The organism is Paraburkholderia sp. FW306-2-2C-D06C, assembly GCF_058781505.1.
Genome location: NZ_JBYSWU010000069.1, coordinates 1 through 40,671, shown reverse-complemented (window position 1 = coordinate 40,671; position 40,671 = coordinate 1). Strand labels below are relative to the sequence as shown.

General features: G+C 63.7%; 34 protein-coding genes and 1 pseudogene. 22 read left to right on the top strand and 13 right to left on the bottom strand.

Annotation, left to right across the window (positions count from 1 at the left end; genetic code table 11):
• The coding region (locus tag AC3WLT_RS33730; protein WP_492595945.1) for a hypothetical protein at positions 1–257 on the bottom strand (257 nt) is incomplete at its 3' end.
• 271 nt (positions 258–528) lie between these two features.
• On the opposite strand from AC3WLT_RS33730, the gene bioA reads away from it, so the two are divergent.
• From bioA to bioB, 4 genes are read left to right on the top strand one after another with little or no spacing between them, the layout of a single operon-like run.
• Complete coding sequence (gene bioA, locus AC3WLT_RS33725; RefSeq protein ID WP_492595944.1) at positions 529–1,878, top strand: adenosylmethionine--8-amino-7-oxononanoate transaminase; 1,350 nt, start codon at positions 529–531, stop codon at positions 1,876–1,878.
• Entirely contained in the window at positions 1,878–3,062 is a 1,185-nt protein-coding gene (gene bioF, locus AC3WLT_RS33720) for an 8-amino-7-oxononanoate synthase (protein ID WP_492595943.1), read from the top strand. The genes bioA and bioF overlap by 1 nt, the downstream gene beginning before the upstream one ends.
• Complete coding sequence (gene bioD / locus AC3WLT_RS33715; RefSeq protein WP_492595942.1) at positions 3,059–3,793, top strand: dethiobiotin synthase; 735 nt, start codon at positions 3,059–3,061, stop codon at positions 3,791–3,793. Before bioF ends, bioD begins: the two co-directional genes overlap by 4 nt.
• A 35-nt stretch (positions 3,794–3,828) precedes the next feature.
• The gene (gene bioB, locus AC3WLT_RS33710; protein ID WP_492595941.1) at positions 3,829–4,920 is read left to right on the top strand and encodes a biotin synthase BioB; all 1,092 of its coding nucleotides are present in this window, start codon (positions 3,829–3,831) and stop codon (positions 4,918–4,920) included.
• Positions 4,921–5,073: 153 nt separating this feature from the next.
• Here the strand turns inward: bioB and AC3WLT_RS33705 are convergent, their stop codons facing one another.
• Positions 5,074–6,099, bottom strand: coding sequence for a sulfate ABC transporter substrate-binding protein (locus AC3WLT_RS33705; protein ID WP_492595940.1), 1,026 nt, complete (start codon positions 6,097–6,099; stop codon positions 5,074–5,076).
• Positions 6,100–6,223: 124 nt separating this feature from the next.
• Positions 6,224–6,826 carry an RBBP9/YdeN family alpha/beta hydrolase gene (locus AC3WLT_RS33700; RefSeq protein ID WP_492595939.1) on the bottom strand — a complete coding sequence of 201 codons (603 nt, stop codon included), beginning with the start codon at positions 6,824–6,826 and terminating at the stop codon, positions 6,224–6,226.
• Between the two features lie 348 nt (positions 6,827–7,174).
• On the opposite strand from AC3WLT_RS33700, the gene AC3WLT_RS33695 reads away from it, so the two are divergent.
• The 5 genes from AC3WLT_RS33695 to AC3WLT_RS33675 all read left to right on the top strand — a co-directional run bounded on the left by AC3WLT_RS33695 (position 7,175) and on the right by AC3WLT_RS33675 (position 10,891).
• Positions 7,175–8,116 carry a 2-hydroxyacid dehydrogenase gene (locus tag AC3WLT_RS33695; protein WP_492595938.1) on the top strand — a complete coding sequence of 314 codons (942 nt, stop codon included), beginning with the start codon at positions 7,175–7,177 and terminating at the stop codon, positions 8,114–8,116.
• 117 nt (positions 8,117–8,233) lie between these two features.
• Positions 8,234–9,160: a hydroxymethylglutaryl-CoA lyase gene (locus tag AC3WLT_RS33690; RefSeq protein ID WP_492595937.1), complete on the top strand. Its 927-nt coding sequence runs from the start codon at positions 8,234–8,236 to the stop codon at positions 9,158–9,160.
• A 28-nt stretch (positions 9,161–9,188) separates the two neighbouring features.
• Positions 9,189–9,710 carry a YbaK/EbsC family protein gene (locus AC3WLT_RS33685; RefSeq protein ID WP_492595936.1) on the top strand — a complete coding sequence of 174 codons (522 nt, stop codon included), beginning with the start codon at positions 9,189–9,191 and terminating at the stop codon, positions 9,708–9,710.
• Between the two features lie 4 nt (positions 9,711–9,714).
• Positions 9,715–9,942 carry a DUF1289 domain-containing protein gene (locus tag AC3WLT_RS33680; RefSeq protein WP_492595935.1) on the top strand — a complete coding sequence of 76 codons (228 nt, stop codon included), beginning with the start codon at positions 9,715–9,717 and terminating at the stop codon, positions 9,940–9,942.
• Between the two features lie 28 nt (positions 9,943–9,970).
• Positions 9,971–10,891 carry an MBL fold metallo-hydrolase gene (locus AC3WLT_RS33675; RefSeq protein WP_492595934.1) on the top strand — a complete coding sequence of 307 codons (921 nt, stop codon included), beginning with the start codon at positions 9,971–9,973 and terminating at the stop codon, positions 10,889–10,891.
• Between the two features lie 212 nt (positions 10,892–11,103).
• On the opposite strand, the gene AC3WLT_RS33670 is transcribed toward AC3WLT_RS33675, so the two are convergent.
• Both AC3WLT_RS33670 and AC3WLT_RS33665 read right to left on the bottom strand, forming a co-directional pair.
• Positions 11,104–11,355: a hypothetical protein gene (locus AC3WLT_RS33670; protein ID WP_492595933.1), complete on the bottom strand. Its 252-nt coding sequence runs from the start codon at positions 11,353–11,355 to the stop codon at positions 11,104–11,106.
• Positions 11,356–11,411: 56 nt separating this feature from the next.
• Positions 11,412–12,311: a DMT family transporter gene (locus AC3WLT_RS33665; protein ID WP_492595932.1), complete on the bottom strand. Its 900-nt coding sequence runs from the start codon at positions 12,309–12,311 to the stop codon at positions 11,412–11,414.
• Positions 12,312–12,425: 114 nt separating this feature from the next.
• Between AC3WLT_RS33665 and AC3WLT_RS33660 the strand changes: the two genes are divergently transcribed.
• Positions 12,426–12,896, top strand: a complete 471-nt coding sequence (locus tag AC3WLT_RS33660) for an Lrp/AsnC family transcriptional regulator (protein ID WP_492595931.1) — start codon at positions 12,426–12,428, stop codon at positions 12,894–12,896.
• A 30-nt stretch (positions 12,897–12,926) separates the two neighbouring features.
• Here the strand turns inward: AC3WLT_RS33660 and AC3WLT_RS33655 are convergent, their stop codons facing one another.
• Entirely contained in the window at positions 12,927–13,817 is an 891-nt protein-coding gene (locus AC3WLT_RS33655; protein WP_492595930.1) for an alpha/beta fold hydrolase, read from the bottom strand.
• A 335-nt stretch (positions 13,818–14,152) separates the two neighbouring features.
• Here AC3WLT_RS33655 and AC3WLT_RS33650 point away from each other — a divergent pair, with 335 nt between their 5' ends.
• Positions 14,153–15,112, top strand: coding sequence for an NAD(P)H-dependent flavin oxidoreductase (locus AC3WLT_RS33650; RefSeq protein WP_492595929.1), 960 nt, complete (start codon positions 14,153–14,155; stop codon positions 15,110–15,112).
• A gap of 87 nt (positions 15,113–15,199) precedes the next feature.
• Here the strand turns inward: AC3WLT_RS33650 and AC3WLT_RS33645 are convergent, their stop codons facing one another.
• From AC3WLT_RS33645 to AC3WLT_RS33635, 3 genes are all read right to left on the bottom strand, one after another.
• Positions 15,200–18,883 carry a methylmalonyl-CoA mutase family protein gene (locus tag AC3WLT_RS33645; protein ID WP_492595947.1) on the bottom strand — a complete coding sequence of 1,228 codons (3,684 nt, stop codon included), beginning with the start codon at positions 18,881–18,883 and terminating at the stop codon, positions 15,200–15,202.
• Positions 18,884–18,967: 84 nt separating this feature from the next.
• Positions 18,968–19,906, bottom strand: a complete 939-nt coding sequence (locus AC3WLT_RS33640; RefSeq protein ID WP_492595928.1) for a LysR family transcriptional regulator — start codon at positions 19,904–19,906, stop codon at positions 18,968–18,970.
• Positions 19,907–20,105: 199 nt separating this feature from the next.
• Entirely contained in the window at positions 20,106–21,194 is a 1,089-nt protein-coding gene (locus tag AC3WLT_RS33635; protein WP_492595927.1) for a porin, read from the bottom strand.
• 125 nt (positions 21,195–21,319) lie between these two features.
• Here AC3WLT_RS33635 and AC3WLT_RS33630 point away from each other — a divergent pair, with 125 nt between their 5' ends.
• Positions 21,320–21,457, top strand: a complete 138-nt coding sequence (locus tag AC3WLT_RS33630; RefSeq protein WP_492595926.1) for a hypothetical protein — start codon at positions 21,320–21,322, stop codon at positions 21,455–21,457.
• Positions 21,458–21,910: 453 nt separating this feature from the next.
• On the opposite strand, the gene AC3WLT_RS33625 is transcribed toward AC3WLT_RS33630, so the two are convergent.
• On the bottom strand, positions 21,911–22,318 hold the full coding sequence (locus AC3WLT_RS33625) for a hypothetical protein (RefSeq protein WP_492595925.1): 408 nt from the start codon (positions 22,316–22,318) through the stop codon (positions 21,911–21,913).
• A gap of 693 nt (positions 22,319–23,011) precedes the next feature.
• Here AC3WLT_RS33625 and AC3WLT_RS33620 point away from each other — a divergent pair.
• The 9 genes from AC3WLT_RS33620 to AC3WLT_RS33580 all read left to right on the top strand — a co-directional run bounded on the left by AC3WLT_RS33620 (position 23,012) and on the right by AC3WLT_RS33580 (position 35,375).
• Positions 23,012–24,040, top strand: a complete 1,029-nt coding sequence (locus AC3WLT_RS33620) for a bile acid:sodium symporter family protein (protein WP_492595924.1) — start codon at positions 23,012–23,014, stop codon at positions 24,038–24,040.
• Between the two features lie 265 nt (positions 24,041–24,305).
• A complete protein-coding gene (locus tag AC3WLT_RS33615) occupies positions 24,306–26,156 on the top strand; it encodes a GGDEF domain-containing protein (protein WP_492595923.1) in 1,851 nt (616 codons plus the stop codon).
• Positions 26,157–26,356: 200 nt separating this feature from the next.
• Positions 26,357–27,343, top strand: a complete 987-nt coding sequence (locus tag AC3WLT_RS33610; protein ID WP_492595922.1) for a LacI family DNA-binding transcriptional regulator — start codon at positions 26,357–26,359, stop codon at positions 27,341–27,343.
• On the top strand, positions 27,340–28,632 hold the full coding sequence (locus AC3WLT_RS33605; protein ID WP_492595921.1) for an AGE family epimerase/isomerase: 1,293 nt from the start codon (positions 27,340–27,342) through the stop codon (positions 28,630–28,632). The genes AC3WLT_RS33610 and AC3WLT_RS33605 overlap by 4 nt, the downstream gene beginning before the upstream one ends.
• Positions 28,633–28,646: 14 nt before the next feature.
• The gene (locus AC3WLT_RS33600) at positions 28,647–29,564 is read left to right on the top strand and encodes a carbohydrate kinase family protein (RefSeq protein ID WP_492595946.1); all 918 of its coding nucleotides are present in this window, start codon (positions 28,647–28,649) and stop codon (positions 29,562–29,564) included.
• A 144-nt stretch (positions 29,565–29,708) separates the two neighbouring features.
• Positions 29,709–29,939, top strand: coding sequence for a hypothetical protein (locus tag AC3WLT_RS33595; protein ID WP_492595920.1), 231 nt, complete (start codon positions 29,709–29,711; stop codon positions 29,937–29,939).
• 61 nt (positions 29,940–30,000) lie between these two features.
• On the top strand, positions 30,001–30,246 hold the full coding sequence (locus AC3WLT_RS33590) for a hypothetical protein (protein WP_492595919.1): 246 nt from the start codon (positions 30,001–30,003) through the stop codon (positions 30,244–30,246).
• A gap of 319 nt (positions 30,247–30,565) precedes the next feature.
• Positions 30,566–31,531 carry an ion channel gene (locus tag AC3WLT_RS33585; protein ID WP_492595918.1) on the top strand — a complete coding sequence of 322 codons (966 nt, stop codon included), beginning with the start codon at positions 30,566–30,568 and terminating at the stop codon, positions 31,529–31,531.
• A gap of 256 nt (positions 31,532–31,787) precedes the next feature.
• Entirely contained in the window at positions 31,788–35,375 is a 3,588-nt protein-coding gene (locus AC3WLT_RS33580; protein ID WP_492595917.1) for an indolepyruvate ferredoxin oxidoreductase family protein, read from the top strand.
• 60 nt (positions 35,376–35,435) lie between these two features.
• Here the strand turns inward: AC3WLT_RS33580 and AC3WLT_RS33575 are convergent, their stop codons facing one another.
• Positions 35,436–36,713 (bottom strand): sensor domain-containing phosphodiesterase, encoded by a 1,278-nt coding sequence (locus AC3WLT_RS33575; RefSeq protein ID WP_492595916.1) that lies wholly within the window; start codon positions 36,711–36,713, stop codon positions 35,436–35,438.
• A 460-nt stretch (positions 36,714–37,173) separates the two neighbouring features.
• Between AC3WLT_RS33575 and AC3WLT_RS33570 the strand changes: the two genes are divergently transcribed.
• On the top strand, positions 37,174–38,829 hold the full coding sequence (locus AC3WLT_RS33570) for a Na+/H+ antiporter (RefSeq protein WP_492595915.1): 1,656 nt from the start codon (positions 37,174–37,176) through the stop codon (positions 38,827–38,829).
• A gap of 150 nt (positions 38,830–38,979) precedes the next feature.
• Here the strand turns inward: AC3WLT_RS33570 and AC3WLT_RS33565 are convergent, their stop codons facing one another.
• Positions 38,980–40,287 (bottom strand): solute carrier family 23 protein, encoded by a 1,308-nt coding sequence (locus AC3WLT_RS33565; RefSeq protein ID WP_492595914.1) that lies wholly within the window; start codon positions 40,285–40,287, stop codon positions 38,980–38,982.
• A gap of 97 nt (positions 40,288–40,384) precedes the next feature.
• Positions 40,385–40,504: pseudogene (locus tag AC3WLT_RS33560) on the bottom strand (methyl-accepting chemotaxis protein); the annotation flags it as partial.
• Between the last annotated feature and the right edge of the window lie 167 nt (positions 40,505–40,671).

Below are 40,671 nucleotides of genomic sequence, written 5' to 3'. Positions count from 1 at the left end.
GAAAGGCCAAAGAAGTCAGAACAGCGAAAGGCACTGCCGTAGGAAAACACAACCAGAAAGCGCCGCACAGGCAAAAAGCCAAGACTAACGCTGTAGGCAAACAGACATAAGAAGCGCCTCACAGGCAAAAAAGCCAAGACCAACGCCGTAGGCAGCACGAACAAAAGCGCCGCGCAGGCAAAAAAACCAAGACCACCACCGTAGGCAAACAGATATATTGCCGCCGCCAAAGGCAAAAACCCCAAATCCCCGCCCAAAGGGTTCCACTACTTTGCCGTCGCTAACTCCGCCGATCCGCGACCTTCGGACCCAAACTGAAATCACCTGCAGCGAACAGCCAACAACCTCAGCGCCGCCGGCAAAAACCCACCTCAAACCGCTAGTGCACAGCACGAAATAAACCGCTAATCTCGACCCCGCACGCCCGCCAAGGCCGCGCGCCGCGCGATGAGAAAACCCCGCGGCGCGATGAAATGGCCCTAAAAAAGCCAGCCGTGCAGCGGCGAAAAAAGCACCTCGGAGTACCTTTTGGACAAGTCAGCATCCCCTGAAGACTGGATCACCCGCAGCCTGCGTGCCGTCTGGCATCCCTGCACCCAGATGAAGCATCACGAACGCTTACCGCTCGTGCCCGTCGCGCGAGGTCAAGGCGCGTGGCTCTACGATCGCGACAACCATCGATATCTCGATGCGATCAGCTCCTGGTGGGTCAACCTGTTCGGCCACGCCAACCCGCGCATCAACGCGGCATTGAAAAACCAGCTCGACACGCTGGAACACGCGATGCTCGCCGGCTGCACGCACGAACCCGCGATCGAACTCGCCGAACGCCTCAGCGCGCTCACCCACAACACGCTCGGCCACGCGTTCTTTGCATCCGACGGCGCATCCGCCGTCGAAATCGCGCTCAAGATGAGCTTCCATTCGTGGCGCAATCGCGGCTTCGCGGACAAGCAGGAATTCGTCTGCATCGCCAACAGCTATCACGGCGAAACCATCGGCGCGCTCGGCGTCACCGACGTCGCGCTCTTCAAGGATGCCTACGATCCGCTGATCCGCAACGCGCACGTGGCCGCTTCGCCCGATGCGCGCCTCGCGCAACCCGGCGAAACCGCGGCCGACGTCGCGCGCCGCGCGCTCGATAACGTCCGCTCGCTGTTCGAAGCCCGCGCCACGAAGATCGCCGCCTTGATCGTCGAGCCGCTCGTGCAATGCGCGGCCGGCATGGCGATGCACGACGCGTCGTATATCGCCGGATTGCGCGCGTTGTGCGATCAATACGGTGTGCATCTGATCGCCGATGAAATCGCCGTCGGTTGCGGACGCACCGGCACTTTCTTCGCTTGCGAACAGGCCGGCATCTGGCCGGACTTCCTGTGTCTGTCGAAAGGCATCAGCGGCGGCTATCTGCCGTTGTCGATCGTGTTGTCGCGCGATGAAATCTTCGACGCCTTCTATCACGACGACACCGCGCGCGGCTTCCTGCACTCGCACTCGTACACCGGTAATCCGCTCGCGTGCCGCGCCGCGCTCGCCACGCTCGATCTGTTCGCGAGCGACAACGTGCTCGCGGTCAACGCGCAGAAGTCCGCGAAACTGAAGGCCGCGCTTGCGCCGCTTGCCGAACATAAGCAAGTGCGCAATCTGCGTCAGTGCGGCACGATCTTCGCGTTCGATGCGGTGATCGACGACCCTCAGCATGCCAGAACATTCTCGCGCCGCTTCTTCGAAAACGCGTTGCAGCACGAACTGCTGCTGCGCCCGATTTCGACCACGGTGTACCTGATGCCGCCATACATTCTCGACGACGAAGAGCTCGCGCTGCTCGCCTCGCGCACCCGCGAGACCTTCGAAGCGACGCTCGCGGAGACCCGCTAATGCACTTGCTCGACACGCTCGCACAAGGACTCAAGGAAATCGACGAACGCGGCCTGCGCCGTCGCCGCCGCACGGCCGACACGCCGTGCGCCGCGCACATGACGGTCGACGGCCGCGAGATCATCGGCTTCGCCAGTAACGACTACCTCGGTCTCGCCGCGCATCCGCAATTGATCGCCGCGATCGCCGAAGGCGCGCAGCGCTATGGCGCGGGCAGCGGCGGCTCGCATCTGCTCGGCGGCCACTCGCGTGCACATGCGCAACTCGAAGACGATCTCGCCGCATTCGCCGGCGGTTTTGTCGATACGCCGCGCGCGCTCTACTTCAGCACCGGCTACATGGCCAATCTCGCGACGCTCACCGCGCTCGCGGGGCGCGGCACGGCGCTCTTCTCCGATGCGCTGAATCACGCCTCGCTGATCGACGGTGCACGCCTGTCGCGCGCTGACGTGCAGATCTACCCGCACGTCGATATGGATGCGTTGAGCGCGATGCTCGACGCGTCGGATGCGGACGTCAAAGTAATCGTCTCCGATACGGTATTCAGCATGGACGGCGACATCGCGCCACTGCCGCGTCTGCTCGAACTCGCGGAACAGTACGGCGCATGGCTGATCGTCGACGATGCACACGGTTTCGGCGTGCTCGGTCCGCAAGGACGCGGCGCGGTCGCGCAGGCCGCATTGCGCTCACCGAATCTGATTTCGATCGGCACGCTCGGCAAGGCCGCGGGGGTGTCGGGCGCGTTCGTCGTCGCGCATGAGACCGTGATCGAATGGCTCGTGCAGCGCGCGCGTCCGTATATTTTCACGACCGCTTCGGTGCCTGCCGCAGCGCATGCGGTGTCGGCGAGTCTGCGCATCATCGGCGGTGAAGAAGGCGACGCGCGGCGCGCGCATTTGCAGCAACTGATCGCGCGCACCCGCGCCATGCTGAAGGCAACGCCGTGGTTGCCGGTCGATTCGCATACCGCCGTGCAGCCGCTGATCATCGGCGCGAATGACGCCACGCTGGACATGGCGGCCACGCTCGATCGCGCCGGTTTGTGGGTGCCGGCAATCCGTCCGCCGACCGTGCCCAGCGGCACCTCGCGTTTGCGCATTTCGTTGTCCGCCGCGCATTCGCACGCGGATCTGGACCGGCTCGACGCTGGCTTGCAACAACTCGGAGCGAAGGCGGCATGAGCGCACCGTTGTCCCTGTTCGTCACCGGCACCGATACGGAAATCGGCAAGACCTTCGTGTCCGCCGCACTCCTGCGCGGCTTCGTTCGCGAAGGCCTGCAAGCCGCCGCGATGAAGCCGATCGCCGCCGGCGCATTCGAATCGAACGGCGTGCTGCACAACGACGACGCGGATCGACTCGATGCCGCGTCGAGCGTGTTGCTGCCGCCCGGAATGCGCACGCCGTATCTGCTGAAAGAACCCGCCGCGCCGCATATCGCTGCCGCACTGGAAAACATCACGTTCGATATCGCGCACATCGTCGATTGCCATGCGCAGGCTTTGAAGCGCGCGGATATCGTCGTAGTGGAAGGCGTGGGCGGCTTTCGCGTGCCGCTTACCGCCACGCAAGACACCGCCGATCTCGCCGTCGCGTTGAAGCTGCCGGTCGTGCTGGTGGTCGGCCTGCGCCTCGGCTGCATCAGCCATGCGCTGCTCACCGCCGAAGCGATCGCGGCGCGCGGCCTCACGCTTGCGGGCTGGGTCGCGAATCGCATCGATCCGGACATGACGTTCCCCGACGAAAACATCGCCTCGATCCGCGAGCATCTCGCGCGCGAACACGACGCGCCCCTGCTCGGCATCGTGCCGCATTTGAGCCCTGCCTCACTGGAGTTCGCGGCGGAGCTCGCTGCGGATCAGCTCGACATCAACCGGCTTCTACAGACGCTGCGCAACGCGCAGCGCCGATAAACCATCATATCCATCCATCCATGAGGATTGACGACATGACGCAACTGAACATCGCTCCGACGCCAGCCGACACGGCCGCCCCGAACAACAATAACGCCGCCGGCGCGACGCAGGTGGCCCGCTGGCGTGTCGCCGACATCGTCGCGCTGTACGAACTGCCGTTCAACGATCTGATGTTCCGCGCGCAGCAAACGCATCGCGAACATTTCGACGCCAACACCGTGCAACTGTCGACGCTGCTGTCGATCAAGACCGGCGGCTGCGAGGAGGATTGCGCGTATTGTCCGCAGTCGGTGCATCACGACACGGGCCTGCAAGCCGACAAGCTGATGCCGGTCGACGAAGTGCTGGCCGCCGCGCGCGTCGCCAAGGAAAACGGCGCGACGCGTTTCTGCATGGGCGCCGCGTGGCGCAATCCGAAAGATCGTCATCTGGAACCGATCAAGGACATGATCCGCGGCGTGAAAGCGATGGGGCTCGAAACCTGCGTGACGCTCGGCATGCTCGAAACGCACCAGGCGCAAGGTCTGCGCGAAGCGGGGCTCGACTACTACAACCACAACCTCGATACGTCACCGGAGTTCTACGGCCAGATCATTTCGACGCGCACGTATCAGGACCGTCTCGACACGCTCGAACGCGTGCGCGATGCGGGCATCAACGTGTGCTGCGGCGGCATCGTCGGGCTCGGCGAATCGCGCCGCGAACGCGCCGGTCTGATCGCGCAGCTCGCGAACATGGATCCGTATCCGGAATCGGTGCCGATCAACAATCTGGTGCAAGTGGAAGGCACGCCGCTCACCGGCACCGAGGCGATCGATCCGTTCGAGTTCGTGCGCACGATCGCGATTGCACGCATTACGATGCCGCGCGCGATGGTGCGTCTGTCGGCCGGCCGTGAGCAGATGAACGAAGCGTTGCAGGCGATGTGTTTCCTCGCCGGCGCGAATTCGATTTTCTACGGCGATCAATTGCTGACCACCAGCAATCCGCAAGCGGAAGCGGACCGCAAGCTGCTCGAACGCCTCGGCATTCGCGCGGAAGCGGCGCAGCAGATGCCGCTGGATCAGAGCGGTTGCGAGCATGGCTGCGCGCACGATCACACCCCCTATGCCGCACCGAACTAAGTATCGAGCGGTGTAGCAAACGCACGGTAATACACGCACGGCAATACAAAAGGCCGCCTCGTTCTGAACTGCACCCCAAATCGTTGGACGGATGTCCAACTTTGCGGGGTCAGTTCATTCCGAGGCGGCCTTTTTGCATCGTCAAGTCCAGACTTATTTCTTGTCGACGATGATCTGATCGAACGTACCGCCATCGGAGAAATGCGTTTGCTGCGCTTTCTGCCAGCTGCCGAACGTCTCTTCGACGGTGAAGGTCCTGATCGGCTTGAACTCGGCCGCGTGCTTGGCGAGCACGTTCTTGTCGCGCGGACGCAGATGATGCTGCGCGATGATTTCCTGCGCGGCCGGCGTCCACAGATAGTCGAGATACGCCTGCGCTTCCTTGCGCGTGCCGCGCTTGTCGACCACCTTATCGACGATCGACACGGGCGGCGCAGCCAGCAAGCTGACCGACGGGTACACCGCTTCGAAATTGCCCGCGCCCACGCCGCTGTTCATCAGCGCCACTTCGTTTTCAAACGTCACCAGCACGTCGCCAATGCCGCGTTGCGTGAACGTGGTCGTCGCGCCGCGACCGCCGGTGTCGAGCACCGGCACGTTCCTGAAGATCGCCTTTTCGAAGTCGAGCGCCTGCGCGTCGGTGCCGCCGTGCTGCTTGCGATAACCCCATGCCGCGAGATACGTGTAGCGGCCGTTGCCCGAAGTCTTCGGATTGGCGATCACCACTTGCACGCCAGGCTTGGCGAGATCGTCCCAGTCCTTGATGTGCTTCGGGTTGCCCTTGCGCACGAGGAACACCATCGTCGTGGTGTACGGCGCGCTGTCGTCCGGCAGACGCGCGCGCCAGTTGGCGGGCACCAGTTGGCCCTTTTCCGCGAGCAGGTCGATATCGTTCGGCTGGTTCATCGTCACGACATCCGCCTGCAGTCCTTGCAACACCGACAACGCCTGCGCGCTCGATGCGCCATGCGACTGGCGGATCGACACGATCTCGCCGCTCTTCTGCTTGTACGCCGTGATGAAGCTCGCGTTGATGTCCTTGTACAGCTCGCGTGTCACGTCGTATGACACGTTGAGCAGCGGCGCGTCCGCGTGCGCCGTTGAAACGCCGCCGAGCGCGAGCGTCATTGCCGTCATGCCCGCTGCCAGCCAGCGCGATGTCCCCGTCTTGCCTGCCATCTTGCCCCCGCCTGTCGATGATGAAACCTGTAGCTGCATGAAGATGCGGCGTGAAGCGGGATTCTAACGGATCGCTTACTTGTTCACTTGCCCGGTGCCCGATGTTCAACCGCCTGGCGAGAACTCAAACGACCGCGTGCTGCACGGCCTCGAACGTCTCCTCGCGAAAGCGCAGCGGCGCCGCGCAGTGCACCAGCGTGTCGACGAAATACTTCGCCCGCGGCCATGGGCCGAATCCCGCTGCGGTGTTGATATGCCCCGCATCGCCGAGATTGACAAACGCACTGCCGAAACGCCGCGCGAGATCGCGCGAACTGGCGAGCGGCATCCACGGGTCCGTCTCGCTGCCGATCAGAATCGACGGCACGCCGAGGCGCCGCGCTTCGAACGGACCGGCGAACGCGAATTTCTCCGGGCTCGCCGGCGCGACGAACAGCACGCCAACCACATCGGCGACATACGACGCCTGTTGCAAAGCATGCGCGGCCGCGAGGCAACCGAAGCTATGCGCAGCCAGCACGAACGGCCCGCGCTCGCTTGCCAGCAGCTTGCGCAGCGACTGTGCCCAGCCGGCCACGTCCGGCGCGTCCCAGTCGGCCTGCTCGACACGCAATGAGCGCGCGAATTGCCGTTCGAGCCACGTTTGCCAATGCGCGCCTTCGCTGCCGTGCAAGCCGGGGACCGTGACGAGCCGCGGCGGCCATGTCGATTTGGTGCATGAAAGCATGTCTGTCCCTCGCTGCCGGAATCGGGGAAGTTATTGTCCCGCCCGGCGCCGCACGGACGAACCAAGTTTTTGTGCTTTGTTTATCGGACAAATGGGCCGGCGAACAGGGCCAGCGGTACCCGGCTCCGGCCCACACTGAGCTCGTGCCCCGCGAGCCATGCGAGCCCGTCAAACCGCACGCTCGTGCGGAAACGCACGCGATTCGCATCGAAAAAGTAGAATGAAGCCTATCCATAAAAGGAGAGGCCCCATGTCGCAAGCGTCGTCCGTCAAGCTGCGTGCGTTGCAGCCGTTGCGCGCGGCCTTTTCCGTCACAGGCGTCGACAACGCGCACACTTTCCGGACCGTATGAAAATCCTCTTCTACATGCCGCATGCCGACGCCGCCTCGTGGCTGCACGACTTTGCCCGCGTGCTGCCCGCTGCCGAACTGCGCGAATGGCAAGCGGGCGACACCGCGCCGGCCGACTTCGCGGTTGTGTGGCGGCCGCCGCGCGATATGCTGGCGGGCCGCGACGATCTGCGCGCGATCTTCAACCTCGGCGCGGGCGTCGATGCGATTCTCGCGCTCGAGCATGAGCGGCCCGGCACGCTGCCGCGCAACGCGAAACTGGTGCGGCTCGAGGACACCGGCATGGCGCCGCAAATGGCCGAGTACGTGACGCATGCGGTGCTGCGTTACATGCGCCGCTTCGACGAATACCAGACGCTGCAAACCGCACGCCGCTGGCAGGAACTCGAAGCGCATCCGCGTGAGACTTTCACGGTCGGCGTGCTCGGGCTCGGCGTGCTCGGTGCGCATGTCGCACAAGCGGTCGCGGCGTTCGGCATGCCGGTGCGCGGTTATAGCCGCAGCGCGCGGCAAATCGACGGCGTCACGACGTTTGCCGGTGAAGCGCAGTTCGATGCGTTTCTCGACGGCGTGAAAGTGCTGGTGAATCTGCTGCCGCATACACCGGATACGGGCGACGTGTTGAACGCGCGCACCTTCTCGAAGCTGGCGCGCGGCGCGTACCTGATCAACGTCGCACGCGGCGGCCATCTGGTCGAACGGGATCTGCTCGAAGCGCTCGCGAGCGGCCAGCTCGCCGCCGCGACGCTCGACGTGTTCCGCGAAGAACCGTTGCCGCTCGATCATCCGTTCTGGCGGGAACCGCGCATCACGATCACGCCGCATATCTCGGCGCTTACCTTGCGCGAAGAAAGCGTCGCGCAGGTCGCGCAGAAAATCACCGCGCTGATGCGCGGCGAAACGGTGAGCGGCGTAGTGGATATCGGCCGCGGGTATTGAACACCGAGTGAGCACAGCGGAACATCAATGAAGGAGCGCCGCCACGCGCGGTAACACGTTACATGGGACCAGAGTAAGCGCTAAAGCGCCAACTCTGGTCGACACAGGAGACACATCATGGCCTTGCCCCAACAAGTCAAAATCGTCGAAGTCGGTCCGCGTGACGGACTGCAGAACGAGAAAGAATTCGTCCCCACCGCGATCAAGATCGACCTGATCAATCGCTTGTCCGCAGCGGGTTTTCGTAACGTCGAAGCGGCTTCGTTCGTGTCGCCGAAATGGGTGCCGCAAATGGCCGACGGCGCCGACGTGATGGCCGGCATCGAGCGCCGCGCGGGCACGATCTACTCGGTGCTGACGCCAAACCTGCGCGGCTTCGAAGGCGCGCTCGCCGCGCGCGCGGACGAGATCGTGATCTTCGGCGCGGCCAGCGAAGCGTTCTCGCAGAAGAACATCAATTGCAGCATCGCGGAAAGCATCGACCGCTTCGCGCCGGTCGCGCAGGCGGCGAAGGAGCATGGCGTGAGGATTCGCGGCAGCGTGTCGTGTTCGCTCGGCTGCCCGTATCAGGGCGAGGTGCCGGTGGCGTCGGTGGTCGACGTGGTCGAGCGTTTCGCGGCGCTCGGCTGCGACGAGATCGATATCGCCGATACGATCGGCGTCGGCACGCCGAAGCGCACACGCGAAGTGTTCGAGGCGGTGACGAAGGTGTTTCCGCGCGAACGTCTGTCGGGCCACTTCCACGACACCTATGGCCAGGCGCTCGCAAACATCTACGCGGCATTGCAGGAAGGCATCGAGATTTATCACGCGTCGGTGGCGGGACTCGGCGGCTGTCCGTATGCGAAGGGTGCGACTGGCAACGTCGCGACCGAAGACGTGCTGTATCTGATGCACGGCCTCGGCATCGAGACCGGCGTCGACCTCGCGCAAGTCGTCGCGATCGGCGATTTCATTTCGACGTCGATTGGCCGGCCCAATGTGTCGCGCGCCGGCAAAGCGCTGCTCGCCAAGGCGCGCAGCGAACAAGCCAACTGTGTTTGACTTCTGCACTCAGGAAGGAAATAGAACGATGACGGACCACGCCTCCCTCGAATCCGACGATCTCGCCGCGCTGCCCGACTCCGCGCGCCGCGTCGCGCTGCTGTTGCGCGAACGCGGTCACGCCGGCCGGATCGTGATGCTGCCGGAAACCGGCAAGACTTCCGCCGAAGCCGCGGCCGGACTCCGCTGTTCGGTCGCACAGATCGCCAAGTCGATTCTGTTTCGCCGCTGCGAAGACGACGCACCGATACTGGTGGTCGCGAGCGGCGCGAATCGCGTCGATGAGAAGAAAGTGGCGGCGCAGGTCGGCGCGATCGGCCGTGCGGATGCGAAGTTCGTCCGCGAAAAAACCGGCTATGCGATCGGCGGCGTGTGCCCGATCGGCCACGCCACGGAGCCGCTCACGCTGATCGATGCGGATCTGCTCGAACTCGACAGCTTATGGGCCGCGGCCGGTCATCCGCATGCGGTGTTCAACCTGACCGCGCAGGAACTGCTGGCCTTGACGGGCGCGCCGGTGATCGACGTGGCGCTGCGCGAGACGGCATGACGCCATGACACCGGGCATCGACAACGAAGACGACGGCGCTGCCGTGCCGTCGCCCTGCATCAGCGTGTGCAGGATGGATGCGTCGACCGGCTGGTGCGAAGGGTGTCTGCGCACCATCGACGAGATCGCCGGCTGGTCGTCGTTCGACGACGACGCCAGGCGCGCGGTCTGGGACGCGATCGAGGCACGCCACGCGGAGTTCATGGCGAGGCAAGCGCAGGTGCGGCGATGAACGCCGCGCATTTGAACACGAGCGCGTCATGATCACGCTGCCCGATTCGATCCGGGTCTTCGAGCGCGGCTGGCTTTCGTCGAACAACGTGCTGCTGACCGACGACAACGGCGCCGCGCTCGTCGATACCGGTTACGCGACGCACGCATCGCAAACGCTCGCACTGGTTCGGCAGGCGCTCGGCGCGCGGCCGCTCGATCTGATCGTCAATACGCATCTGCATTCGGATCACTGCGGCGGCAACGCGCTATTGCAGGCAACGTGGCCGTGCCGCACTGCGATTCCCGCCTCCGAAGCCGAGGCGGTGCGCGACTGGGACGAAGCGCGTCTGACGTTTCGCGCCACCGGCCAAACCTGCGAGCGCTTCACCTTCACCGGGACGATCGCGCCCGGCGCGCATCTGACGCTCGGCGCGCTCGATTGGCAAGTGCTCGGCGCACCCGGTCACGATCCGCATTCGCTGATGCTGTATTGCGCGGACGAGCGCATCCTGATCAGCGCGGACGCGCTGTGGGAAAACGGCTTTGGCGTGATATTTCCCGAGCTGGAAGGTGAAAGCGGTTTCGCCGAAGAACAGGCGGTGCTCGAAGCCATCGCGAAGCTGGATGTGCGGCTGGTGATCCCCGGTCACGGTGCGCCGTTCACGAATGTCGAACCGGCGCTCGAACGGGCGTTTTCGCGCGTCGCATGGTTGCGTGCCGACCCCGCGCGCAATGCCAGGAATGCGCTGAAGGTGCTGATCGTGTTCAAGCTGCTCGAAGTCAGCGCGATGAGTTTCGACACGTTGTTGCAGATGCTCGGCGACGCCGCCGTGATGCGCGCCGCCGCGTCGATGCTCGAGCCGCGCGGCGAATGGCCAACGCTGGTGCGGACGATTGTCGGCGAACTGGCCGGCAAGAGCGGGCCGCTGGAAATCGACGGCGAGCGCGTCGTCGCACGTCGGGCCTGACGTATTGTCTGGCGCGCCTTCCGCGCTCGAAACGGCAAGCAAAAACCGTCGCCACCAAAAGAAAAGCCGCTCGACCATCGAGGCGAGCGGCGCAAATTCTGTCGGACGTGATCAGCGTCAAAAGGGATGATACGCGCGCCCGTTTTTTGAGCGCATCGGTGATTTCCCTACAGAACGTTGACGCCGCCTTTTAAACCCGCATACACGCGATGTTACAAAGCCTCGTAGTCATGCCGACTACGGCTGACTAGTCCGTCCATATTAACAACTTGAACAATGCCTTCGCCGGCAAATGATCCGGAATCCGTAGCATTGGCGGCTTCGGCTTCGGCTTCGGCTTCGGCTTCGGCTTCGGCTTCGGCTTCGGCTTCGGCTGCGGCTGCGGCTGCGGCTTCGGCTTCGGCTTCGGCTGCGGCTGCGGCTGCGGCTGCGGCTGCGGCCCGGCGATAATCGGGCCGACGCACTCAGGCTGAAGTAACCGGGCCGGCACGAACCGGCCGAAGCTATCGAATCGAAGCAATCAGGTAGAAGACAAGCGCTTTTGCGGCACGATCCGCCAGCCGAGATTGACGCCGGCCGCCGCCAGCAGGATCAGCGCTGCGCCGAGCACCTGAATCCACGCGAGCGTCTGCCCGAACGCGACTCGGTCCACGATGATGGCGACCACCGGATAGATGAACGACAACGCGCCGGTCATCGAAGTCGGCAGCTTCTGAATCGCGCCGTAAAGCAGCACGTACATGATTCCCGTGTTGACGATGCCGAGTACGATCAATTCGAGCCAATGCGCGCCGGTGGTCGGCAATGCGTCGAAGCGCACGAACGGCGCGAGCATCACGACGCCGAGCCCGACCTGGATCAGCGCGATCAGATGCGGCGGCGTGCCCTTGAGCCGCTTCGTGATGATCGACGAGACCGCATACATCGCCGCCGCGCCCACCGCATACGCGACGCCGACGAGGTACTGTCCCGGCACCGCCAGCACCGCCGGCTCGACCTTCACGACAAACACGAGACCGATGAACGCGACCACCAGCCACGCGACCGTCGACGCGCTAATGCGCTCGCGAAACACCAGCGCGCCCAGTGCGACCAGCATGAAAGGCTGCGTGTTATAGACGGCTGTCGCCATCGAAATCGACGCGCGTGAATAGGCGGCGAACAGCAACACCCAATTGATGACGATCGCCGCGCCGCCGAGCAACGCGAGTCCGAGCATCTTCCACGAGAAGAGCTTGCGCCTGAACAGGCCGAGCACGGCGCACACCAGTGCCAGCGTCGCGCCGCCGAAGATGCAGCGAAAGAACACCACGTTGAACGAGCTTTGCTGCGACGACACCACCAGCCAGCCGATGGTGCCGGACATCAGCATCGCCATTGTCATTTCAGCCGCGCCGCGGCGGATTTCATTTGACGCCATGATTCGATCCTCGAATTGATTCCTGCATGAGACGCAGTGTAATTAATCCGATCGCGCGAATATATGGTTAAACTTAAGCATTCTCGCGCAGACACCTAAAAATCGAAGGCAATCATGGCCAAACGCCTTGCTCCCGTTGCACCCGCCGCGCTCGACGAAACCGACCGCGCGCTGCTCGCCGCGCTCGCCGAAGATGCACGCCAGCCGGTCAGCGAACTGGCGCGGCGTGTCGGCTTGTCGGCGCCGAGTACGGCCGAGCGCGTGCGCCGTCTCGAAGCGCAAGGCGTGATCGAGCGCTTCACCGTGCAGATCGACCCGCGCGCGCTCGGCTTCACGCTGCAGGCGATCGTGCGCGTGAAGCCGTTGCCCGGCCAGTTGCATCTGGTGGAAGAAGTGATCCGGCGGATTCCGGAGTTTGTCGAATGCGACAAGGTGACGGGCGACGATTGCTTCATCTGCCGCCTGTACCTGCATTCGATCGAGCAGCTCGACGAGATTCTCGCGAAAGTCACCGAGCGCGCGGAGACCAGCACCGCGATCGTCAAATCGACGCCGGTCGCACGCCGCTTGCCGCCGCTCGGCTGAACGGAGCGCGCGGCATTGGGCAGGATGCGCTTACTGTTCGACCGCTTCGAAGAACGACAACATTTCAGCGACAAGTTCGTCCGACGCCTCTTCGGGAATGTAATGCCCGCATGACAGCGAACGGCCGCTGACGTCGCGCGCCACGTGACGCCATTCCTCGAGCGCGTCGAAGCACTTCCCGATCACGCCTTTGTCGCCCCATAGCACGCGCAGCGGGCAGCCGATCTTGTGGCCGCGTTCGATATCGGCGCGGTCGTGGTCGAGATCGATGCTCGCCGACGCGCGGTAATCCTCGCACATCGCATGCACCGCGCCGGCTTGCGCGAGTGCCGAGCGATAGGCGTCGAGCGCGTCGGGTTCGAACGGCGCAAGGCCCGCGTGACGGCTGCCCATCACCGCGTCGACATAAGCGGCCGGATTCGCGCCGATCAGCGTCTCGGGCAGCGGTTCCGGCTGGATCAGGAAGAACCAGTGGAAGTAATGCGTTGCGAAGGCGCGGTCGGTGGCTTCGTACATCGCGAGCGTCGGCGCGATATCCAGCAGCATCAAACGCTCGACGGCATCCGCATGATCGAGCGCCATCCGGTGCGCGACGCGCGCGCCGCGATCGTGCGCGCACACCATGAAGCGTTCGAAACCGAAGTGGCGCATCACGGCGACCTGATCGGCGGCCATCGCGCGTTTGGAATACGGCGTGTGCTCCGCGTCGCTCGGCGGCTTGCCCGATGCGCCATAGCCGCGCAAGTCGGTCGCGATGACGGTGAAATGCTCGGCCAGTTTCGCGGCGCAGCGCCGCCAGATCAGATGCGTCTGCGGATGACCGTGCAGCAACAGAAGCGGCGGCCCCGCTCCGCCCTTCACTCCGAAAATATCGACATCGCCCAAGGCGACGCAAAAGGGCGTGAAATCCTCGAAGGCCATAGCAGGTCTCTAGTTATTTGGGAGTCTGAGCATTGTAGGAGGGCAATATGTCGGTACGTGGTGGGATAGCCCACACAGGCATAGAACCTGAACACTCCTTCCAACCGTTCTAAACGAACATGCCGAACACGGTTCATCCGCTTCGCCTATAATCGAACGACCGTTCTTAAATTCTGGGCATCATTCTGAACGCCGATGTGGCAGATGCGCGGCGACGCTGTGATGACAGCGTGACGCTAGCCAGCTTCAGCGCAACGCGCGCGATGTGCCGCTAAACTCAATGAACCGCCGGGCGCTCAACGCCGCACCGGTCTGCTAATCAGGAGACTCGCACCATGGCATTGCCCGCCATCCTGCAAAAACTCGCGCTGCCCGTCGTCGCCTCGCCGATGTTCATCGTCAGCTATCCCGAACTCGTGCTGGCGCAATGCAAGGCCGGCGTCGTCGGCTCGTTTCCGGCCTTGAACGCCCGCCCGGCTGAATTGCTCGACGAATGGCTCACGCAGATTCAGGCTCAGCTCGCCGGGCACAAGACGGCCAATCCCGATGCGATTATCGGGCCGATCGCCGTGAACCAGATCGTCCATCAGTCGAATACGCGGCTCGAGCACGACGTGCGCGTGTGCGTCGAACACAAGGTGCCGATCTTCATCACCAGCCTGCGCGCGCCGGCACGCGAAATCGTCGACGCGGTGCATAGCTACGGCGGCATCGTGCTGCATGACGTGATCAATCTGCGCCACGCGCAGAAGGCGCTGGAAGCGGGCGTCGACGGTCTGATCCTGGTGGCGTCGGGCGCCGGCGGCCATGCTGGCACGACCTCGCCGTTCGCGCTGGTTGGTGAAGTGCGGCGTATTTTCGACGGCCCGATCGTGCTGTCGGGCTCGATCGCCAACGGCGGCTCGATTCTCGCCGCGCAGGCAATGGGTGCGGACCTCGCATACATGGGCACGCGTTTCATCGCGACCAAAGAGGCACATGCCGTGGACAGCTACAAGCAGGCGATCGTCAACTCCACCGCATCGGACATCATCTACACGAATCTGTTTACCGGCGTGCACGGCAACTACATTCGCGAAAGTATCGTGAACGCAGGACTGGACCCGGATGCGCTGCCGGAATCGGACAAGACCAAGATGAACTTCGGCAGCGACAAGGCGAAGGCGTGGAAGGACATCTGGGGCGCAGGCCAGGGCGTCGGCCTGATGGACGACGTGCCGAGCGTCGGCGAACTGGTCCAGCGCCTGTCGAAGGAATATAACGACGCGAAGGCGCGGCTGGGGATTGCGCGCTAAGGCGCATCTCTTTCCATGACCTGGTAACGGGGTTACTGCGGGGGTTACTGCGGCTCTACTCGAAGCGAGCCGCAGTAAGCCCAGGCTTCACATATTGCGGCGATACTGTCCGCCCACTTCAAACAACGCGTGCGTGATTTGCCCGAGCGAGCAAACGCGCACGACGTCCATCAGCACCGCGAACACGTTTTCGTCGTCGATGACCGCGCACTTCAGGCGTTCAAGCGCCGCGGGCGCGTCGTCGCGATGCCGCGCCTGGAAGTCGCGCAGGCGTTTCAACTGGCTCTGCTTTTCGTCGTCGGTGGAACGGGCGAGCGCGATCGGCTGCGGCGCCTCATGCGGATGCGAACTCAAGAACGTATTCACGCCGACAATCGGATACGAGCCGTCGTGCTTGCGATGCTCGTACAGCATCGACTCGTCCTGAATCCGTCCACGCTGATAGCCGGTTTCCATCGCGCCGAGCACGCCGCCGCGTTCGGTGAGGCGGTCGAATTCCGCCAGCACCGCTTCTTCCACCAGATCGGTCAGTTCCTCGATCACAAAGCTGCCCTGATTCGGGTTCTGGTTCTTCGCAAGCCCCCACTCGCGGTTGATGATCAACTGGATCGCGACCGCGCGGCGCACCGATTCCTCGGTGGGCGTGGTGATCGCCTCGTCGAAGGCATTGGTGTGCAGTGAATTGCAGTTGTCGTAGATCGCAATTAGCGCTTGCAGCGTGGTGCGAATGTCGTTGAAGTCGATTTCCTGCGCGTGCAGGCTGCGCCCCGACGTCTGCACGTGGTACTTGAGCTTCTGGCTGCGTTCGTTCGCGCCGTAACGTTCGCGCATCGCGATTGCCCAGATGCGGCGCGCGACGCGGCCCAGCACGGTGTACTCCGGGTCCATGCCGTTCGAAAAGAAGAACGACAGGTTCGGCGCGAAATCGTCGATCGACATGCCGCGCGCGAGATACGCCTCGACATACGTGAAGCCGTTCGCCAGCGTGTAGGCGAGCTGCGAGATCGGGTTCGCGCCGGCTTCGGCGATGTGGTATCCCGAGATCGACACCGAATAGAAATTGCGCACGCGATGCTCGACGAAGTACCCCTGAATATCGCCCATCACTTTCAGGCTGAACTCGGTCGAGAAGATGCAGGTGTTCTGGCCCTGGTCTTCCTTCAGGATATCCGCCTGCACGGTGCCGCGCACGTTTTCCAGCGCATGGCGGCGGGCCGCGGCAAGTTCTTCGCCAGTGGGCTCGCGCCCTTCCTGTTGCAGCCTTTCGTTCAGGCGTGCGATCTGCTGGTCGATCGCGACGTTGAAGAACATCGCGAGGATCGTCGGCGCGGGGCCATTGATCGTCATCGAAACGGACGTCTCCGGCGCGCAGAGATCGAAGCCGTCATAGAGCGCTTTCATATCGTCGAGCGTCGCGACGGAGACACCCGAATTGCCCACCTTGCCGTAGATGTCCGGCCGCTCGTGCGGTTCTTCGCCGTATAGCGTGACCGAATCGAATGCCGTCGAAAGACGTTTGGCCGGCATGCCTTCGGAGAGCAGCTTGAAACGCCGATTGGTGCGGAACGGATCGCCTTCGCCGGCGAACATCCGCGTCGGGTCTTCGTTCTCGCGGCGAAACGGAAACACGCCCGCAGTGAACGGAAAATAACCGGGCAGATTGTCGAGCATCAGCCAGCGCAGGATTTCGCCGTGGTCCACGAACTTGGGCAGCGCGACTTTGCGGACCGTCGAGCCCGACAGCGTCGTGACAGTCAGCGCGGTGTGAATTTCGCGGTCGCGAATCCGGACGATGTGTTCGTCGCCGGAATAAGCCGCTACGGTTTGCGGCCACGCGTCGAGCAGCTTGCGTTCGCGCTCGCCGAGCCCGGCGGTGTGCTGCTCGATCAGCTTGTCCAGTCGGGCTTGAGTTTGTTTCGCGGCCTTTGCATTGACCTCGGCATCGGCCTTTGCATCGGCCTTTGCATCGGCCTTTGCATCGGCCTTTGCATCGGCCTTTGCATCGGCCTTTGCATCGGCCTTTGCGTTGGCCTTTGCGTCGGCCTTTGCGTCGGCCTCGGCTTCCGCGTTTGCCTCGCCGAGCATGCGGCGCGCTTCGGTGAGCTGCCAGCGTTCGCGCGCCACACGCGCCTGCGCTTGCGCACGCTCGCGATAGGCGTGGACGGTCTGCGCAACGTCCGCCAGGTAACGCACGCGCGCGGGCGGCACGATCGCGTTGCGGCCACTCGAAAAGCGTACGTCTTCGAGCGTCGGCAGACGGCCGCAGCCCGGACGCAAGCCATGCCTGCGCAGCGCCTCGGCGACGTGCTGATACAGCGCGGTCACGCCGTCGTCGTTAAAGCGCGAGGCGATCGTGCCGAACACCGGCATCGCATCCGGCGCGCGGGCGAAATCGCCGCGATTGCGCTGCACCTGCTTCGCGACGTCGCGCAATGCATCCGGCGCGCCTTTGCGATCGAACTTGTTGATCGCGACGAAACTGGCGAAGTCGAGCATGTCGATCTTTTCCAGCTGGCTCGCCGCGCCGAACTCCGGCGTCATCACGTAGAGCGATTCATCGACGAACGGCACGATCGCCGCATTGCCCTGACCAATCCCGGAGGTCTCGACGATGATCAGGTCGAAGCCCGCGGCTTTGCATAGCATCAGCGCGCCGGGCAGCGAGTCGGAGATTTCGCTCGACGCTTCGCGCGTCGCCATCGAACGCATGTACACGCGCGGCCCGCCGCCCCAATCGCCGATCGCGTTCATGCGGATGCGGTCGCCGAGCAACGCGCCGCCGGACTTGCGGCGCGACGGGTCGAATGCGACTACGGCGATGGTGAGCGCGTCGCCGTAGTCGAGACGGAAACGGCGGATCAGTTCGTCGGTGAGCGAGGATTTGCCGGCGCCGCCTGTGCCGGTGATGCCGAGCACAGGAATCTCCGCCGACCTGGCGATGCTCGACAGCGCCTCCTGCTCGGTGGCGTTGACGCGGCCTGCTTCGAACGCGCTGATCAAGCGGGCGAGCCGGCGGAATACGAGCGTTGCAGGATCGGCCGCTGCGCCGCCGCTTCGCGCCTGGACGGCTGCGTCTGCTGCGTCTGCTGCATCCGCCGCATCCGCTGCGTGCGCTGCGTGCGCTGCGTCTGCTGCGTCTGCTGCATCCGCTGCGTCGGCTGCGTCGGCTGCGTCTGCTACGTCTGCTGCGTCTGCTGCGTCTGCCTTGTGGTCATCGGAGCGAGCATTGAACCGCGGCAAGCCGTCTGCCGCAAATCCGGCGACCAGTTCCCCCAGCGGATTCGGCTTCACCGCCGCGGCTTCACGCACGGCCTGGGCACAGCGCCCGATCATGTCGTCGATCATGCCTTGCAGGCCGAGCCGCTGGCCGTCGTGCGGCGAATAGATTTTCTCGACGCCGTAGCGTTCGAGTTCGGCGATTTCCTCGGGGACGATCACCCCCCCGCCGCCGCCGAACACCTTGATGCGCTCGCCGCCGCGCGCGCGCAACAGGTCGACGAGATAGCGGAAGTATTCGTTATGGCCGCCCTGGTAGCTGGACACGGCGACGCCGTCGGCGTCTTCGTGCAGCGCGGCGGTGGCGACTTCATCGACCGAGCGGTTGTGGCCGAGGTGGATCACCTCGACGCCGCTCGCTTGCAGGATGCGCCGCATGATGTTGATCGACGCGTCGTGGCCGTCGAACAAGGCAGCGGCGGTGACGAAACGCAGGCGCCGGCCCGCGGGCAGCTTGTGCCCGCCGGCGCGCTGCGGCGTGGACAGATCGGTCATGTCTCCCCCAAGATCGTTACGCGTATGGGTGCTGGCAACCAGTATAGCCAAACGGCTTGCCGCGCCTGCGCCGTCCGCGCAGGCCTAGCGCACCGCCAACGCCTTGATCTGTTCGAGCGACGGCCACAGCGCTTCATTCGCGAACCGCTCGACCAGGAAATCGACAAAGGAGCGCACCTTGGCGGACAAATGCCGGCGGCTCGCATACACGACGTGGATCGGCAACTCGCGCGGCGGCACTTCGTCGACCAGCAGCGGCACGAGGCGCCCTGCCGCCAGATCGTCGCCGATCACCTCGGTGCCGAGCATCGCGATACCCGCGCCTTGCAGCACGATCACGCGCTGCGCTTCCAGGTGGTTGACGATCAGATTGCCGGTGAGGCGCACGCGCGTCGTGGCGTCGCCGGTCGCGGGGGCGATCTCGAGTGCCGATACGCCGGCGTATTGCAGATAGTTGTGGCGCGCGAGGTCGGCGACCGTCTTCGGCGTGCCGTGCCGGCGCAGATAAGCGGGCGAGGCGCACAGCACGAGGTGCGCGGTCGCGATCTGCCGCGCGATCAGCGACGACGATTTGAGGCCGCCCGGCGAGGCCCGGATCGCGACGTCGAAGCCTTCGTCGATCAGTTCGACCACGCGGTCGGACAACGTCATGTCGACGGTGACCTGCGGATACTGCGCGGCGTAATCGGCCACCGCGGCCATCACGTGACTCAGGCCGAACGCCGACAGCGACGACACCCGCAAGCGCCCTTGCGGCACGACGCTCGCCGCGCCGACCACCTGCTCGGCTTCTTCGAGTTCGGTCAGCACCTGGGAGAGGCGCTCGTAGTATTCGCGGCCGGCTTCGGTCGGCGCGACGCGCCGCGTGGTGCGGTTCAGCAAACGCGCGCCGAGCTGCTGTTCGAGGTGCATCACGTGCTTGCTCGCCATCGCCGCCGACATCTCCATCCGTTCGGCGGCGCCGACAAAGCTGCCGACTTCGACCACATGCCGGAACACTTTCATGCTGACGAGGGTATCCATCTCAATCGCTCGCTTCTGGAATCAATCGACGATATTTTGCCGGGTTTATCAAAGACTGGTCGGCAAATCGGCGGTGGACGCGCCCCAGAAACGCCCCAGAAACGCCCCAGAAACGCCCCAGAAACGCCCCAGAAACGACAAACCCCGCCTTCCTGACCGGAAGGCGGGGTTTGCAAAATCAGGCGTGGAACTGCCGCGCTCAGAACTTCGCGCGCAGGCCGACGCCGTACGTGTTGCCGCTCGACTGGTTGCTGATGTGGTCGTACAGGTACGCCGCGTAGACGTCCGTGCGCTTGGACAGCGGATAGTCGTAGCCGATTGCGGCCGTCTGACGGGTCTGGTCGAAGCCGCCGCCGTCGCGCGAATACGCGTACGACGCCATCACCGTGCCCGGGCCGGCCGGCACCGACACGCCGCCTTGCGCCGTGTTCACGTGCCAGCTCGTGATGGTCTGGTCGTTGTACGTGTACATGTACTGGCCGAAGAACTTCACATACTTCAGGTCGTACGACATGCCGACCTGTGCGACGCTCTGGCTCTTCAGGCCGGGAATGCCCGACGCAGCCGCGCTGCCGAGGTCGCTTGGAGCGTTGTTGAAGTTCACGTATTGATACACCGCGGTCGCCGCGAAGGGGCCGTGGAAGTACAGCACCTGGCCGCTCCACTTCTTCGAGCTGTTCTGACCCGCGGTGTTGCCGAGGGCATACATTGCGGTCGCGCTCAGGCCGTTGAAGTTCGGTGAAGCGTACGACACCGCGTTGTTCCAGCCCGAGTCGCCCGTCACGCCCTGATCGGTCGAGTACGTCGGGAAAGTGCCGAGCCCGAGGTACACGTGATAGACCATCGGCGAGAACACGTACGAGTCGATGAACGGGTTGAACAGAATCGTCGACACGAACAGCGGCGTCGTCAGACGGCCGGCGGTCACCGTGCCGTACGGCGATTCGATACCGACGTACGCGTTGCGCGAGAACATCGTGTCGCCGGTGAAGCGGCCGAACGCGCCGTTCTGCGCACGGAAGAAGCCTTCCAATGTGAAGATCGCCTTGTAGCCGTTACCCAGATCCTCAGCCCCCTTCAAGCCCCAGTACGACGTGGACATCCCGCCGCCGGACACTTGCGTCGCGCTATGGCCATCCGGGAATTTTTGCGAGCCGACCCATTCGTCGACCTGGCCGTAGAGTTGTACGCTCGATTGCGCAAAAGCCGACGATGCACTGGCCAGCAAAGCGGCACACACGGTTGCCTTGAGGGTGGTCTTCAGCGCACGGCTGATGCTTGTTTTCATGGGTTCTCCTGTCTTTGTCAAAAAGGGTGTGGCTGCGCGAAAAGGGGTAGCTCGCGCGAACCGTTGTCGTCGTCCGTTCGATGGTCGAGCCAATCTGGGCGGGACCATCTTTGCGGACCATTTTTATGAACAAAAATATCTCTGGTTATTGCGGGTATATCGGTCTGATTAGTTTTGTCGGTTATCGGCCTGATAAAGCCTTGGCTGTGCCCGCCATGACTGCGTCGCCGCATGCCGCGCGGCGCACCGCCAGGCGGCGCTGACGATACGCCCGACCGGGTGATAACGGTCGAGATGCCATACAGGTGACGCGCCGCAACAGAAACGACGAAATTTGACGACGGGAGGCCCTTTCTTGCCGAGCATTTTCAAAAAAGTGTGGCGTCTACACGTCACCTTGACAGAGGTTTTCTGGACGGCGGCGGAGCATGAAGTCGCGGCTAGCCGGTTTGAAAGCCGGAATATCCGATTTGAAGGAAGGTGGCAGCGAATTTCAGCCGCGATTTGGCGCAGCGGTTTATCCGCATCACGTGAATGCGGCGACGAGGGCAACAGGGAGATAAGAGGCGGTAGCGCAGTTCGCGCGGGTGAGGGGCGCTTGTCGCGCCGTGGGCCGGCCCCCGCGAAACGCGTCAAAGAACCAGCCGGCGACGACCGCATTTTTTCGACGCGGGGTCTCGCGGGGTCTCGCGATGCGTCGCGATGCCTCGCGGCGCCTAATTGCGGTAAGGGGAGCCTTCTGACCGACGCGGATCGTCCGCTTGGCGCGGCATTGCGCGCGACGAGCCGCGCTCTTCGTTGTAGCGCGCGACATCGGCGCGAATCGAGCCGGCGCGAACCGGCGCATTGCCCGGTGGACGCGGCACCGGGCGTGATTCGGCACTGACTGGGGTGATTGCGCCGGCGTACTGCAAGCCGCCGCGGCGCTCGCCGGGATATCCGCCCGCTCCGCCTACACGGGGCATTGCCGGGTTGTAGCTGCCAAAGCCGCCGGCGTAGTTACCGCCACGGAGGTTCGCCCCGCCGCGCGGCAAGCGCGCGTTGCGGTCGGCCGGATTGCTGCGGGACACTCTGACGTTGGCGGCGCCGTAGTAACGGCTCTCGCCGCGAGCATCGCCGCGCATGGCATGCTCCGCGGCATGCGGGTAACCGCTGTAACCGCCGCCCCCGGCTCCATGCGGCATGCTCGTTACTTTTGCATAGGCGAACGAGCACAGTGCAGCGATGACCGCACCCAACGCCCAATGCTTCGTTCTCGACAACCCGTCCACCCATGACTCACTTGCCCGAAGACTTGCCTGAAGCCCACCGTTCGAGCTGCGGCGTGCTTGTTCTGGGACCGGCTCGAGCGTCGCATGTTGCGGCGCGGGGCATCCCGGTGGCCTTTGAGCAGTAATTTATGGGCATGGCCAAAGGGTGTCGAGCCAAAAAGTGTTAGGCCCCCACTGCTGTTGTAACACCTTGTTACTGCGACGTTTTTCCGCGACAGAGCCCTTGCGCGAAAGCGCTGAAACAGCTTGCTGGCGCGGCTTTAACGAAACATCCGCAGCGTCCTTGGCGTATGACGGACGGCAACTGGATTTCCCGTCCCGCTGTTAAAACGGCGGTGGACCAATCGCGCGCCGTCGCCAATACTGAAATGGAGTTGCGCACAATGCGTCATATAGCGCTTTAATGCATGATGCTCATTAATCGACTCAGAAAATGAATTTGCGTTTTCAATCATTTTTCAACAACAATAGTCGTTTTTCATAGCCTGCGACGCCGCCTTCGTGCGTCCCTGGGTCTTTCTGCATCACCGAATCGAGATTTCGACAATGGCTCGCCCGAAACTGCTTCCCGACAATTTCACCTTGTGCCTCGTGGGCACCGTGCTCCTTGCCAGCTTGCTGCCGGTGCGCGGGCAGGCCGCCGTCGGGTTCAACTGGGTGACGAACGTCGCGGTCGGCCTGCTGTTTTTCCTGCACGGCGCGAAGCTGTCACGCGAAGCGATCATTGCGGGTGCGACGCACTGGCGGCTGCATCTGGTTGTACTGCTCAGCACGTTCGCGCTGTTTCCGCTGCTCGGCCTCGCGCTTAAACCGCTCCTTTCGCCACTTGTCACGCCGGCGCTCTACGCGGGGATCCTCTTCCTCTGCACGCTGCCGTCGACGGTTCAATCTTCCATCGCGTTCACGTCCATTGCCAAAGGCAATGTGCCGGCCGCCGTCTGCAGCGCCTCGGCCTCGAGCCTGCTGGGCATCTTCATCACCCCGGCACTCGTCAGCCTCGTCGTCAGCAATCAGGCTGCGAGCGGCGGTTCGTCGCCGTGGCACACGGTAGGCAACATCGTGCTGCAGCTGCTGGTGCCGTTCGTGGCCGGCCAGTTGTTGCGCCCGATGATCGGCAAATGGATCGAGCGCAATCGCGGCGTGCTGAAGTTCGTCGACCAGGGCTCGATTCTGCTGGTGGTGTACGGCGCCTTCAGCGAGGCCGTCAACGAAGGCCTGTGGCATCAGATTCCGCTGTCCGCCCTCGGCGGCTTGCTGCTGATCAACGTCGTGCTGCTCGCGCTGGCGCTGACCGCCACGATACTCGGCAGCAAGCGGCTCGGTTTCAACCGCGCCGACCAGATCACGATCATCTTCTGCGGCTCGAAGAAAAGCCTCGCCGCCGGGGTGCCGATGGCCAAGGTCATTTTCGCCTCGCATGCGGTGGGCGCGGTAGTCTTGCCGCTGATGCTGTTCCACCAGATCCAGCTGATGGTGTGCGCCGCGCTCGCGCAGCGCTGGGGGGCTCGCGACACCAGCGCCGAAACCCGCGCCGCCTCGCACGAGCGGCCCGCCGCCGCCGTGGCCCGCCGTTGAACACGCGCGTAATGCAAACAGGACATTCATAAGCGCCCTCCCTGAGCGTCATTTGAAGAAAGCCGCCTCGTGCGGCTTTTTTTGTTATTTCACGCGTAAAAGCCGCCGGTGTCGCCTCGGCCGGATGGCATAGGCGAAATCCTGGCGGCGCCACGTCACACGAGCCCCAAACGCCCCATCGAGGTGCAAACATTCATCAAAAGTTCACTTAATCTCAAGCCGCGCGGGCCGTTAAGCCGATAGTCGATCGCTACGCCCAACTGCCATGCAACCTCGCTCGCCCTCCCGATCCGCCGCGCCGCGCATCGAGGAGTTGATCGCCCGGCGTGATCTGTCGGCCGTGTTCCAACCGATCATCGATTTCAACGACGGCGCGATTCTCGGCTACGAAGGCCTGATCCGCGGACCGGCCGGCACGCCGCTCGAAACGCCGTACGCGTTGTTTTCGCAGGCGCTGGCCGAGGGCTGCGCGATCGAACTCGAACGCGCGGCCGCGCACACCTGCATCAAGGCGTTCACGCAGCTGGAATGCGAGGGCAAGCTGTTTCTCAATTTCAGCGCGGGTGCGATCCGCCAGCTAGCCGAAGCGCGCGACGACATGCTGGCGCTGCTGCGCCATTGCGGCGTCGATCCGCAACGGATCGTGATCGAGTTGACCGAGCAAAGCACGATTCCCGACGTCGGCAGCTTCCTGCCGGTGATCACGGCGCTGCGCACGGCCGGCGCGCAATTCGCGCTCGACGATTACGGCACCGCGAACGCCAGCATGAATCTGTGGGTGCGGCTGCAACCGGACGTCGTGAAGATCGACCGCTTCTTCATTCACGACATCGCCAGCGATCCGCTCAAGTTCGAAGCCGTGCGCGCGATGCAGCACTTCGCCAACGCGAGCGGCGCACGGCTGGTCGCCGAGGGAATCGAGAACGAGGCGGATCTGATCGTGGTGCGCGACATGGGGATCGGCTGCGGACAAGGCTATTTCTTCGGCCGGCCCAATGCGCAGCCGTCCCGCAACGTCACCGACGACGCCCGCGAAGCGCTGCGCGCCGGCCACATCGCCGTGTTTCCCGAAACCACGCGCACGCTCAGCAGCGCGTCGCCGTCGGGCGGCATGGCGTCGGCGAAGATGCTGGTGCACGCGCCGGCGCTGCCGCGCGAGGCCACCAACAACGACGTGCTCGAACTATTCAACCGCCTGCCCGATCTGCACGCGGTCGCAGTGGTCGAGCACGGCGAACCGGTCGCGCTGATCAACCGGCGCAGCTTCATGGACCGCTACGCGCTGCCGTACCACCGGGAGTTGTTCGGCAAGCGCCCGTGCCTGCTGTTTGCGAACGCGTCGCCGGTGATCATCGAGAAATCGATGACCGTCGAGCAGATGGCCCAGCTCCTCGCCAGCGACGATCAGCGCTATCTCGCCGACGGCTTCGTCATCACCGACAACGGCAAATACGCCGGCCTCGGCACCGGCGAAAACCTCGTGCGCGCGGTGACCGAGGTGCGCATCGAAGCCGCGCGCTACGCGAATCCGCTGACCTTTCTGCCGGGCAATATCCCGATCAGTTCGCACATCGCCCGCCTGCTCGGCAACGACGCCGGCTTCTCCGCGTGCTACGTCGACCTGAATCACTTCAAGCCCTTCAACGATCAGTACGGCTACTGGCAAGGCGACGAAGTGCTGAAGTTCGCCGCCGCCGTGCTCGCCGACGTCTGCGACCCGACCCGCGATTTTCTTGGCCACGTGGGCGGCGACGATTTCCTGATCCTGTTCCAGAGCGACGACTGGAAGGAGCGCGTACTGCGCGCGATCCACGTGTTCAACGAAGGCGCGCAGCGGTTCTATGCGCCGGCCGACCGGCTGGCCGGCGGCATCCATGGCGAGGACCGGCGCGGCAATCCGACCTTCTTCGGCTTCGTGACGATGGCGATCGGCTGCGTGCGCGTCGAGTCGGACGGCGGACCGTCGTTCTACAGCAGCGAGGAAATTGCTTCCGTGGCGGCACTGGCGAAGCGGCGCGCAAAGCACGAAACAAGCGGTTTCGTGCTGATCGAGGCAAGCGAGAGCGTCGCGTTGCTGCGGGGACAGACGGAGGTCGCGCACGCGGCTCTCGACTAGGCTCGCAGGCTTTGCCGGGCCGCTCAAAACAGCGTTGTTTAGCAATTTTTACTAAACAAAATATTCCGGGCAAACCCCCGTGTATACGGGTATTTACCGGTATCGATCGCGTGTTTTCCGGGCTGTTTTAGCCGGGTTTTACTATACAATCGCCCGAACCTAAACACCATGCGGCCGCCCCGTTGCGGCCGCTTCATTCGATGGCCACCACCATCCGCGACGTCGCCCGGGCGGCCAGCGTGTCGATCGGCACCGTCTCCCGCGCACTGAAGAACCAGCCGGGCCTCTCCGAGGCCACCCGCGTGCGCGTCGTCGAAGCCGCGCGGCAGCTCGGCTATGACGCCGCGCAGTTGCGCCCGCGCATCCGCCGCCTCACTTTCCTGCTGCATCGGCAGCACAACAACTTCTCGGTCAGCCCGTTCTTTTCGCACGTGCTGCACGGCGTCGAAGACGCATGCCGCGAACGCGGCATCGTCCCTTCCGTGCTGACAGCCGGCCCGACCGAAGACGTGATTCAGCAGATGCGCCTGCACTCGCCGGACGCCGTGGCGATCGCCGGTTTCGTCGAACCCGAAACGCTGACCACGCTGGTGGCGATGCAGCGCCCGCTCGTGCTGATCGACCTGTGGGCGCCCGGCTTGCGCTCGGTGAATCTCGACAATGCCACGGGCGCCACGCTCGCCATGCGTCATCTGTTCGAGCAGAAGCGCACGCGCGTCGCGTTCATCGGCGGGTCGCTCGCGCACTTCAGCATCGCGCAGCGCGCGCTCGGTTACCGGCGCGCGTTTTTCGAAGCGGGCCGGCTGTTCGACCCGTCGCTGGAAGTGACCATCGACGCCGGCCTCGACCCCGACAGCGGCGCCGCGCGCGCGATGCACCGGTTGCTCGACGCGCCCGGCGCGCGCCCCGACGCCGTATTTGCCTATAACGACGCCGCCGCGCTCGCCGCGCTGCGCGCGTGCCTTGCGCGCGGCCTGCGCGTGCCCGAGGACATCGCCATCATCGGCTTCGACGACATTCCCGCCGCCGCCCACGCCACGCCGCCCTTGTCGACCATTTCGGTCGACAAGGAAGCGCTCGGCCGGCGCGGCGTTGAGTTGCTGCTCGAAGAGGCCCCCACCCAACTCGAAGTCTGCTTGCCCGTCCATCTCATTGCCCGTGCCAGTACTTTGGTGAAAACGTCATGATGCAATCCGATCCGCTTCACTCCGCAGCAAACGGCGCGGCCAATGCCGTTGCCGCAGCGCCGCCGCCCGTCGAGAACTTCCGCAGCCGCGAATTTCTGCTCTCGCATGTGCAGGACACGCTGCGCTTCTACGCACCGAACGTGCTCGACCCGAGCGGCGGCTTCTTCCATTTTTTCCGCGACGACGGTTCGATCTATGACAGGACCACGCGCCATCTGGTGAGCAGTTGCCGCTACGTCTTCAACTACGCGATGGCGTATCGCCAGTTCGGCGACCCGCAGCATCTCGAGTATGCGCGCCACGGTTTGCGCTTTCTGCACGAAGCGCATTGGGACACTGAGCACGAGGGCTACGACTGGGAACTCGAATGGCGCGACGGCCACAAGCGCACGCTCGACGCGACCCGCCACTGCTACGGCCTCGCATTCGTGCTGCTCGCGTATGCGCATGCGGCGATGGCCGGCATCGAAGAAGCGAAGCCGATGATCGGCGCGACCTTCGAGTTGATGGAACGCCGCTTCTGGGACGCCGCCGCGGGCCTCTACGCCGACGAAGCGACGCCCGAATGGCAGGTCAGTTCGTACCGCGGCCAGAACGCGAACATGCACACGACCGAGGCGCTGCTTGCCGCGCACGAAGCGACCGGCCACCTCGTCTATCTGGATCGGGCGGAACGGGTGGCGTCGAACATGACGCTGCGTCAGGCGAAGCTGTCGCAGGGGTTGGTGTGGGAGCACTTTCACGCGGACTGGTCGATCGACTGGCATTACAACGAGGAAGACAGCTCGAACATTTTCCGTCCGTGGGGCTTCCAGCCGGGCCATCAGACCGAGTGGGCGAAGCTGCTGCTGATTCTCGAGCGCTACCGTCCGCTGCCGTGGCTGCTGCCGCGCGCCGTCGAGCTATTCGACGCCGCCATGACCCATGCATGGGACGAAGACCACAGCGGCCTCTATTACGGCTTCGGCCCGGACGGCACCGTTTGCGATCACGACAAATATTTCTGGGTGCAGGCTGAAACATTTGCGACTGCGGCACTGCTTGGCCAGCGCACCGGCAACGAACGCTTCTGGGACTGGTACGACGAGATCTGGCGCTACAGTTGGGCGCATTTCGTCGATCACAGGCATGGCGCGTGGTATCGCATCCTCACCTGCGACAACCGCAAGTACAGCGACGAAAAGAGTCCGGCCGGCAAGACCGACTATCACACGATGGGCGCGTGCTACGAAGTGCTGGCGCACGCGCTGCCTTCCAGCGAGGCTGGGGCGCCTGAATCCGCGGAGTGAACACAATGAGCACAATGAGCACAATGAGCGCGAACACCGAATTTCCCTTTTTCGTTTCCGCCGGCGACATCCTCACCGATCTCGTGCGGACCAGCGCATCGCAATGGCTGTCGCGTCCCGGCGGCGCCGGCTGGAACGTCGCGCGCTGCGTGGCGCGGCTCGGTTTGCCGACGGCCTGCGCCGGCTCGCTGGGCGTCGACAATTTCTCCGACGACCTGTGGAACGCGAGCGTGGCCGCGGGTCTCGACATGCGCTTCATGCAGCGCGTGGAGCGCCCGCCGTTGCTGGCGATCGTTCATCAGACGCATCCGCCGGCGTATTTTTTCATGGGCGAGAACGGCGCCGATCTCGCGTTCGATCCGGCGCGCTTACCGGCCGGCTGGATGGAGCAGGTGAAATGGGCGCATTTTGGCTGTATTAGCCTCGTGCGGCAGCCGCTTGGCGACACGCTTGCCGCGCTGGCCGCCGAGCTGCGCTCGCGCGGCGTGAAGATCAGTTTCGATCCGAATTACCGGAACCTGATGGAGCATGGGTATGAGCCGACGCTGCGGAAGATGGCTGCGCTGGCTGATTTGATCAAGGTGTCAGATGAGGATTTGCGATTGCTGTTCAAGTCCGCCGATGAAGCGGGCGCGCTGGCGCAATTGCGGGAGATGAACCCGGCAGCAACCGTGCTGGTGACGCGTGGGCCGGAGACGGCGATGTTGATCGACGGCGCCATGGTGGTCGAGGCTCGGCCGCCTCGGGTCGAGATTGTCGATACGGTTGGGGCCGGGGATGCCTCTATTGGCGGCTTGCTGTTCAGCTTGATGACTGCTCCGCAGCGGTCCTGGCCGGAGCATCTGGCTTTTTCTTTGGCCGCTGGCGCGGCGGCGTGCAGGCATGCCGGGGCGCATGCGCCTTCTTTGGATGAAGTCGTGGCTCTGCTGTGATTTTTTGCCTCTGGCGGCAAAAACCAAATAAGAAATGCCGCCGCAGGCTAACAGACCAACGACCAGACTAACGACCGCCGGCAAAGGCAAAAAAGCCACCCCCGTGCTACGATAAAACTCACGCCTTGGGAAGGAGCCAACACCATGGAAGACATCACCTACACCAAGGGTATCTACACCGCCATCGCCTCGGTACGCGAACTCAGCAACGACAAATTCCAGGGCGTGGTCACCCTCTCCCGCGATGAAGGCGACGCAAGCGCCGACCCGGAAACCACTGTCTACGAAGTCGAAGCCACCTCGTCGACGCCGGACGAAGCCCTCGAGGAAGCCAAAGCCCTCGCCCACCGGATCCTCGGTGAAATCGAACTGTAGGCAGCACGGCGCCGCGCCCGTCGCACAGCGCCATCCCTGAACCAACCGGCTGGAGGCGATCATGGCTGAACAGCTCTTCCTCTACGGCGTCTACTCGATTCACGTCCGCCCGCTCGAACTGAACGGCGCGCGCTGGGACGCGGAATACGAAATCCGTCACCGTGAAAAAGCCGTCAAGCCGTGGGCGACCGTCGGCGGCGACGACGGCTACACGGACGAAGCCGAAGCAGTCGCCGCCGCGCACCAGCAAGCCGTCGACGACATAGAACACGGCGCAGGTATTCCAAAGCCGCGCGCGTTTCCGTAAAGCCGGAACGAGTGCGTCGGTCGACACCCCGGCGGTAAGATCGCCCCCCTGCGGTAAGCGAGCGTACCAGCCAGACAAGCGTCGCGGCGCTCGCAAGAATCGCAGCGCGCGTGCGCCGCTCGGGTTCCGCTTAGGTTCCGCTTAGGTTCCGCTTAGGTTCCGCTCGGGTTCCGCTCGGGTTCCGCTCGGGTTCCGTCCAGGTTCCGCTCGGGTTCCGCTCAGGCGCCGCTTTCGCCACACGCGCGGCACGCCCGAAATCACCTTCCGCACGCCGATCGGCGTGCTACGCTTTGCGCGTTTTCATCTCCACGAGCACATGATGGCAACCGAACCGTCAGACCGCTTTTCCGGCATCGGCAACGCCGAAGCGCACGCGCAACGACGCCGCGCGCGCGGCAGCCGCGAGATGCGCCTCGACGATCGCGTGGTCATCGCGCACGGCATGCCGACGCCGCTCTGGCAGGATCTCTATCACCGCGCACTCGCAGTCCGCTGGCCGACGTTTTTCGTGTCGCTCGCCGTCCTGTTCCTGTTGCTCAACACCGCCTTCGCCGCGCTCTACATGCTCGGCGCGACGCCGATCGCCAATCAGTTTCCGGCGGGTTTCGGCGGCGCATTCTTCTTCAGCGTCGAAACGCTTGCGACGGTCGGCTACGGCGACATGCATCCGCAAACCGTCTACGCGCACTGGATCGCGACGCTGGAAATCTTTGTCGGCATGTCGAGCATCGCGTTGGCGACGGGGCTGATCTTCGCGCGCTTTTCGCGCCCGCACGCCAAGATCATGTTTGCCCGCTACGCGATCGTACGGCCGCTCGAAGGCCGCATGACGCTGATGGTGCGCGCCGCCAATGCCCGACAGAACGTCATCGCCGAAGCGCGCGCGAGGCTGCGCATCATGCGCCAGGAAACCACCGTCGAAGGCTATACGCTGCGCAAGCTCTACGACCTGACGCTGGTGCGCGACCAGCATCCGGTGTTCAAACTGGGCTGGAGCCTGATGCACATCATCGACGAAAACAGTCCGCTGTTCGGCGAAACCGCCGAGACACTCAAAGGCCGCGACACGTCCCTGCTGATCACCATCGAAGGGGTCGACGAATCGACCTCACAGACCATGCAGGCGCGCCACCTTTGGACTTGCGATCAGATCTACTGGCAATACCGCTTCGTCGATATCATGCGCGAGGAAGACGGGGTGAGTCACATCGATTACACGTATTTCCACGATATCGCTCCACTCGACCCGGCGCCCGTCGCGGTCATGGCGAAAGCCCCGGGGTGAAGCAATGGCGGAAGCCGCGTTGACCCGCGTTGATCATCGCGCCGCCGCACCAGGGCAGACCCGAATCCGGCCGGCGCGTGGCATATCCATCTCAATACCTCATTAAAACGCGCAGGCCTTCGCGCCCATTCGCCATCGAACCGGCAAAGTAGCAAAAATCTACTCTAATCGGCGCTAAAAAATAGAGTCTCTTTCGCTGCGTCACTTCACGTGGTCCCCACCACACGCGCGGATGTAAAACGACGGAGACTCACCCATGACCGCTCGCCTGCCCATCGACGGCACGCCCGCACTCGCCGACTACAAGCTGTCCGACAACCTCACCGCGACGCGCGGCCGGATCTTCCTGACCGGCACGCAGGCGCTGGTGCGCCTCGCGTTGATGCAGCGCGCGCTCGATAAGACGCGCGGCATGAACACCGCCGGCTTCATCAGCGGCTATCGCGGCTCGCCGCTCGGCATGGTCGACCAGCAGTTGTGGAAGGCGGGCAAACTGCTCACGGCCAGCGATATCCGCTTTCTGCCCGCCATCAACGAAGAACTCGGCGGCACCGCGGTGCTCGGCACGCAGCGCGTGGAAGCGGACCCGGAGCGCACCGTCGAGGGCGTATTCGCGATGTGGTACGGCAAGGGCCCGGGCGTGGATCGCGCGGGCGACGCGCTGAAACACGGCAACGCGTACGGCTCGTCGCCGCACGGCGGCGTGCTGGTGGTGGCGGGCGACGACCACGGTTGCGTGTCGTCGTCGATGCCGCATCAGAGCGACTTCGCGATGATGGCGTGGCACATGCCGATCGTGAATCCGTCGAACATCGCCGACATGCTCGAATTCGGCCTGTACGGCTGGGCATTGTCGCGCTTCTCGGGTGCCTGGGTCGGCTACAAGGCGATCTCCGAAACGGTCGAATCCGGTTCGACGGTGGATCTCGACGCGCTGCAAACCGAATGGACGATTCCACAGGATTTCGAAGCACCGGCCGGCGGTCTGCATAACCGCTGGCCCGATCTGCCGAGCCTGACGATCGAATCGCGGATGCACGCGAAGCTCGACGCGGTGCGCCATTTCGCGCGCGTGAACAGCATCGACAAATGGATCGCGCCGAGTCCGCATGCGAACGTCGGCATCGTGACGTGCGGCAAGGCGCATCTCGACCTGATGGAAACGCTGCGCCGGCTCGATCTGACCGTTGCCGATCTGGAAACGGCCGGCGTGCGGATCTACAAGGTGGGCTTGTCGTTCCCGCTGGAAATGACGCGTATCGACGCGTTCGTTGCGGGGCTTTCGGAAGTGCTGGTGATCGAGGAGAAAGGCCCGGTCATCGAACAGCAGATCAAGGACTATCTGTACAACCGCACGCAAGGCACGCGGCCGATCGTGATCGGCAAGCATGCGGAAGACGGCACCTTGCTGCTGTCGTCGCTCGGTGAATTGCGGCCTTCGCGCATTCTGCCGGTGTTCGCGAACTGGCTCGCGAAGCACAAGCCGGCGCTCGATCGCCGCGAGCGCGTGGTCGATCTGGTCGCGCCGCAAATCCTGTCCAACGCCGCGGACAGCGTGAAGCGCACGCCGTATTTCTGCTCGGGCTGTCCGCACAACACCTCGACCAGAGTGCCCGAAGGTTCGATTGCGCAGGCGGGCATCGGTTGTCACTTCATGGCGTCGTGGATGGAGCGCGACACCACCGGGCTGATCCAGATGGGCGGCGAAGGCGTCGACTGGGCCTCGCATTCGATGTTCACGAAAACGCGCCACGTGTTCCAGAATCTCGGCGACGGCACCTACTTTCACTCGGGCATCCTCGCGATCCGCCAGGCGGTGGCCGCGAAAGCCACCATCACGTACAAGATCCTCTATAACGACGCGGTCGCAATGACGGGCGGCCAGCCGGTCGACGGCAGCATCTCAGTGCCGCAGATCGCGCGTCAGGTGGAAGCCGAAGGCGTGTCGCGCTTCGTCGTGGTCAGCGACGAGCCGGAGAAATACGACGGCCATCACGATCTGTTTCCGAAGGGTACGACGTTCCACCATCGCAGCGAAATGGACACCGTGCAGCGCGAATTGCGCGACACCGACGGTGTAACCGTGCTGATCTACGACCAGACCTGTGCGGCGGAAAAACGGCGTCGCCGGAAAAAAGGCGAGTTTCCCGATCCGGACAAGCGTCTGTTCATCAACGAGGAAGTCTGCGAAGGCTGCGGCGATTGCGGCGTGCAATCGAATTGTCTGTCGGTCGAACCTGTTGAAACCCCGCTGGGCCGCAAGCGTCGCATCGACCAATCGTCGTGCAATAAAGACTATTCATGCGTGAACGGTTTCTGCCCGAGCTTCGTCACCGTCGCAGGCGGCAAGCTCAAGAAAGCCGCAGGCGTCGCGTTCGATCCTCAAGCGCTTGCCGCGCACGTCGAAGCGTTGCCGGTTCCCGCCACGCACCTCGATGCCGCGCCGTACGACATTCTGGTGACCGGCGTCGGCGGCACGGGCGTCGTGACGGTCGGCGCGCTAATCAGCATGGCTGCGCATCTGGAAGGCAAGAGCGCATCGGTGCTCGACTTCATGGGCTTCGCGCAAAAGGGCGGCTCGGTGCTGTCGTTCGTGCGCTTCGCCGCGCGCGACGGGTGGCTCAATCAGGTCCGCATCGACACGCAACAGGCCGACGTGCTGCTCGCCTGCGATATGGTAGTCAGCGCAAGTGCCGACGCGCTGCAAACGGTGCGTCACGGGCGCACGCGCATCGTCGTCAACACGCATGCGATTCCGAATGCGACCTTCGTGCAGAACCCGGATGCCACGCTGCACGCGGACGCATTGCTCGACAAGATGCGTCACGCGGCAGGCCCGGAACGCATGGCCACTTGCGACGCGCAAGCGCTCGCCACGCGCTTTCTCGGCGATACGATCGGCGCGAACATTCTGATGCTCGGTTATGCCTGGCAACTCGGCTTGGTGCCCGTATCGTTCGCCGCAATGATGCGCGCGATCGAGTTGAACAATGTCGCCGTGCAGATGAACCAGCTGGCGTTTTCCATCGGCCGTCTGGCTGCCGCAGATCCGGCTGCGCTCGAAGCGCTGTGGCAAGCGCGGCATCTGGCGAAGCAGCCGGTACGCGTCGATACGCTCGACGAACTGATCGCGCATCGCGAAGCACGTCTTCAGACGTACGGCGGCGCGAGCTACGTGAAGCGCTATCGCGCGCTGGTCGACGCGGCACGGCGTGCGGAAGGTGCGGTGGAGGCAAAGAGCGAGCGCCTCACGCGCGCCGTGGCGACGACGTTCTACCGTTTGCTGGCGGTGAAGGACGAATACGAAGTGGCGCGCCTGCATACGGACAGCGCGTTCCGCGAAGCGCTTGAAGCCCAGTTCGAAGGCGTGGCCGGGAAGGACTTCGGCATCAAGTTCAACCTCGCGCCGCCGACGCTCGCGCGCCCGAAGTCCGGCGTCAATCCGACCAAGAAGACCTTCGGTCAATGGATGTGGCCGGTGCTCGGCACGCTGGCGAAATTCCGCGGCCTGCGCGGCACGATGCTCGATCCGTTCAGCCGCACGCTCGAGCGCAAGATGGAGCGCGAACTCGCCGGCGATTACGAAACGACGCTGCAACGCGCTTTCGCGAAGCTCGATGCGGGCAATCTCGAAGACGTCGCGAAGCTGGCCGATCTGCACGCTCGCGTGCGCGGTTACGGTCACGTGAAACTGGCGAATCTGGCGGGCGTGAAGCGCGGTGAGCGTGATCTGGCCGCACGCTTGCAGATCGAAGCGGCGACGGGCGCATCGGTGAAGAAATCGCTGGAAGAGGTGAAAGCCGCCGGGCAGTTGCGCGGGATTCCGGTGGTCGTGGCGAAGTAGTCAATTCGCACGTGGATCGAAAAATGCCGCTTCGGGATGAACCCCGAAGCGGCATTTTTTTCAGAACCGCTCTTCGTCGACCCAGTCAATATCGCCGCACAGCACGCAAGTCTGCTCGCCGACACGCGTCGCCACCGATAACGTCACGCACGGCAGCGCCTCGTTGATCGACAGATACGGACGCGTGACATGCACGCGTTCCGGCGCATTGATCGCCGCACGAAAATACGGACGGCGCAGCCAGTTCGCCCCTTGCGCATCGGCGAGCGGCAGAAAGCGCGTTTCGGGCGCCGCGCGATCGGCGCGCAGCACGACGTTGCGGCCCGCCTGCCTGCCTTTCGCGTCGAGCAGAAAACAGCGCGCGGCGTGATCGAGCGCGAGAAAATTCCAGCACACTTCCTCGAGCGGTTCGCCGGCGGCCAGCCGTTCCGCGGCGCGCTCGAACGCGCGCAAATACGGCGCGAGACGGCTCGTGTTGCGGCGCTCGCGCGCTTCGGTCTGATCCCGGTAACGATCGGTGAGCTCGCCGATGCAGGCCGCCGCGTGCGGCGCGTCGGCCGCGCCCGGATTCGGACGGCCGAAGAAAAAGCCCTGCACGAAGTCGGCGTCGCAGGCGAGCGCCATCTGCGCTTCATGCTCCGTTTCGACGCCTTCGATCAGCACCAGCTTGCCCGCCTCGTGCAGCAGCGCGACCAGCCCCGGCAGAATCGTCGCCATATCGGGACGGTGCGCGGCATGCGACAGCATGATGCGGTCGAGCTTCACGATATCGGGATTCAATTGCCAGATCCGCTCGACGTTCGAATGGCCCGCGCCGAAATCGTCGAGCGCGATCAGGAAGCCGCGCTCGCGGAACTGGCGCACTGCATCGGCGAGGCGTTCGAGGTCTTCCGCGCGCTGTTCGAGCACTTCGAGCACGACGCGCCGCGGCGGCAAATCGAGCCGGCGCAGATTGGCCAGCAATGCGGCGGAGTGATACGGATCGGTGAGCGCGCCGGGATGGACATTCAGGAACAGCCATTCCCGCTCGGCGCCGAGCACCTTGAAGTTTTCCAGATGCAGCGTCTGGGCCAGCCGGTCCACTTGAAGAACGTCGCCCAGCCGCGCGGCCTCGCCGAATACGTCGAGCGGCGACACGGGCCGGTCCAGCGCGTCGTGTGCGCGCAGCAAGCCCTCGTAACCGACCGCCCGCATATGCGACAGGCTGAAGATCGGTTGAAACACGCTGGTCAATGTCAGCTCGCCGTGCTGCACGGAGAAGCGTTCGAGCCCCGAGGTCACCTCGACCTCGAAGCCATGCGGCACGGCTGCCGTTCTTTCCTGTTGCGCAATCGTCATGCAATCCTCTCACGCGAGAGCCGGGCCGGTCCGAACGCGAAAGCGAACAACCTCGGCGCCGTTTCTCAAAATGTGCGTCATCGATATTGCTTAAGCAAGCTCCATGCGCACGCTGCCGCGCATTCGAATGAAATTCGCATGAAAGATTGCACCGGCAGAAGAGTTCATGCGTCGAGTGTGGGCGCGACGCGCACCGTTACGGTGCGTTGCCTTTTTTTGAGGCGCTTGTGCCGGTACGGCCGGCGCGTTGCCCGTCTGACGATGGCGGCGAGCGTGGTCAGGCTAAACTTCGGCCTTGTGGTTCGCTTGCGCTTTCCTTGTATCTCGCTTGTACCCGCTTGGACCTCGCTTGGACCTCGCTTGTAGCTCCCTTGTAGCTCCCTTGCTTCTCGTGATTGAAACGCGGCGTCATCGTCCACGATGACAGAGGGAGCACCGTTATATCTCCAGAAATAGACCGATGGAAATTGTCTTTACTGTACTGATTCTCTTGCTGGCTGTCGCCGCATCCGGCATCGTCACCCGGGTGCTGCCGTTTGCGTTACCGCTGCCGCTCGTACAGATCGCGATCGGCGCACTGCTCGCATGGCCGAGACTCGGCCTGCACGTCACCTTCGATCCGGAAATCTTCATGATGCTGTTCATTCCGCCGCTGCTGTTCGCGGACGGTTGGCGCATCCCCAAGCGCGAATTGTTCATGGCGCGCCGCGCGATCCTGATGCTCGCGCTCGGGCTGGTTTTCATGACGGTGCTGGTGGTCGGCTATTTCGTGCATGCGCTGGCGCCCTCCATTCCGTTGCCGGTCGCGTTCGCGCTTGCCGCCGTGCTCTCGCCGACGGACGCGGTCGCGCTCGCCGGTATCGTCGGCAAGGGCAGGATTCCCGGGCGGCTGATGCACATCCTCGAAGGCGAAGCGCTGATGAACGACGCGTCGGGCCTTGTCGCATTGAAGTTTGCGATTGCTGCTGCGCTGACCGGCGTGTTTTCGCTGCGCGACGCGTCGATCAGCTTCGTGATCATCGCGGTGGGCGGTCTGGCGACCGGTGCCGCGGTGAGCTGGTTGTTCAGCATCGTGTCGGCGCGTTTTCTGAGCGTCACTGAAGAAGGCGATCCGGCGCCCGGCGTAGTGATGACGCTGCTGATTCCGTTCACCGCGTATCTGATTGCCGAGCGCTTCGAGCTGTCGGGCATTCTGGCCGCGGTCGCCGCCGGCATGATGATGAACTACGCGAGCATTGCGCGCGCCGGACCGGTTGCGTCGCGTGTGCGCGCCGCCAGCACGTGGACGATGATCGAGTTCGTCTTCAACGGCATGGTGTTCATTCTGTTGGGGCTGCAGTTTCCGCACATTCTGGGCCGGGCGTTGCTCGATGCGCACGAGACCAGCGACACGCAGGTGTGGCTGCTGATCGGCTACATCGCTGCGGTGGCGATCGCGCTCTATGCGATGCGTTTCGTCTGGGTATGGCTGCTGCGCTGGTTCGCGAGCCGCGGCGCGGCGAAGCACGGCATGACGAATGCGGTGCCGGGGCTACGCACGGTGACGGTGACGACGGTGGCGGGCGTGCGTGGCGCAGTGACGCTGGCGGGCGTGCTGTCGTTGCCGGAAGTATTGCCGGGCGGCACGCCGCTGCCGGGACGGGATCTGGCGATTTTCATCGCGTCGGGCGTGATCCTGACTTCGCTGCTGGTGGCGGTGGTTGCGTTGCCGCTGTTGTTGCGAGGCTGGCGCAAGGGGAAGGACCCGCATGCTGCGGAAGAGGCGCTGGCGCGGACACTTGCGGCGCAAGCTGCGATTCGCGCGGTTGACGAGTTGCACGACGCCGAATGTGCGGATCTTGACGAATCCGCATCGGCGTATGCGGCGGATGTCACCGCGAGGGTGATGGATTTGTACCGGCGACGGCTCGCTACGCTTGGAGATGAACAGGAGCCGCGCGAATTGGCGCGGCGGGCCGATGCGCTTGAATTCCGGATGAAGCTGGCCGCGATGAGAGCGGAAAGGAAGACGCTGTTGGCACTGCGGAATACGCAGGAAATCAATGATGAGACTTTGAATAAATTGATGCGGGAGGTCGACTTGTTGGAGACCGCTCTGACTAGTCGAGGACGGTGATTGGTTTTTTTCGCCGCAGGCGCTGATTGGTTTTTCTGCTTGCGGCTCGCGTTTTTCTTTACACCTGGGGCCGTTGGCCTTTCTTTTATCAGCAAGGAAAGGCCAACGCCGCAGGCATGCGTCCGATCGCGCCGCGAAGGCGAAAAAAGCTCAAACAGAAGGCTGTTGCACCGGCTTCCGCCGCAAAACGGCATACAAAATAATGGCCCCAAAGGTAGCGGTACCGATACCGCCTAACCCAAACCCACCAAGCTTCAGCGAAAAATCCCCAGCTCCAAGCACAAGCGTCACCGCCGCAACAATCAAATTCCGATTGTCGGAAAAATCAACCCTGTTGACGACCCAGATCCTCGCACCGGTCACGGCAATCAACCCAAACACGACAATCGACACCCCGCCGAGCACGGGCCCGGGAATTGTCTGGATCACCGCGCCGAACTTCGGCGAAAAGCCAAGAACCAACGCAATGAGCGCCGCGATCACGAACACCAGCGTCGAATAGATCCTGGTTACGGCCATCACGCCAATGTTCTCGGCATACGTCGTCACCCCCGTGCCGCCGGCAAAACCAGAAACGACCGTCGCGAGTCCATCGCCGAGAAAAGCACGCCCCACATAGCGGTCAAGGTTCTGCCCGGTCATCGCGCTCACCGCCTTGATATGCCCAAGATTCTCAGCAACGAGAATCACCGCGATCGGCGCCAGCAGGGTCATCGCCTGCACGTTGAAAACAGGCGCCGTGAAATGCGGCATACCGAACCACGCAGCATTCGCGACAATCGAGAAGTCAACCGGCTTACCCATGCCGAGCCCGTTCGTCACGATCGCGTAAATCACATACGCCATCAGCAAGCCAACCAGAATCAGGAGGCGCTGCAACATGCCGCGCGCGAACACGGCCACCGCGCCGACACACAGCACCGTCACCAGCGCCATCCACGAATCGAAGTTGCTGCCGCTCACGCCGTGCACCGCGATCGGCGCAAGATTCAGCCCGATCACGCAGACGATCGCCCCAGTCACGACCGGCGGCATCAGCGTTTCGATCCACCGGGTGCCCACCGCCGATACGATCAGCCCGATGATCGCGTACACCGCCCCGCACGCGACGATCCCGCCCAACGCTACCGGAATGTTCATATTGGGCCCGTGACCGGCGTACCCGGTCACCGCGATCACCAGTCCGATGAACGAGAAACTCGAACCGAGATAGCTCGGCACGCGGCCGCCCACCAGCACGAAGAACAGCAACGTGCCGATCCCCGACATGAAGATGCACAGATTTGGATCGAAACCCATCAGCAGCGGCGCGAGCACGGTCGAGCCGAACATCGCGACCACGTGCTGAACGCCCATCGCGAACATCTGCGGCCACGCGAGCCGCTCGTCCGTGCCGACGATCCGGCCTTCAGCAGCATTCGGCTGGGCGCGCCAGCGGGGGAAATAGGAATCGGCCATGGCGGGGGTTCTCCTCTGTCGGCGTGATGTGGACGGCGCCGGAAAACGGCGCTGACTGCGAATTACGCGCGAGTGTACGGAGTGCCAATAGCCCTGGCAAGGCGAGGATGCTGGTCTGGAACGCGATGCCTTCGATCACCGCAATGATGTCGGTCATCCGCTTCGAACCGGCCGCCAATTCACGCATCGTGTCCACCACGCCGCCGACGAGGCTGGACTGCAAACAATCATCTACCTCGGAATTGTCTTATAGACACGCTTTGGTCTGCCGATTTAGCGTGTAGCCCTGAATGGCATTGGCCCGCTTGCATGCGTGTCCCTGTCGATCAACACGAAAACGGAGATCACTGCTGTCATGGGAACCCTCAAGGACGTTTTGCAGCA

Bases quoted from the DNA above. Each gene is read 5' to 3' on its own strand.
- AC3WLT_RS33630 (WP_492595926.1), top strand. From the start codon at position 21,320: ATGAACAAAAATATCTCTGGTTATTGCGGGTATATCGGTCTGATTAGT.
- AC3WLT_RS33645 (WP_492595947.1), bottom strand. From the start codon at position 18,883: ATGACCGATCTGTCCACGCCGCAGCGCGCCGGCGGGCACAAGCTGCCC.
- AC3WLT_RS33570 (WP_492595915.1), top strand. From the start codon at position 37,174: ATGGAAATTGTCTTTACTGTACTGATTCTCTTGCTGGCTGTCGCCGCA.
- bioB (WP_492595941.1), top strand. From the start codon at position 3,829: ATGACGCAACTGAACATCGCTCCGACGCCAGCCGACACGGCCGCCCCG.
- AC3WLT_RS33585 (WP_492595918.1), top strand. From the start codon at position 30,566: ATGGCAACCGAACCGTCAGACCGCTTTTCCGGCATCGGCAACGCCGAA.
- AC3WLT_RS33675 (WP_492595934.1), top strand. From the start codon at position 9,971: ATGATCACGCTGCCCGATTCGATCCGGGTCTTCGAGCGCGGCTGGCTT.
- AC3WLT_RS33690 (WP_492595937.1), top strand. From the start codon at position 8,234: ATGGCCTTGCCCCAACAAGTCAAAATCGTCGAAGTCGGTCCGCGTGAC.
- AC3WLT_RS33600 (WP_492595946.1), top strand. From the start codon at position 28,647: ATGAGCACAATGAGCGCGAACACCGAATTTCCCTTTTTCGTTTCCGCC.
- AC3WLT_RS33565 (WP_492595914.1), bottom strand. From the start codon at position 40,287: ATGGCCGATTCCTATTTCCCCCGCTGGCGCGCCCAGCCGAATGCTGCT.
- AC3WLT_RS33700 (WP_492595939.1), bottom strand. From the start codon at position 6,826: ATGCTTTCATGCACCAAATCGACATGGCCGCCGCGGCTCGTCACGGTC.
- AC3WLT_RS33625 (WP_492595925.1), bottom strand. From the start codon at position 22,318: ATGCGCGGCGATGCTCGCGGCGAGAGCCGTTACTACGGCGCCGCCAAC.
- AC3WLT_RS33685 (WP_492595936.1), top strand. From the start codon at position 9,189: ATGACGGACCACGCCTCCCTCGAATCCGACGATCTCGCCGCGCTGCCC.
- AC3WLT_RS33605 (WP_492595921.1), top strand. From the start codon at position 27,340: ATGATGCAATCCGATCCGCTTCACTCCGCAGCAAACGGCGCGGCCAAT.
- AC3WLT_RS33590 (WP_492595919.1), top strand. From the start codon at position 30,001: ATGGCTGAACAGCTCTTCCTCTACGGCGTCTACTCGATTCACGTCCGC.
- AC3WLT_RS33620 (WP_492595924.1), top strand. From the start codon at position 23,012: ATGGCTCGCCCGAAACTGCTTCCCGACAATTTCACCTTGTGCCTCGTG.
- AC3WLT_RS33595 (WP_492595920.1), top strand. From the start codon at position 29,709: ATGGAAGACATCACCTACACCAAGGGTATCTACACCGCCATCGCCTCG.
- AC3WLT_RS33615 (WP_492595923.1), top strand. From the start codon at position 24,306: ATGCAACCTCGCTCGCCCTCCCGATCCGCCGCGCCGCGCATCGAGGAG.
- AC3WLT_RS33650 (WP_492595929.1), top strand. From the start codon at position 14,153: ATGGCATTGCCCGCCATCCTGCAAAAACTCGCGCTGCCCGTCGTCGCC.
- AC3WLT_RS33680 (WP_492595935.1), top strand. From the start codon at position 9,715: ATGACACCGGGCATCGACAACGAAGACGACGGCGCTGCCGTGCCGTCG.
- AC3WLT_RS33635 (WP_492595927.1), bottom strand. From the start codon at position 21,194: ATGAAAACAAGCATCAGCCGTGCGCTGAAGACCACCCTCAAGGCAACC.
- AC3WLT_RS33660 (WP_492595931.1), top strand. From the start codon at position 12,426: ATGGCCAAACGCCTTGCTCCCGTTGCACCCGCCGCGCTCGACGAAACC.
- bioD (WP_492595942.1), top strand. From the start codon at position 3,059: ATGAGCGCACCGTTGTCCCTGTTCGTCACCGGCACCGATACGGAAATC.
- bioF (WP_492595943.1), top strand. From the start codon at position 1,878: ATGCACTTGCTCGACACGCTCGCACAAGGACTCAAGGAAATCGACGAA.
- AC3WLT_RS33705 (WP_492595940.1), bottom strand. From the start codon at position 6,099: ATGGCAGGCAAGACGGGGACATCGCGCTGGCTGGCAGCGGGCATGACG.
- AC3WLT_RS33580 (WP_492595917.1), top strand. From the start codon at position 31,788: ATGACCGCTCGCCTGCCCATCGACGGCACGCCCGCACTCGCCGACTAC.
- AC3WLT_RS33640 (WP_492595928.1), bottom strand. From the start codon at position 19,906: ATGGATACCCTCGTCAGCATGAAAGTGTTCCGGCATGTGGTCGAAGTC.
- AC3WLT_RS33665 (WP_492595932.1), bottom strand. From the start codon at position 12,311: ATGGCGTCAAATGAAATCCGCCGCGGCGCGGCTGAAATGACAATGGCG.
- AC3WLT_RS33695 (WP_492595938.1), top strand. From the start codon at position 7,175: ATGAAAATCCTCTTCTACATGCCGCATGCCGACGCCGCCTCGTGGCTG.
- AC3WLT_RS33610 (WP_492595922.1), top strand. From the start codon at position 26,357: ATGGCCACCACCATCCGCGACGTCGCCCGGGCGGCCAGCGTGTCGATC.
- AC3WLT_RS33655 (WP_492595930.1), bottom strand. From the start codon at position 13,817: ATGGCCTTCGAGGATTTCACGCCCTTTTGCGTCGCCTTGGGCGATGTC.
- AC3WLT_RS33575 (WP_492595916.1), bottom strand. From the start codon at position 36,713: ATGACGATTGCGCAACAGGAAAGAACGGCAGCCGTGCCGCATGGCTTC.